The organism is Rhodoplanes tepidamans (assembly GCF_030813915.1).
GTDB classification, from domain to species: domain Bacteria; phylum Pseudomonadota; class Alphaproteobacteria; order Rhizobiales; family Xanthobacteraceae; genus Rhodoplanes; species Rhodoplanes tepidamans.
Genome location: NZ_JAUSUJ010000004.1, coordinates 55,087 through 110,878 on the forward strand (window position 1 = coordinate 55,087; position 55,792 = coordinate 110,878).

Annotated in this window: 52 protein-coding genes, 1 tRNA gene and 1 pseudogene (2 of these 54 running past the window's edge); 22 read left to right on the forward strand and 32 right to left on the reverse strand. The window is 71.9% G+C overall.

Annotated elements, in window-relative coordinates; all coding sequences use genetic code 11:
• The 3 genes in view from J2S22_RS06290 to prpF are tightly spaced (at most 49 nt apart) and all read right to left on the reverse strand, a layout consistent with a single transcriptional unit that may run on beyond the window.
• Window positions 1-791, reverse strand: partial view of an alpha/beta fold hydrolase gene (locus J2S22_RS06290; RefSeq protein ID WP_272778335.1) — the 5' portion only. 1 nt of this gene lie to the left of the window's left edge; the window shows 791 of its 792 coding nt (coding positions 1-791); it begins with the start codon at window positions 789-791; only part of the stop codon is in view: it crosses the left edge, with 2 bases visible at window positions 1-2.
• Window positions 792-840: 49 nt separating this feature from the next.
• Window positions 841-1,830 carry a Bug family tripartite tricarboxylate transporter substrate binding protein gene (locus J2S22_RS06295; protein WP_272778334.1) on the reverse strand — a complete coding sequence of 330 codons (990 nt, stop codon included), beginning with the start codon at window positions 1,828-1,830 and terminating at the stop codon, window positions 841-843.
• 26 nt (window positions 1,831-1,856) lie between these two features.
• Window positions 1,857-3,029: a 2-methylaconitate cis-trans isomerase PrpF gene (gene prpF / locus J2S22_RS06300; RefSeq protein WP_272778333.1), complete on the reverse strand. Its 1,173-nt coding sequence runs from the start codon at window positions 3,027-3,029 to the stop codon at window positions 1,857-1,859.
• 353 nt (window positions 3,030-3,382) lie between these two features.
• On the opposite strand from prpF, the gene prpB reads away from it, so the two are divergent.
• Both prpB and J2S22_RS06310 read left to right on the forward strand, forming a co-directional pair.
• The gene (gene prpB / locus J2S22_RS06305) at window positions 3,383-4,312 is read left to right on the forward strand and encodes a methylisocitrate lyase (RefSeq protein WP_272778332.1); all 930 of its coding nucleotides are present in this window, start codon (window positions 3,383-3,385) and stop codon (window positions 4,310-4,312) included.
• Between the two features lie 60 nt (window positions 4,313-4,372).
• On the forward strand, window positions 4,373-5,212 hold the full coding sequence (locus J2S22_RS06310) for an IclR family transcriptional regulator (protein WP_272778331.1): 840 nt from the start codon (window positions 4,373-4,375) through the stop codon (window positions 5,210-5,212).
• 19 nt (window positions 5,213-5,231) lie between these two features.
• On the opposite strand, the gene J2S22_RS06315 is transcribed toward J2S22_RS06310, so the two are convergent.
• The 3 genes from J2S22_RS06315 to J2S22_RS06325 all read right to left on the reverse strand — a co-directional run bounded on the left by J2S22_RS06315 (window position 5,232) and on the right by J2S22_RS06325 (window position 10,257).
• On the reverse strand, window positions 5,232-7,982 hold the full coding sequence (locus J2S22_RS06315) for a bifunctional diguanylate cyclase/phosphodiesterase (RefSeq protein ID WP_272778330.1): 2,751 nt from the start codon (window positions 7,980-7,982) through the stop codon (window positions 5,232-5,234).
• Between the two features lie 78 nt (window positions 7,983-8,060).
• Complete coding sequence (locus tag J2S22_RS06320; RefSeq protein WP_272778329.1) at window positions 8,061-9,743, reverse strand: methyl-accepting chemotaxis protein; 1,683 nt, start codon at window positions 9,741-9,743, stop codon at window positions 8,061-8,063.
• A 61-nt stretch (window positions 9,744-9,804) separates the two neighbouring features.
• A complete protein-coding gene (locus J2S22_RS06325; protein WP_272778328.1) occupies window positions 9,805-10,257 on the reverse strand; it encodes a hypothetical protein in 453 nt (150 codons plus the stop codon).
• Between the two features lie 333 nt (window positions 10,258-10,590).
• On the opposite strand from J2S22_RS06325, the gene J2S22_RS06330 reads away from it, so the two are divergent.
• Window positions 10,591-12,360 carry a hypothetical protein gene (locus tag J2S22_RS06330; RefSeq protein ID WP_272778327.1) on the forward strand — a complete coding sequence of 590 codons (1,770 nt, stop codon included), beginning with the start codon at window positions 10,591-10,593 and terminating at the stop codon, window positions 12,358-12,360.
• Window positions 12,361-12,489: 129 nt separating this feature from the next.
• Here the strand turns inward: J2S22_RS06330 and cysE are convergent, their stop codons facing one another.
• Window positions 12,490-13,341, reverse strand: coding sequence for a serine O-acetyltransferase (gene cysE / locus J2S22_RS06335; protein ID WP_437182552.1), 852 nt, complete (start codon window positions 13,339-13,341; stop codon window positions 12,490-12,492).
• Window positions 13,342-13,682: 341 nt separating this feature from the next.
• Here cysE and J2S22_RS06340 point away from each other — a divergent pair, with 341 nt between their 5' ends.
• The 4 genes from J2S22_RS06340 to J2S22_RS06355 all read left to right on the forward strand — a co-directional run bounded on the left by J2S22_RS06340 (window position 13,683) and on the right by J2S22_RS06355 (window position 18,195).
• A complete protein-coding gene (locus J2S22_RS06340; RefSeq protein WP_272778325.1) occupies window positions 13,683-14,345 on the forward strand; it encodes a DUF1847 domain-containing protein in 663 nt (220 codons plus the stop codon).
• Window positions 14,346-14,532: 187 nt separating this feature from the next.
• Window positions 14,533-15,081, forward strand: a complete 549-nt coding sequence (ppa, locus tag J2S22_RS06345) for an inorganic diphosphatase (RefSeq protein ID WP_272778324.1) — start codon at window positions 14,533-14,535, stop codon at window positions 15,079-15,081.
• Between the two features lie 274 nt (window positions 15,082-15,355).
• The gene (locus tag J2S22_RS06350) at window positions 15,356-17,518 is read left to right on the forward strand and encodes a hypothetical protein (RefSeq protein ID WP_272778323.1); all 2,163 of its coding nucleotides are present in this window, start codon (window positions 15,356-15,358) and stop codon (window positions 17,516-17,518) included.
• Between the two features lie 410 nt (window positions 17,519-17,928).
• Window positions 17,929-18,195, forward strand: a complete 267-nt coding sequence (locus tag J2S22_RS06355) for a PilZ domain-containing protein (RefSeq protein WP_272778322.1) — start codon at window positions 17,929-17,931, stop codon at window positions 18,193-18,195.
• 1 nt (window position 18,196) lies between these two features.
• Here J2S22_RS06355 and J2S22_RS06360 read toward each other — a convergent pair whose 3' ends face one another.
• The 4 genes from J2S22_RS06360 to J2S22_RS06375 form a co-directional block, all read right to left on the reverse strand.
• Window positions 18,197-18,688, reverse strand: coding sequence for a GNAT family N-acetyltransferase (locus tag J2S22_RS06360; RefSeq protein WP_272778321.1), 492 nt, complete (start codon window positions 18,686-18,688; stop codon window positions 18,197-18,199).
• Window positions 18,689-18,735: 47 nt separating this feature from the next.
• Window positions 18,736-19,263 carry a phage tail protein gene (locus J2S22_RS06365; RefSeq protein ID WP_272778320.1) on the reverse strand — a complete coding sequence of 176 codons (528 nt, stop codon included), beginning with the start codon at window positions 19,261-19,263 and terminating at the stop codon, window positions 18,736-18,738.
• Window positions 19,264-19,350: 87 nt separating this feature from the next.
• Window positions 19,351-19,884 (reverse strand): phage tail protein, encoded by a 534-nt coding sequence (locus tag J2S22_RS06370; protein ID WP_272778319.1) that lies wholly within the window; start codon window positions 19,882-19,884, stop codon window positions 19,351-19,353.
• Window positions 19,885-19,970: 86 nt separating this feature from the next.
• Window positions 19,971-20,498 (reverse strand): phage tail protein, encoded by a 528-nt coding sequence (locus J2S22_RS06375; protein ID WP_272778318.1) that lies wholly within the window; start codon window positions 20,496-20,498, stop codon window positions 19,971-19,973.
• A 329-nt stretch (window positions 20,499-20,827) separates the two neighbouring features.
• On the opposite strand from J2S22_RS06375, the gene J2S22_RS06380 reads away from it, so the two are divergent.
• Both J2S22_RS06380 and J2S22_RS06385 read left to right on the forward strand, forming a co-directional pair.
• Window positions 20,828-25,942 carry a putative Ig domain-containing protein gene (locus tag J2S22_RS06380; protein WP_272778317.1) on the forward strand — a complete coding sequence of 1,705 codons (5,115 nt, stop codon included), beginning with the start codon at window positions 20,828-20,830 and terminating at the stop codon, window positions 25,940-25,942.
• Window positions 25,943-26,097: 155 nt separating this feature from the next.
• Window positions 26,098-26,679 (forward strand): YidB family protein, encoded by a 582-nt coding sequence (locus J2S22_RS06385; protein ID WP_272778316.1) that lies wholly within the window; start codon window positions 26,098-26,100, stop codon window positions 26,677-26,679.
• A 179-nt stretch (window positions 26,680-26,858) separates the two neighbouring features.
• Here J2S22_RS06385 and J2S22_RS06390 read toward each other — a convergent pair whose 3' ends face one another.
• The 4 genes from J2S22_RS06390 to J2S22_RS06405 all read right to left on the reverse strand — a co-directional run bounded on the left by J2S22_RS06390 (window position 26,859) and on the right by J2S22_RS06405 (window position 30,120).
• On the reverse strand, window positions 26,859-27,458 hold the full coding sequence (locus tag J2S22_RS06390; RefSeq protein WP_272778315.1) for an HXXEE domain-containing protein: 600 nt from the start codon (window positions 27,456-27,458) through the stop codon (window positions 26,859-26,861).
• A gap of 176 nt (window positions 27,459-27,634) precedes the next feature.
• Window positions 27,635-28,687, reverse strand: coding sequence for an NAD(P)-dependent alcohol dehydrogenase (locus tag J2S22_RS06395; protein WP_272778314.1), 1,053 nt, complete (start codon window positions 28,685-28,687; stop codon window positions 27,635-27,637).
• 283 nt (window positions 28,688-28,970) lie between these two features.
• Window positions 28,971-29,177: a hypothetical protein gene (locus J2S22_RS06400; protein WP_272778313.1), complete on the reverse strand. Its 207-nt coding sequence runs from the start codon at window positions 29,175-29,177 to the stop codon at window positions 28,971-28,973.
• Window positions 29,178-29,322: 145 nt separating this feature from the next.
• On the reverse strand, window positions 29,323-30,120 hold the full coding sequence (locus tag J2S22_RS06405) for a hypothetical protein (RefSeq protein ID WP_272778312.1): 798 nt from the start codon (window positions 30,118-30,120) through the stop codon (window positions 29,323-29,325).
• Window positions 30,121-30,370: 250 nt separating this feature from the next.
• On the opposite strand from J2S22_RS06405, the gene J2S22_RS06410 reads away from it, so the two are divergent.
• The 3 genes from J2S22_RS06410 to J2S22_RS06420 all read left to right on the forward strand — a co-directional run bounded on the left by J2S22_RS06410 (window position 30,371) and on the right by J2S22_RS06420 (window position 31,668).
• Window positions 30,371-30,841 carry a ribbon-helix-helix domain-containing protein gene (locus J2S22_RS06410; protein WP_272778311.1) on the forward strand — a complete coding sequence of 157 codons (471 nt, stop codon included), beginning with the start codon at window positions 30,371-30,373 and terminating at the stop codon, window positions 30,839-30,841.
• A 111-nt stretch (window positions 30,842-30,952) separates the two neighbouring features.
• On the forward strand, window positions 30,953-31,141 hold the full coding sequence (locus tag J2S22_RS06415) for a type II toxin-antitoxin system RelE/ParE family toxin (RefSeq protein ID WP_272778373.1): 189 nt from the start codon (window positions 30,953-30,955) through the stop codon (window positions 31,139-31,141).
• Between the two features lie 290 nt (window positions 31,142-31,431).
• Entirely contained in the window at window positions 31,432-31,668 is a 237-nt protein-coding gene (locus tag J2S22_RS06420) for a type II toxin-antitoxin system HicB family antitoxin (RefSeq protein WP_272778310.1), read from the forward strand.
• A gap of 159 nt (window positions 31,669-31,827) precedes the next feature.
• Here J2S22_RS06420 and J2S22_RS06425 read toward each other — a convergent pair whose 3' ends face one another.
• The 4 genes from J2S22_RS06425 to J2S22_RS06440 all read right to left on the reverse strand — a co-directional run bounded on the left by J2S22_RS06425 (window position 31,828) and on the right by J2S22_RS06440 (window position 35,510).
• Window positions 31,828-32,667: an SDR family NAD(P)-dependent oxidoreductase gene (locus J2S22_RS06425; RefSeq protein ID WP_272778309.1), complete on the reverse strand. Its 840-nt coding sequence runs from the start codon at window positions 32,665-32,667 to the stop codon at window positions 31,828-31,830.
• Complete coding sequence (ispG, locus tag J2S22_RS06430) at window positions 32,664-33,911, reverse strand: flavodoxin-dependent (E)-4-hydroxy-3-methylbut-2-enyl-diphosphate synthase (RefSeq protein ID WP_272778308.1); 1,248 nt, start codon at window positions 33,909-33,911, stop codon at window positions 32,664-32,666. The genes J2S22_RS06425 and ispG overlap by 4 nt, the downstream gene beginning before the upstream one ends.
• 54 nt (window positions 33,912-33,965) lie before the next feature.
• Entirely contained in the window at window positions 33,966-34,946 is a 981-nt protein-coding gene (locus J2S22_RS06435; protein WP_272778307.1) for a DMT family transporter, read from the reverse strand.
• Between the two features lie 84 nt (window positions 34,947-35,030).
• On the reverse strand, window positions 35,031-35,510 hold the full coding sequence (locus J2S22_RS06440; RefSeq protein ID WP_272778306.1) for a transcriptional repressor: 480 nt from the start codon (window positions 35,508-35,510) through the stop codon (window positions 35,031-35,033).
• 205 nt (window positions 35,511-35,715) lie between these two features.
• Here J2S22_RS06440 and J2S22_RS06445 point away from each other — a divergent pair.
• Both J2S22_RS06445 and J2S22_RS30975 read left to right on the forward strand, forming a co-directional pair.
• Window positions 35,716-35,791: transfer RNA gene (locus J2S22_RS06445), tRNA-Thr, on the forward strand.
• 187 nt (window positions 35,792-35,978) lie between these two features.
• Window positions 35,979-36,851: pseudogene (locus J2S22_RS30975) on the forward strand (LAPAL motif-containing putative phage structural protein); the annotation flags it as partial.
• A gap of 102 nt (window positions 36,852-36,953) precedes the next feature.
• On the opposite strand, the gene J2S22_RS06450 reads toward J2S22_RS30975, so the two are convergent.
• Entirely contained in the window at window positions 36,954-37,574 is a 621-nt protein-coding gene (locus J2S22_RS06450) for an RES family NAD+ phosphorylase (RefSeq protein ID WP_272778305.1), read from the reverse strand.
• Complete coding sequence (locus tag J2S22_RS06455) at window positions 37,575-38,192, reverse strand: XRE family transcriptional regulator (RefSeq protein WP_272778372.1); 618 nt, start codon at window positions 38,190-38,192, stop codon at window positions 37,575-37,577.
• A 623-nt stretch (window positions 38,193-38,815) separates the two neighbouring features.
• Between J2S22_RS06455 and J2S22_RS06460 the strand changes: the two genes are divergently transcribed.
• Complete coding sequence (locus J2S22_RS06460) at window positions 38,816-40,291, forward strand: AMP-binding protein (protein WP_272778304.1); 1,476 nt, start codon at window positions 38,816-38,818, stop codon at window positions 40,289-40,291.
• Window positions 40,292-40,336: 45 nt separating this feature from the next.
• Here J2S22_RS06460 and J2S22_RS06465 read toward each other — a convergent pair whose 3' ends face one another.
• Window positions 40,337-41,197 (reverse strand): Bug family tripartite tricarboxylate transporter substrate binding protein, encoded by an 861-nt coding sequence (locus tag J2S22_RS06465; protein WP_272780532.1) that lies wholly within the window; start codon window positions 41,195-41,197, stop codon window positions 40,337-40,339.
• A 395-nt stretch (window positions 41,198-41,592) separates the two neighbouring features.
• Here J2S22_RS06465 and J2S22_RS06470 point away from each other — a divergent pair, with 395 nt between their 5' ends.
• Complete coding sequence (locus J2S22_RS06470) at window positions 41,593-42,462, forward strand: fumarate hydratase (protein ID WP_272780533.1); 870 nt, start codon at window positions 41,593-41,595, stop codon at window positions 42,460-42,462.
• 5 nt (window positions 42,463-42,467) lie between these two features.
• On the forward strand, window positions 42,468-43,115 hold the full coding sequence (locus tag J2S22_RS06475; protein WP_272780534.1) for a fumarate hydratase C-terminal domain-containing protein: 648 nt from the start codon (window positions 42,468-42,470) through the stop codon (window positions 43,113-43,115).
• Between the two features lie 739 nt (window positions 43,116-43,854).
• Here J2S22_RS06475 and J2S22_RS06480 read toward each other — a convergent pair.
• Complete coding sequence (locus tag J2S22_RS06480; protein ID WP_272780535.1) at window positions 43,855-44,847, reverse strand: Bug family tripartite tricarboxylate transporter substrate binding protein; 993 nt, start codon at window positions 44,845-44,847, stop codon at window positions 43,855-43,857.
• Window positions 44,848-45,095: 248 nt separating this feature from the next.
• Between J2S22_RS06480 and J2S22_RS06485 the strand changes: the two genes are divergently transcribed.
• The 5 genes from J2S22_RS06485 to J2S22_RS06505 all read left to right on the forward strand — a co-directional run bounded on the left by J2S22_RS06485 (window position 45,096) and on the right by J2S22_RS06505 (window position 49,714).
• Window positions 45,096-46,019, forward strand: a complete 924-nt coding sequence (locus tag J2S22_RS06485) for a DUF6282 family protein (RefSeq protein WP_272780536.1) — start codon at window positions 45,096-45,098, stop codon at window positions 46,017-46,019.
• Window positions 46,020-46,033: 14 nt separating this feature from the next.
• Window positions 46,034-46,825 carry an HpcH/HpaI aldolase family protein gene (locus J2S22_RS06490; RefSeq protein WP_272780537.1) on the forward strand — a complete coding sequence of 264 codons (792 nt, stop codon included), beginning with the start codon at window positions 46,034-46,036 and terminating at the stop codon, window positions 46,823-46,825.
• Window positions 46,826-46,854: 29 nt separating this feature from the next.
• Entirely contained in the window at window positions 46,855-47,694 is an 840-nt protein-coding gene (locus J2S22_RS06495) for a cupin domain-containing protein (protein ID WP_272780538.1), read from the forward strand.
• A 163-nt stretch (window positions 47,695-47,857) separates the two neighbouring features.
• On the forward strand, window positions 47,858-48,868 hold the full coding sequence (locus J2S22_RS06500) for an NAD(P)H-quinone oxidoreductase (RefSeq protein ID WP_272780539.1): 1,011 nt from the start codon (window positions 47,858-47,860) through the stop codon (window positions 48,866-48,868).
• Between the two features lie 66 nt (window positions 48,869-48,934).
• The gene (locus J2S22_RS06505; protein ID WP_272780540.1) at window positions 48,935-49,714 is read left to right on the forward strand and encodes a DNA-binding transcriptional regulator; all 780 of its coding nucleotides are present in this window, start codon (window positions 48,935-48,937) and stop codon (window positions 49,712-49,714) included.
• A 77-nt stretch (window positions 49,715-49,791) separates the two neighbouring features.
• Here the strand turns inward: J2S22_RS06505 and J2S22_RS06510 are convergent, their stop codons facing one another.
• From J2S22_RS06510 to J2S22_RS06550, 9 genes are all read right to left on the reverse strand, one after another.
• A complete protein-coding gene (locus J2S22_RS06510) occupies window positions 49,792-50,082 on the reverse strand; it encodes a hypothetical protein (RefSeq protein WP_272780541.1) in 291 nt (96 codons plus the stop codon).
• A 190-nt stretch (window positions 50,083-50,272) separates the two neighbouring features.
• Entirely contained in the window at window positions 50,273-50,581 is a 309-nt protein-coding gene (locus J2S22_RS06515; protein ID WP_272780542.1) for a LysR family transcriptional regulator, read from the reverse strand.
• 387 nt (window positions 50,582-50,968) lie between these two features.
• Complete coding sequence (leuC, locus tag J2S22_RS06520; RefSeq protein WP_272780543.1) at window positions 50,969-52,372, reverse strand: 3-isopropylmalate dehydratase large subunit; 1,404 nt, start codon at window positions 52,370-52,372, stop codon at window positions 50,969-50,971.
• A gap of 83 nt (window positions 52,373-52,455) precedes the next feature.
• The gene (locus J2S22_RS06525; protein ID WP_272780544.1) at window positions 52,456-52,605 is read right to left on the reverse strand and encodes a hypothetical protein; all 150 of its coding nucleotides are present in this window, start codon (window positions 52,603-52,605) and stop codon (window positions 52,456-52,458) included.
• A 301-nt stretch (window positions 52,606-52,906) separates the two neighbouring features.
• Complete coding sequence (locus J2S22_RS06530; RefSeq protein WP_272780545.1) at window positions 52,907-53,281, reverse strand: SecDF P1 head subdomain-containing protein; 375 nt, start codon at window positions 53,279-53,281, stop codon at window positions 52,907-52,909.
• Window positions 53,282-53,362: 81 nt separating this feature from the next.
• Window positions 53,363-53,767: a 50S ribosomal protein L19 gene (gene rplS / locus J2S22_RS06535; protein WP_272780546.1), complete on the reverse strand. Its 405-nt coding sequence runs from the start codon at window positions 53,765-53,767 to the stop codon at window positions 53,363-53,365.
• 96 nt (window positions 53,768-53,863) lie between these two features.
• Entirely contained in the window at window positions 53,864-54,607 is a 744-nt protein-coding gene (gene trmD, locus J2S22_RS06540) for a tRNA (guanosine(37)-N1)-methyltransferase TrmD (RefSeq protein WP_272780547.1), read from the reverse strand.
• 149 nt (window positions 54,608-54,756) lie between these two features.
• Window positions 54,757-55,311 carry a ribosome maturation factor RimM gene (gene rimM / locus J2S22_RS06545; protein ID WP_272780548.1) on the reverse strand — a complete coding sequence of 185 codons (555 nt, stop codon included), beginning with the start codon at window positions 55,309-55,311 and terminating at the stop codon, window positions 54,757-54,759.
• Window position 55,312: 1 nt separating this feature from the next.
• On the reverse strand, window positions 55,313-55,792 hold the 3' portion of the coding sequence (locus J2S22_RS06550; protein WP_272780549.1) for an SIMPL domain-containing protein. 246 nt of this gene lie beyond the right edge of the window; only the last 480 of its 726 coding nucleotides appear in the window; its start codon lies beyond the right edge, outside the window; it ends in the stop codon at window positions 55,313-55,315.

Here is a 55,792-nt window from a genome sequence, read left to right on the forward strand (position 1 = left end):
CACCGCCCCCGTAGGAACGGCAGCACGCTCGCCAGGAACTCCTCGGGCGCGGTCTGCGAGCAGGCGTGGCCGCCCCACGGCAGGGCGACGAGATGCGCCCCCGGGATGCCGGCGGCGAGCTCCTCGGAGAGGTGCAGCGGCGTGAGGATGTCGTCGGCGGCGCACACGACCAGGGTCGGTACCTTGATCTCGCCCAAGCGGGCGCGCCGGTCGAAGCCGACGATCATGTCGATGCGGGCCGCGATGTCCTCCTGCTTCGGCGAGGCGGCGTCGTTGTCGGCGACGATCCTGGCGACCTTGTCGGGATTCCGGCTGATCCACAGCGGCGGGTACAGGAACAGCGGCCCCGCCTCGTTGTAGGCGGGCACGCCGATCTCCGTGAGCATCCGCCGGCGTACCTTGAAGCAGTGGGCGAAGTGCGGGTCCGGCCCGGCCCAGCCGCCGTACAGCACCAGCTTGTCGAGCCGGCCCGGATGGTCCTGGGCGATCACCTGGCCGGCGGCCGCGCCGGTCGAGTGGCCGATCAGGCTGCACGACCGGCAGCCGAGATGGTCGAGCAGCGCGACGAGGTCGCCGGCGAGCGCCTCGACGCTGTGCACGGTGCGGCGCGAGCGCGACCGTCCGGTCGCCATGTGGTCGTGCAGGATCACCGTGAAGGCGCGCGACAGCACCGGCACCAGGTTGGTCCAGTAGGCCGCGGCCCCGCCGAGCCCGGACACCAGCGCGAGCGGCGGACCGTCGCCCACGACCTCGTAGGGGAGTTCGCCGTCCGGGCGTTCGAGCATCGGCATGGCAGAGGTTCTCCTGGTCGGCGGCGCGGCGCGTGGACCCGCCCGCGCGCTACTCCGGCTTGACGTTGGCGGCCCGGATCAGCTCGGCCCACTTGGCGGTCTCCGCCTTGACGAAGGCGGCGAACTCCTCCGGCGTGCCGCCCGCCGGCTCGCTCGCCTGGGAGACGATGCTGTCGCGCACGTCCGGCGTCTGCAGGATGGTGTTGAGCTCGGCGTTGAGCCGGGCGACGATCGCGGGCGGCGTCCCCTTGGGCGCGATGATGCCCTGCCAGTTGTACGACTCGAAGCCCGGCAGGCCGGCCTCCGCCATGGTCGGCACGTTCGGCAGCAGGCTGACGCGGTGGCTCGAGGTGACGGCCAGCGGCGTGATCTTGCCGGCCTCGATCGACGGCAGCGCCGCGTAACCCATCTCGAACATCATCGAGATGTGGCCGGCCAGCAGGTCGGTCGCGGCGTTGCCGCCGCCCTTGTAGGGCACGTGGACGATGTCGATGCCGGCCTGACGGCCGAACATCACGCCCGACAGGTGATGGGCGCCGCCGACGCCGGACGAGCCGTAGGTGATCTTGCCGGGCTCCGCCTTGGCCCTGGCGATCACGTCGGCGACGCTCTTCATGCCGAGGCCGGGGGCCGAGCTGAGCACCAGCGGCGAGCGCTCGATCAGGATCACCGGCACCACGTCGGTCGCCGGGTCGTAGGGCAGCTTGCCGAGCAGCGAGACGTTGACGGCGAGCGGGGCGAGGTTGCCCATGCCGATCACCGAGCCGTCGGCCGGCGCCTTGGCGATGACGGCGGTGCCGAGCACGCCACCGGCGCCGGTCTTGTTGTCGATGATGATGGTGGCGTTCAGCGCCTTGCCGAGCTTCTCGGCGATCTTGCGGGCACGGATGTCGGCGAAGCCGCCGGCCGCGTAGGGCACCACCAGGGTGACCTGGCGGGCCGGATACTCGGCGGCGGGCGCCGGCGCCTGGGCACGTGCCGCCGGGATGGCGAGCAGCGCGGCGGCGAGAGCGAGAGCGACGGTACGAAGAACGGACACGACGGGCTCCTTCCAATCGGCCGCCGTCAGGCGGCGGCCTCACAGACCATGTCGGCGGGAACGCGGACGACGCCTTCCATCAGGCATCGGGCGCTGCGGCTGAGGACGGCCTTCTCGACCGTGACGGTGCCGTCGCGGGCCGCGGCCTCGGCACCGACCGGCAGCACGCCGGAGGCGTGGCCGAGCCGCACCATGCGGTCGGGCGCGGCGACGCCGCCGAGGAGGCCCGACACCAGCGTGCCGGGCAGCGCGGCGGCGACCGCCAGCGCCACCGCGCCGGTGCCGGTCAGCGCGTGGTGCAGCTTGCCCATGGAGATCATGCGGGCGACGAGATCGACGTCGGCCGCCGCGACGGCGCGGCCGCTCGCCGCGACGTAGCCGGCCGGCGGCCCGACCAGCGCCACCTTGGGGGTCGCCGGGCGGCTCGCCGTCGCCTCGTCGGCGGTCCGCGCGAGCCCCATGGCGACCGCGCCGGCGGCCCGCACCGCCTCGCAACGGGCCAGGAACGCAGCGTCGCCGTTGGCCTGCGCCTGCGACAACGCCGCCGGCACGCCGAGCGCGGCGGCCGCGACGATCACGGTCGGGTTGCCGGCATCGACGAGGCTCGCCTCGACGCGACCGAGCCCGGGCACGTCGAGCACGTCGACGGCACGGCCGGTCGGCAGCACGCCGGCGACGCCGCCGCCCGGGTCGATGAACTCGAGCCGGATCTCGGCGGCCGGAAAGGCGACGCCGTCGAGCAGGAAGTCGCCCTCCTCCACCACCTCGCCGTTTCGCACCGGCACATGGGCGACGATGCGCTTGCCCAGATTGGCCTGCCACAGCCGCACGGTGCGAATCCCGTCCGGGCCGGCCGGCACCAGCCCCTGGGCGATGGCGAACGGCCCGACCGCCGTGGTGAGGTTGCCGCAATTGCCCGACCAGTCGATCAGCGGCGCCTCGATCGCCACCTGGCCGAACAGATACGCGACGTCGCAGTCCGGCCGCGGCGAGGGCGACACCAGCACCACCTTGCTGGTGCTCGAGGTCGCCGCGCCCATGCCGTCGATCTGCTTGCCGTAGGGATCGGGGCTGCCGGTGACGCGCAGCAGCACCCGGTCGCGCGCGGCCGGGTCGGCCGGCAGGTCGCGGGCGTGGAAGAACACACCCTTGCTGGTGCCGCCGCGCATGTACACGGCCGGGATACGCGACGCGGTCATGACGGATCCTTCGGGTCGCGGCGAACGCCGCGCCTCACCATGCCGCCGCCGCCGATGCGCCGCAAGAGGCGACGGGTCCGGTCGGCGCCTCTGCACCGACACGCCGGAACGGGGTCCCCGGAGAACCGCCGGACGAGACTGCCCCACCCTCCGCTCGGTCCCGCGCAAGTGCGGACGAGCGGACACCGGGAGCGAATCGTCGCCATCGAAGACGCGCCGGCGAAAAAAACGCGGGAGCGCTCCGCGCCGCGCCCGGGCCACGGAGCGGCGGCGCGGAGCCGGTGGCCAACCCCGGGACAAAAGCGCTAGTGAACGGCCGTGCGGCCGGCGACGCGGCCGCGGGAGACTTGCGAATGACATATCTGGTATCCGCCGATCTCGAATCGGTGCCGGCCGGCCGGCGCCTGCGCGCCCTGCTGGCGCGCCCCGGAATCCTCGCCATGCCGGGCGCCCACAACGGGCTCGCCGCCCTGCAGGCCAAGGCCGCGGGCTTCGACGCGCTCTATCTCTCCGGCGCCGCCATGACGGCGTCGATGGGCCTGCCCGATCTCGGCATCATCACGGTCGACGAGGTCGCCTTCTTCGTCCGCCAGATCGTCCGCGCCTCCGGCCTGCCGCTGCTCGTCGACGGCGACACCGGCTACGGCGAGGCGCTCAACGTCATGCACATGGTGCGCGTCTTCGAGGACGCCGGCGCCGCCGCGGTCCATGTCGAGGACCAGCTCCTGCCGAAGAAATGCGGCCACCTCAACGACAAGAAGCTCGCCGACCCGGCCGACATGGCGGCCAAGATCCACGCCGCCGCGCGGGCGCGGCGCGACCTCGTCATCGTCGCCCGCACCGACGCCGCGGCGAGCGAGGGGCTCGACGGGGCGGTGGCGCGGGCCAGGCGCTACGTCGAGGCCGGCGCCGACGTGATCTTCCCCGAGGCCCTCACCACGCCGGAGATGTTCCGGGCCTTCGCCGAGCGGATGCCGGGCGTGCCGCTGCTCGCCAACATGACCGAGTTCGGCCGCACGCCGTTCCTCACCGCGAGCGAGTTCGAGGCGCTGGGCTACCGAATCGTGATCTGGCCGGTGTCGGCGCTGCGCTGCGCCGCCCGGGCGCAGGAGGAGCTCTACGCCGCGATCCGCCGCGACGGCGGCGCCCAGGCGATGCTGCCCCGGATGCAGACCCGGGCCGAGCTCTACGCCACCATCGGCTATGCCGAATACGAGGCGCTCGACCGGTCGATCGTCACCACCGTGATTCCGACGATGCCGGCGGGCGGCGACACGCGCTGATCGCTTGCAACACGGCCGGCTGCGGCTAGTGTGGTCGATCGGCACAAGGAGGCGGCCCGCTTGCCCAGGGATTCGGATCAGGACGGCGATCGCGCCGGCGCCGGCGTCCGCTCGGTGCAGCTCGCGCTCGACGTGCTGGAGGCGATCGCCTTCTCGGGCGACGAGGTCGGCGTCACCCAGCTGGCCGAGCGGCTCGACGTCACCAAGGGCTCGGTGCATCGCCACCTACACACACTGGTCGAGCGCGGCTATCTCACCCAGAACCCGGCGACGACCCGCTACGCCATCGGGCCGAAGAGCCGGCTGCTCGCCCGCTTCGCGCCGGATACCGACCTGACCCAGGTCGCCGAGGCGCCGATGCGCGAGCTGCGCGACCGGCTCGGCCACACCGTCGTGCTCTCGGCGATGACGCCACGCGGCGCCCTGGTGCTGACCACGATCGCCTCGACCTCGCCGATCGAGATCGGCGTGCGGCCCGGCAGCGAGCTGCCGTTCCACGCCTCCGCGCAGGGCAAGGTGCTGCTCGCCTTCGCGCCGCGGCCCGTGCAGGAGCGCATCCTGGCGCGCAAGCTGGAGACGTTCAACGGGCGCACCATCGTCGAGCGCGACGCCATCGAGGCCGAGCTCGTGCGCATCGCCCGGCAGGGTTTCGCGTCGGCGCCCGAAGAGGTGCTGCTCGGCATCAACGTGATGGCGGCGCCGATCTTCGACGAGCGCGACGGCTGCATCGGCGCGCTGGCGATCGTCGGCTCCATCCAGTACCTGCCGGAGGCGCCGGACGACGAGACGGTGGCGGCCCTCAAGGACTACGCCCAGCAGATCTCGCGCCGCTTCGGCCAGGGCCGCGGGCCGGGCCTCACCATACCGGCCGCCGCCCCGCGCGCCCGCCGCGGCGGCTGACCCGGCCGCGAAGCATCTTCTACGAGGCGTCCGCCAGGAGGCGTCGCGGGCGGTCCGTGACCTCGGCGGCGATCCGCCCGGCGATCGCGTCGGCCGGCATCGGCGCGCCGAACAGCCAGCCTTGCGCCTGCGTCACGCCGGTGATGCGGACGATCTCGAGCTGGCCCGGCGTCTCGACGCCCTCGGCGACCACGGTCATCCCGAGACTCAGCCCGAGCGCCGTCGCCGAGCAGACGATGGCCGCGCAGTCCGGCCGGGTGAGGACGTCGCGGGTGAAGCGCCGGTCGATCTTCAGCTTGCCGAACGGGAACATGGTCAGATAGGCGAGCGACGCGTAGCCGGTGCCGAAGTCGTCGAGCGCGACGGCGACGCCCAGGCTCTTCAGCCGGTGCAGCACCGAGACGTTGCGCTCCTCGTTCTCCAGCAGCACCGTCTCGGTGATCTCGACCTCGAGCCGGTCGGGCGGCAGCCCGGCCTCGCGCAGGGCCTGCTCGATGCTCTCGAGGAGGCCGGGCCGGCGGAACTGCACGGCCGAGACGTTGACGGCGACCTTCATGCGGCCCGGCCAGCGCGCCGCCTCGGCACAGGCGGTGCGGAGAACCCACTCGCCGAGCGACGTGATCAGGCCGGTCTGCTCCGCCAGCGGGACGAACTCCTGCGGCGTCAGCAGGCCGCGCTCGGGGTGCTGCCAGCGCACCAGCGCCTCGACCGAGCAGACGCGGCCGGTGGCGACCTCGACGATTGGCTGGTAGTGGACCCGGAAGTCGCCATCGGCGAGGCTCCGGCGGAGCTCCGCCTCCAGACGACGGCGTGCCTCGACCTCCGCCGTCATGGCGGGATCGTAGCAGACGAACCCGCCGGTGCCGGCGGCCTTGGCCCGGTAGAGGGCGAGGTCGGCCTTCTTCACGAGGTCGACCGGGTCGTCGCCGTCGTCGGGTGCGAAGGCGATGCCGATGCTGGCCCGGACCACATGGGTGTCGCCGTCGACCCGGTGCGGCAGCGCGAGCAGCTCGGCGATGCGCTCGGCGAGCTCCGCCGCCTCGTCGCGGGCGGACCGGCGGTCCGGCCCCGCGCCGGCGTCGCGCCGGAGCGACCGGATCACCGCGAACTCGTCGCCGCCGAGCCGCGCCAGCATGTCGTCGCCGCGCGCCGCCTGGGCGAGCCGGATCGCCGTCTGCCTCAGCACGGCGTCGCCCACCATGTGCCCGACCGAGTCGTTGATGTCCTTGAACCGGTCGAGGTCGATCATCAGCACGGCGAACGGGGTCCCGTCGGAGCGGAGCCCGAGCCGCGCCGCCTCCAGCCGGTCCAGGAAGGTCGCGCGGTTCGGCAGGCCGGTGAGCGAGTCGTAGCGGGCCAGGAACGCGATGCGCTCCTCGTGGCGGTGGCGGTCGGTGACGTCGTCGTGCGTCTCCAGCCGGCCGCCGTCGCCGGTCGGCCCCTCCGTCACCGCGATCACCCGGCCGCTGTCGAGCTCGACCAGGACGGTCGACGTCCGGTCGGTGTCCGTGGCGAAGGGATCGTCGCCGGGCGGGAAGCTCGTCTCGATGTGCCGCTTCGTCTTCCGCATCCGCTCGGCCAGGACGGCGTCGCGCGACCACCCGGGACCGAGCTCGGCCGGAAGCCCCCAGATGCGGCGGAACTCGTCGTTGCACACCCGCAGCCGGCCGGCGGCATCGAACATGCAGAGGCCCTGCGACATGGACCGGAGGGTCGCGGCGAACTGGGCGTTGGTGTCGAGGAGCCGCGCGTTCGAGAGCGCGAGGGACTGCGAGTGCGCGGCGAGGTCGCGGCGCGAGACGGCGAGCTGACGGAGCTGGCGGGCGAGCACGATCAGCAGGGCGAGCTGGCAGGTCAGCAGCGCGACCGCCCCGAAGGCCGCATAGGCCGAGCGCGACCGCCACGCCGCGAGCACGCCCGCCTCGGGCGACGTCACGGCGAGAACCAGCGGCAGGCTCGGCAGCGGCTGCACCGAGACCCAGCGGGTGACGCCGTCGAACGGGCTGGACGGCGAGCGGTAGCTGCCGCCGCCGGCGGCGACCTGACCGTACCACGGCGAGCCGGCCGGGAAGCGGCGGCCGGCGCTGTGCGCGTCGGCGGGATAGCGCAGCAGCACCGTGCCGTTGCGGAGCGACAGCGTGAAGGTCTGGTCGGGCAGGAACCCGGCCATCAGATACAGGCGATCGAACCAGGCGGTCGCGACGCTGACCATCACGATGCCGCGGAACCCGCCGTCCGCCTCTTCGATCCGGCGGGCCAGCACCATCACCGACTCGCCCGAGATCCCCATCCGGGTCGGAAGCGACACCTGCAGCGCATCGCGGCCGGCACCGCGGAGCGCGTCGAAATAGTGGGTGTCGGCCACGCCCGGCGCCGCACCGGGCACCGGGCGGGAGGAGCTGACGATCCGTCCGGAGGCGTCGGCGATCGCCATGCAGACGGTGTGCGGCATCGCCTGGATCTTCGCCGCCATCCAGTCGCGCAACGCCTGGGCGCTGAACTGGCCCCCGAAGTCGTCGCCCGAGGTCACCGCGAAGATCTCGGCGAGCTCCCGGTAGTCGCGGACCACCCCGTCGACCTCGCGGATCGCGTGCTCGATCTGTCCGGCCAGGAACGCCGCGGTGCTGCGATCGCTGCGCACCGCCTGGGCGATGGCGTCGGACCGGCTCTGCCAGACCGACAGCGCGACCGCCAGGGTGGCGACCACGCAGACGAGGAGCGCGCTCACGAAGACGGTGCGGTGGCGAACGGGGTCGGCCGCCTCGGTCATCGTCGTCCCCTCGTCCGCCGGCCGCGCCGGTGCGGTCGCCCGGTGCCGCCGGCGCGGGTCCGGTCGGGATGCATGCGGTCAGGCCGCCCGCACGGTCGCCAGGAAGGTCGCGAGCTCGCGGGCGAGCGCGTTGCTGTCCTTCGACAGCGACTGCGCCGACGACAGCACCTGGGCCGAGGCCGCGCCGGTCTCCTCGGCGCCCTGGTTGACGTCGGTCACGTTGGCGGCCACCTCGGTGGTGCCGCGCGCCGCCTCCTGGACGTTGCGGGCGATCTCGCCGGTGGCGGCGCCCTGCTCCTCGACGGCGGCCGCGATGGTGGAGGCGATCTCGGCGACGCGCCCGATGGTGCCGCCGATCTCCTTGATGGCCGCGACGGAGTCGTCGGTCGCCGCCTGCATGCCGGCGATCTGGGCCGAGATGTCGCCGGTCGCCTTGCCGGTCTGGGCGGCGAGCGCCTTGACCTCCTGGGCGACGACGGCGAAGCCCTTGCCGGCCTCGCCGGCCCGGGCCGCCTCGATGGTGGCGTTCAGCGCCAGGAGATTGGTCTGCTCGGCGATCGCCGTGATCAGCTTGACCACGTCGCCGATGCGCCCGGCCGCCTGGGACAGCTCGCCGATGCGGGCGTCGGTCCGCTCGGCCTGGCGCACGGCCTCGGCGGCGATGCGGGTCGACTCCTGCACCTGCCGGCTGATCTCGTTCACCGAGGCCGACAGCTCGTTGGTCGCGGAGGCGACGCTCTGGACGTTTCCGGAGGCCTGCTCGGAGGCGGCCGCGACGGCGCCGGCGCGCTCCTGGGTGGTCTGGGCAGTGCGCGACAGGGTGCCGGCCGCCGCCTCCAGCTCGGTCGCCGCCGAGGAGACCGCCTCGACGATGGTGCCGACCGCGCCCTCGAAGCGGTCCGCCATGCGGGCCATGTCGGCCTTGCGGGCGGCGGCGGCGTTCGCCTCCGCCTCCTGCTGCGCCCGGCGCAGCCGGAGCGTCTCGAGGCCGTTCTGCTTGAAGACCGCGACGCTGCGGGCCATCAGCCCGACCTCGTCCTTGCGCTCGGTCCCGGCGACGTCGGCCTCGAGGTCGCCGCCGGCGAGCCGCTCCATGGTGCGCGACAGCACGCCGAGCGGGCGGGCGACGCCGAACTGCGCCACCGCGAAGGCGAGCGCCAGCACCAGCAGGGCGGCGGTGCCGATCGCCGTGACGGTCAGGCGGATGGTGTCGACGACCGCGGCGGAGGCTTCCGCGGAGCGGCGGTCGAGCGCCTGCTCGACATTCGCGGTGATCCTCTGCATGTGCTCGCGCAGGGCTGCCGTCGTCGCCACCATCGCCTTGGCGAGCCGCAGGGCTTCGACATTGTTGCCCGCCATGGACGCCTTGGCGACCGCGGCGGCATCGGCCTGCAGCGCCTCGAACCGGGCGAGGGCGTCGTCGAGCGGACCGACGAAGCCGGGCAGGTTCTGCTTGGCGGCGGCGATGTGGTCGACGAAGCGCTTGCGGTTGGCCGCCATCTCCTCGGCGGTCCGCCGCATGTCGGCCATGTCGGTCTCGGCGATGATCCGCCACGTCAGGCGCCCGAGGTTGAACACCTCCTGGTTGGCGCGCTGGCCGGACTTCATGCCGGACACGTCCCGGACGAGGATGTCGCTGTAGCTCGCATCGACCGCCGCCATGCGGGTCGAGGTGAACCACACCGCACCGCCCACGACCGCCAGGAGAAGCACGAAGCAGCCGAGGATCTTGTAGAGGATCTTGACGTTGGACAGAGACATGGGTCGCTCCCGAGGCGGCCGCGCCCGCGGCGCCGCCGCCCTCCGTGGTGATCGTTCGAAGTCAGATGTCGCCGGCGGCGCGCTTCCGGCGGCCCGGCTCGGACCGCCACCAGCCGCGCTCGCGCCGGGTCCAGCGGGCCGGCGAGGCGGACACGCCGGCGTCACGGCTGCCATCGCCGTGCCCGTCCTCGGTCCACCCGCCCGCCTCCGGCGCGCCGGAGCCGCCGCCGCCGCGCTCGAGGGCTGCCTCCAGCCGTTCCAGATCGGCCAGCACGGCCTCGTGCTCGGCGCGCAGCCGGGCGAGCAGCTGCCGCCGCCGGCCGGCCTGGCCGTCGCCCGCCGCGGCGTCCGCGCCCGGAAGCGCGGCGACCATCTCGGTGATGCACCGGGAATAGGTATCGAGAACCGTGCCGAGGCGGGGCAGGTCGGCGCGGAGCACGCACAGGGCCATGCGCTCCAGCTCGGTGCGCGCCTTGCGCCGGTCCGGTCGACGGGATCGTTCGGAAATCGTCATCGCGGGTCCGCTGGTCTGCCGATGAATGTCGCGGCAGGGTCCGGCCCGGATGGTTTCGCGTTTCTTACTTCCAGGCGGTCGTGGCTGTCAGATGACGGTCAGGCGGGATCCGGAGCAGAAGACGGAGGTCTAAAAATACCTATAGGTTGATGAGAATCAAAGTAGACGCCGGTCCCGATGATCAATGAGTATTTCTCGTGATTTAAAAGCAGAAGTTGTTGTGGCTGCTAGATCGGACCGCAGACAGTCGGCCTCGCACGCCTGCTTTGGCTTAATTCCGGTGTATTAAACGTGCTCCATCACGATGCGAACTCGCGTCCGCCGGAAGCCGAGGTGCGCGCGGCCCTGGCCAGGATCACGGCCAGTCAGCGGTTCCGCGATTCGCCGCAGATCGCCGCCTTCCTGACCTACGTGGTCGAGCGGACGCTGGCCGGCAAGGCGGAGCAGATCAAGGGCTACACGATCGCCGTCGAGGCATTCGGGCGCGACGCGAGCTTCGATCCCAATAGCCAGTCCATCGTCCGCACCGAGGCGGCGCGGCTGCGCCAGGAGCTCGCCCGCTACTATGCCGAGCCGGGCCGCGACGACCCGATCCGCATCGAGCTGCCGCGCGGACGCTACGTGCCGGTGTTCGTGCGTCGCGCCGTGCCGGACTGCGACGTGACGCCGGACCGCGACGCGGCCGCGGAGCCGGCGACGGCCCCGGTGCCGCCCGCTCCTCCGGCCGTCGTCACGCCTCCGCCCGTGTCCGCCCCGCCGGCGGCGCGCCGCCGGTTCCAGATCGCGCCGGCCTGGTTCGTGGTTCTCGCCTTCGTCGGCTACGGGCTGTTCGACGCCGCGGTTCTCCATGGCTGGACTCCCTGGCGGCCCACCGCGTCCTCCGCCGGCCCGGCCGCCGGGACCGCCCGCCGCCACCGCGACGAGCCGTGGATCACGGTCGCGCCGGTGACCACCGTCGGGCCGGGCGCCGGCCTGAGCCTCAGTCCGGCCGGACTGCGCCACAAGCTGACCGACGCGCTGTCCCGTTTCGAGGACATCGTCGTGGTCGCGGCCGAACCGGCCGCGCCGGAGACCGGCCTCGTCGATCCGGCGGCCGGCGTCGACTACGTCCTGGTTCCGACCCTGGTCCGCCTGGGCGACCGGACGATCCTGCGCCTGCGCCTGCTCGGCCTGCCGAACCGCCTCGTCGTGTGGGCCGACGAGTTCCCGGTCGAGGCCGAGAACGACGGACCCGACGGGCCGTTCCGCCGGATCGTGCTGGAGGTCACCAGCGCCCTGCTGCAGCCGTTCGGCGTCATCCCGGCGGCCGAGCGGCGCAAGCGCGGCGACCGCCCGCCGGCCGCCTACGACTGCGTTCTCGATGCCGCCGAGGTCGCCCGCTACTTCGATCCGGAGCGGCGCGAGCGGACCCGGGCGTGCCTCGAGCAGGCGATCCAGGACGATCCGGGCTTCGCCTACGGCCACGTGCTGCTCGCCCGACTGCATTTCCGCGACTACGTCTTCGGCTTCGCCGAGGCCGACATCCTCGAACGGTCGCTCGCACTGACGCGGCGGGCGGTCGAGCTGGCGCCGACCAGTGCACGGGCGCACTACACGCTGATGCACATCCAGGTGGCGCGCGGCCATGTCGCGCGCGGCCTCGCCCACGGCGACACGGCGCTGGAGCTCAATCCCTACGACGTGCGCGTGCTGATGCAGGTCGGCGGCCAGCTCGTCGCCGCCGGGCAGGTCGAGCGCGGCCTCGCGCTGCTGCGCCAGGCCCGCCGCAGCACGGTGTCGAACCCGCTGCCGCTGACCTGGTCGATGTTCCTGGCGGCGTTCCTGACCCACGACCTCGCCGGCATGGCGACCAGCGTGGATCAGATGCCCGGCGCCTACGACTTCAACGCGCTCGCCCGCGCCCTCTTTCTCGCCGCGAGCGGCGACCTGGCGAGCGCGCGCGCCGTGCTGGCGCCGCTGAAGGCCCGCCGCTCGCCATGGACCGAGCAGCCGCGTGCGCTGTTCGCCCGCTTCATCCCGGCGCCCGGGATCGTCGAGCGACTCGCCGACAGTCTCGACCGGATCATGGTGGAGGGCGCGGAGGAGACGGCGACGATCCGCTGACCGGACGCGCCGGCGCGAGTGCAGCCGGGCGGATCCGCGGGCCGATGGCGGCGCGAGCCGCGGCCGGATCACGTCGAGGTCAGACGAGGTCAGATCGCGTCAGATGGCGTCGGATGACGGCAGATCACGTCAGATGACGTAGACGAAGGACTCGTAGGCGTCCTCGCCGAGGATCTGGTCCATGCTGCGCGCCGGCTCGGCGCAGCCGGCGGTGCCGACCACCTTGGCCGGCACGCCGGCGACCGTGGTCGCCGGGGGCACCGGCTTGAGCACCACGGAGCCGGCCGCGATGCGGGCGCAGTGACCGATCTCGATGTTGCCGAGAATCTTGGCCCCGGCGCCGATCAGCACGCCGTTGTGGATCTTCGGGTGGCGGTCGCCGGTCTCGTTGCCGGTGCCGCCGAGCGTCACGGCCTGCAGGATCGAGACGTTGTCGCCGACCACCGCGGTGGCGCCGACGACGAGCCCGGTGGCGTGGTCGAGGAAGATGCCCTGGCCGAACGGCGCCGCCGGATGGATGTCGGTCTGGAACACCTCGGACGAGCGGCTCTGCAGCCACAGCGCCAGGTCGCGCCGCTCGCGCCGCCACGCCCAGTGCGCCAGCCGGTGGCACTGGATGGCGTGGAAGCCCTTGTAGAACAGCACCGGCTCGATCAGCCGCGACGTCGCCGGGTCGCGGTCGAGCACCGCCAGCACGTCGGCCCGCACGGCGCGGCCGATCGTCGGATCCTCCGCATGGGCGCGCAGGAAGGCGTCGCGCAGGATCGCCCCCGAGATGTCGGCATTGGCGAGCCGCGCCGCGATGCGCCGGGCCACCGCGTCTTCGAAGCCGTCGGCCCCGAGGATCGTCGACATGATCAGGGCGCCGAACTCGGGCGCATTCGCCAGCATGGTCTCCGCCTCGTCGCGCAGGCGGGTCCAGATGCGGTCGCCCCCGACGGCCGGACGGCGGGCCGGATGGGCATGCAGGGGAGTCGCGATGCTCACGAGCGTCCTTTCGACAAGTCGTCCGACTTTCGAGAAGTCGTCCGATCCGACAAACGTCCGGCGCCCGGGCACGCGCGGAATTCGAGAAGCGGATCAGCATGTCGGCTCGCACCCCGTCCCTGTCAAGGAAACGGCGTCCTCTTCTTATGGTTCATGGCAGCATGATTATGCTACGCAGTTCTCCCAAGGCCTTGCGGCGCCGAGAGTCTTCATGGTGCGCCGCGGCACCGGCCGTAGTTGCCCGGAATAGTTCCAGCCTCGCGCCGGAGTAGGATGGACCCGTCGCGCGCCGCATGCGCGGGCGGCGCGGCGCTCCTTCGCGTCACGGGACCGTCATGACCAAGCCAGCCGAACCGACCTGCGCCGACTGCGGGCAGCTCGCCTGCCATCGCCCCGAGCGCCCGGCGCCGGACTTCTGCCTCGGCGCGGCGACGCCGCCCGAGCTGCTGGCCGGCACTGTCGCGGGCTATCGCGACGAAGGCGAGGACGCCGTGCTGGCGCGCGCCGCCGCCGCGGTCGAGGGCCTCTACTACGGCAAGCTCACCCGGGTCGAGGAGACGCTCGCCTTCGCCCGCCGCATCGGGGCGCAGCGGATCGGCATCGCCACCTGCGTCGGCCTGATCGAGGAGACCCGGCTGTTCGCCACCATCCTGCGGCGCGGCGGCTTCACGCCGCTGACCGTGCTGTGCAAGATCGGCGGCACCGACAAGACCGACATCGGCGTGCCCGACGACCTGAAGATCAGGCCCGGCGACTACGAGGCCTGCTGCAATCCGGTCCTGCAGGCGAAGACGCTGAACGCGCGCAAGACCGACCTCAACGTCATCGTCGGCCTGTGCGTCGGCCACGACGCGCTGTTCTGCAAGCACTCCGAGGCCCCGGTCACCACCCTGATCACCAAGGACCGGGTGCTCGGCCACAATCCGGTCGCCGCCCTCTACACGGCGAAGAGCTACAGCCGGCGGGTGATGGACGAGGAGCGGCTGAAGGGCCTGTGAGCCGCGCCGGCCGCCGGCGGGGCGCCGACGACGAGGCCGGCCCGGGAGCGACCAAGGTCGTACGACTCTCGGCCATGCGGCGATCGGCGGCCGCGAAACCTGTTGTGGCGGGTCGGCCCGGCGCAGTAATCAGGCGTGACGGCGCCCGCCACCGGAGCGCCGGGACCCGCCTGCCCACGGAGCCGCCATGAACCTCGCCGAGATCTCGCCCGGCCGCAACCCGCCCAAGGACCTCCACGTCGTCATCGAGATCCCGCAAGGCGGCGAGCCGGTGAAGTACGAGATCGACAAGTCGTCGGGCGCCCTGTTCGTCGACCGCTTTCTCCACACGGCGATGTTCTATCCCGGCAACTACGGCTTCGTGCCCAACACGCTGTCGCCCGACGGCGATCCGCTCGACGTGCTGGTGGTCAACCGGGTGCCGGTGTTTCCCGGCGCCGTCATCCGCTGCCGTCCGGTCGCCGCGCTGCTGATGGAGGACGAGGCGGGCGGCGACGAGAAGGTCATCGCCGTGCCGGTGGACGATCTCCACCCCTTCTACACCGACGTGAGGAGCCACGAGGATCTGCCTCCGATCATGCGCGAGCAGATCGCCCACTTCTTCCAGCACTACAAGGATCTGGAGAAGGGCAAGTGGGTCACGATCGTGAAATGGGTGGGCGCCGAGGCGGCCGAGAAGCTGGTCGTCGAGGCGATCGCCCGGGCCGAGGCCAAGGCCGAGATCGCCGGCCGCTGATCCCGCCGGCGCACCACGGCACATCCGCTGCACGTCTTCGGGCCGCCTTCGGGCGGCCCTTTTCGTTCGGCCGCCGCGTGCGGCGCACGCTGCGGGGCGGGCCGAACGAACCGGAGCGGCCCGCCCGTTCACGAACGAGAACCGGTGGGCGGTCGCCCCGACAATGCCCCGGTTTGGGGCTGACATGCCGACCGAGCGTCTTCCGCCGCGCCCGGCTCCGCCGCGGCGCGCATCGCCCGTCCGTCTCTCCTTCGGCAACCGACAGGACTGCACCATGATCGAGCCGACCCCGCAGCTCCGGGCTTCGTGTCCGGCGACGCCCACGCACGCCCAGGCCCGGCCTCCCGCCCGGCGGCTCCGCCGCGCCGGCCTGATGGCCACCGCGGCGCTCGCCGCCGGCCTCGGCCAGATCGCCGTCTCCTCCGCCGCCGGGGCGACCGAGCTGCCGCTGGTGCGGGTCGTGCTGTCGAGCGCCGGGCTCGCCCAGTTCCTGCACGCCGGCGAGGTCGCCGGCGGCGCCACGGTCGAGCTGCCGGTGCGGCTCGATCAGGTCGACGACCTGCTCAAGAGCCTCACCGTGTTCGACCGCGCCGGCGGCGTCGGCGCCGTCAGCCTGCCCGGCAAGGCGCCGCTCGCCGAGCTGTTCCGCGACCTGCCGTTCGGGCCGGAGGCGCTGGAGTCGCCGACCCGGCTGCTCAACGCGCTGGTCGGGGCCGAGGTGGAGATCGCCGGCCCGGTGACGGCGACCGGCCGGGTGTTCCGGGTCCAGCCCGAGGAGACGCAGCTTCCGAACGGCGGCGGCACGGTGACGCGCCATCGCCTCGCGCTGATGACCGAGCGCGGCCTGGTCTCCGCCGTGCTGGAGGATCTCACCGCGCTGCGCTTCACCGATATCGAGACCCGCGTCCAGATCGACCGCGCGCTCGCCGCGCAGTCGCAGAACCGCGCCAAGGATCGCCGGACGCTGTCGATCGGCTTTCTCGGCGACGGCACCCGCCGGGTCGGGCTGGGCTATGTGGTCGCCGCGCCGGTGTGGAAGACCTCGTACCGGCTGGTGCTGCCCAGGGAGGGCGGCCCGGGCAGCGGCAAGGCGCGGCTGCAGGGCTGGGCCGTGGTCGAGAACCTGACCGGCGGCGACTGGACCAATGTCGAGCTGGTTCTCGTCTCCGGCAATCCGGTGGCGCTCAAGCAGCAGCTCTACACGGCCTTCTACACCGACCGCATCGAGGTGCCGGTGACGACCGCGGCGCGGCTGCTGCCGCGCACCGACGACGCCGACGCCGAGAATCGTCCGGGCCCGCGCGCCAAGGCGGCCGGCTCCGCGCTCGCCCGCCGCGAGATGATGATGGCCCCGCAGGTCGGCCAGATGCAGCGGCCGATGGCGCCGGCCTTGGCGGCCCCGGCGGCGGCGCCGCCGCCGGCCGAGCCCGACGCCATCGCGGCGGCCGCCCAGGCGGCCGAGGCCGAGGAGGCGTCGACCCAGCTGCTCTACCGCTTCCCGGCCAGGGTGACGGTGGCGACCGGCCACACCGTGATGGTGCCGTTCGTCGACCGCGAGGTCACGGCGTCGCGCACCTGGCTCTATCAGCCCGAGACCTCGGCGCGCCGCCCGCTCGCCGCGGTGCGGCTGAAGAACGACGGCGACACCAGCCTGCCGGCCGGCATCGTCACCGCCTTCGACGGCGGCGACGGGGCGGCGAACTTCGTCGGCGACGCGCAGCTGCCGCTGCTCGCCCGCGGCACCTTCAAATACGTCACCTTCGCGCTCGACGCGAAGACCGACATCCGCCGCGAGGACAAGGGCGTGCGCCGGACCACGCTCGGCAAGGCCGTCGACGGCGTGCTGACGCTGACGACCAGATCACGTCGCACCCTCGCCTACGAGATCACGCCGCCCGCCGACGAGGACCGCGAGATCGTCATCGAGGAGGCGCGCGCCGACGGCTGGTCGCCGGCGCCGGACAGCAAGGACGTCGAGGAGACGCCGACCCGCTTCCGCGCCACCGTCAAGGCGCCGAAGGGCCAGACCACCAAGGCGTCGCTGGTGCTGGAGCGCACCGACCGCCAGGCCGTGATGCTCACCGACTTCGCCCCGGAGGAGATTCTCGCCCGCATCCGCGGCCTGGAGAACGAGACGCCGGCCGTGAAGGAGGCGGTGCTGAAGCTCGGCGCGCTGGCCGGCGAGATCAACCGGGCGCGTGCCGAGCGCGCCAGGCTCGACACCGAGCGGAAGAGCATCGGCGAGGACCAGGCGCGGCTGCGGCAGAACCTGCAGGCGGTCGGCTCGGGCAGCGATCTGGGACGGCGCTATCTCGACACGCTCAAGGCCCAGGAGGACCGCCTCGCCGAGATCGCGCGCGCCGAGCAGAGGCTCGACGCCGAGATGGCGGCCAAGCGCCAGGCTGCCGTCGACGTCGCCCGGCAGCTGAAGATCTGAGGCGGGGCGCGACGGCTTCGACACGCTTGCGTCGTGATGGCAGGGCTCGTCCCGGCCACCCACGATCTCGCTGTTGCGGAGCTTTCAGTTCGTGGATGCCCGCGACGAGCGCGGGCATGACGAGCCACGGGATCCGAAGGCTGGCAGCGATGCGCGGCGGACGATCCGTGCATGCGGCAACGTGAGGGCGGAGCAAGAGCCGCGGGCGGCGTTCGGGCGCGGCCCGCGCATCCTTCGTTCGCCGTGGAAGGCCGCGTCCCCCGCCACAGCCGAAAATACCATTCGCATTGTCTGAAAAAAGCACGTCGAAATCGTAGCGCTTCTCTTGGTGGCGGCTTAGCGGGGGGACCCGACAATCGCCGTCGAGCCCGGCGCCGCGCGTGGCGGCGCCGGCGGCACGAGGCGTACAGATGGTTTTCTTTCGTCAGCAGCAGCACAAGCTGCGGGAGCTTCGCCGGAGCCCCCGCTTCGAGGTCCACTACCCGGCCTTCTGGGACCCGTGCGACGGCTCTGCCCTGCAGAGCTGCGTGATCTCCGACATCTCGGCCGGCGGGGCCAGGCTGACCGTCGCCAACCCGGCCGACATGCCGGCCGAGTTCCTGCTGCTGTTCCAGCGGCGCTGCCGCATCGTCCGCCGCAACGATCGCCAGATCGGGGTGATGTTCCTGAAGAAGTGAATCACGTCAGGGACCTGACCATGGCGATGTGACTGCCGGCGGGCGTGCCGGCGAAGCCGAGCCGCGCGTAGAGCCGGCGGGCCGGCGCGTTCTCCGCCGCGACCGACAGGGTCATGCGCGAGAACCCGTGCGCCCGGGCCACCCGGGCGAGTGCCTCGATCACGTCGGTGCCGATGCCGTGCCCGCGGGCCGTCTCGGCCAGCACGATGTCGACGAGATGCACCGCCGGGCCGGAGACGGCGACGATCAGGCGGCCCGCCGGCGCACCGCCGTGCGCGATCACGCCGTGCTCGGCCGCTGGGAAGCTACCCGCATAGGCAGCCTGCTGGGCCCGGAACTGCTGGTCGAGCAGCGTGCGCACGAGCGCGTCGTCGCCGAGCGCCGCGAAGCGGGGCCCGCGGTCCGCGTCGAACAGCGCGCGGCAGAACCCCGTGTCGGACGGCACGAGCGGGCGGACCGCCGTCGCCGGATCGACCGGCGCGAGCCGGGCCAAGATGGACTCGGTCGGCCATGCCGGCGCGCCGGTCACCGGCCGGCCGCTCAGTCGAAGCTCGGGAAGATGCCCTCGGTCGCGATGCAGTAGATCATCGCCAGCGTCGGCTGGCTGTTGGGATGCGGCTGCGAGCTCCCGGCCGGAACCATGGCCGTCGGGGCCAGGGTCGTGTCGGCGGGCGGCGGCACGAAGCCGTTGAAGCCGGGGTCGATGGCGACGTTCGATCCGCCGGTCGGCCCGGCCGTGCCGTTGGTGGCGGTCCGGTCGCCGAGCTGCAGCCCGTGCGCATGCATCGGCATCTCGGTCTGCTGAAGCGTCACGGTCGCTTCCCCGATCTGCTCGCCGAGGTCGCGGGGCGACAGGCCCTGGCCCTGCCCCTGGCTGATCGCCACCCGGCCGATCAGATTCGGCAGGTTGAAGGTCGTTCTGCCGTCGCCGCCGTAATAGGTGCCGATCAGGCTGAACAGGGGCGTGTACCGCTGGATCGCGAGCGGGCGTCCGTCGCAGGGCAGCCACTTGTCCGGGCAGAAGCCGAAGGCGAAGGCCTGGATTTCACCGATGAACGGATCTGACATGACACCCCCTGGAGGAAACGCCCCTGCCGGCCGACACGGCGGCCCGGGTCTTGCGATGCGCACGGACGATGCGGGCGTGCCGCGGCGTCAGCCGGGCGACGGATAGATGCCGGACCAGCAGATGCAGTAGTTGCAGGTCAGCGTCGGCATCATGTTGTCGTGCGGCTGGCTGCCGCCGGCGAGGCCGACGCACGGCGCCATGACGTCGTAGCTCGGGACGTCGGCCTGCGGCGCGTAGAGCTTGGCACTCGGAAGGCTCGCGGTCGCCAGATGCAGGGCGGGACCGGGGGTCGGCGTGGTGCCGGCATTGGCGGTCGACAGCAGGGCATGGCTGTGCGACGGCATCTCCTGGTCGATCAGGGTATGCTGCTCCGCGCCGCCGATCTCGCCGAGCAGGCGCGGCGTCAGCCCGCGACCCGGCCCCTGCGAGAGCGGCACGCGGCCGCTCAGATACGGCACGTTGAAGACCGAGATTCCGTCGCCCCCATACGTGTTTCCGATCACCGCGTACAGCGCCTCGAACTGCGAGATCGGCACCGCCGAGCCGTCGCAGGCGAGCCATCCCGTGGGCACCCGGGGAAAGGCGAAGAGACGGATTTCACCGACATAGGGATCGGACATGGTGATCGGACCTCGTGTCCTGGCTCGGCGGACCGCGCTGGCGCGGTCGATGGGGTGGAGGATCGCGCCGGCGCGTCCGGCGCGGCTCACGGCCGCGGCGGGAACACCCCGGTCAGCGCGATCAGGTAGTTCACGACCAGATAGGGCTGCATGTTGTCGTGCGGCCGGCCGCCGCCGTCGGCCGTCACGTTGGTGCCGGGCGCCAGGGGAACCTCGCCGCTGCCGGCGGTCGCGAAGATCGCGAGCGGCGAGGCGACGTTGACGCCGAAGAGATTGCTGTTGGGCACCGAGCCCCGGCCGGTGCCGGCGGTGGTCGAGGCGTCGATCACATGGGTGTGGGTCGGCAGCTGGCCGACCGACAGCGTCACGGTCTCGGTTCCGGCGACCTGCCCCCACGGCACGGTCGAGAGGTCGCTGCCCAGCACGGCGCGCCCGCGAAGGTCGGGAAGCGCGAAGGTGGTCACGCCGTCGCCCCCGTAGGTGGTCCCGATCAGCGAGAAGAGCGCCGTGTTGGACCGGATCGCGAGCAGGCTGCCGTCGCACAAGGCCCATCCCTTCGGAACTAGCCCGAAGCCGGCCGGCATGATCTGTCCGACGAAAGGCTGCAGCGGCATGTCGGCACCTTCGGGCTGGACGTGGCAGGAAATCAGGGACTTGATACAACTTTAGATAACGGTATTGCTACCTAATGAAGATTGTCAAGGCACACGCTATTTTTCCGAGCATGTCCCGCACGGATCCCGGCCGAGCCGCCCATGCACCCGGTGTGGTTGTGGCTAATTCGCAACGGCCGTTCGCATAAGTTCAGGGAGAAGCTCGATAACACCGCAGATTGCTCGATGAGTCCTTGTGGTTGTGTTCGCCTTGCGCTGCTATCGCCTGCATGTCGGCCGCCGTCGAGCGTCTCGCTCGCGAAGCCGCCGCTGCAACGCACGGGCTTGCCATGTTCGGGACTGTCCGCCGGGTCATCGCGCGCTGCATGTTCGGCACGACCTGCGGGAGCGTCCCGCCGCGGCCCGGCCTCGCCGCGGGACACGCCGGCACGGCGGGCCGGGCGCTCCTGGTCCTCGCCGCCGGCCTGATCGCCTGGCTGGCGACGCCGGCCGCCGCCCAGGCCGCCTGTACCGTCACCACCGGCTCGACCACCGGCGCGACGATCACGATCGACGGCACGGGCAGCGGCAACACCGTAAGTCTCTGCGTCTCCGACTCCACCGTGCTGTGGGGCCTCTACGGCGCGTCGAACGGCGCCAACCCGGGCATCGACGCCTTCAACAACTACCCGATGACGGCCGGCGGCCTGTCCGCGACGCCCCTGACCGTGACGACCGCGAAGGCGAGCTACACGATCACGCCGCAGCCGGACGGCACCTTCTCCAGCTTTCCGCAGTACGACATCGTGATGAATTCGGTGAGCGGATCGGGGACCGACACCATCACGCTCTGGTACGCCAGCGCCTGCAACATCTCGAACACCTGCGGCTTCGCCCCCCAGTTCACCGACACGTCCTTCACCATCACGGTGAACCTGCCCGCCCTGCCGCCGACCATCTCGGCGGCGTTCTCGCCGACCTCGATCGGCACCGGCGGGTCCTCGACCTTGACGCTGACGATCGGCAACCCGAACCCGTCGACCGCGCTGACCGGCGTCGCGGTGGCGGCGAGCGCGCTGCCCTCCGGACTGACCGGCAGCAGCCCGGCGACGGCCTGCAGCGGCGGCACGGCGACCTTCAACGCCGGCAGCCTCAGCCTGTCCGGTGCCAGCATCGCGGCGAGCGGCTCCTGCACCGTGACGCTGACCGTGACCGGGACCACGGCGGGCAGCTACTCCTACACGACCGGCGCCGTCTCCGCGTCGGGCCCGAGCGCGCTGACCGGCTCGACCGCGACGACGCCGACCCAGCTGAGCGTCACCGGGCCGACCGCCACCCAGGCGATCGCCTCCAAGGCGTTGACCCAGAACCAGGCGACGGCGTCGTTCACGCCGGTGACCGGATCGGGCGGCACGGCGCCGCTGACCTACGGCATCGCGCCGTCGCTGCCGGCGGGACTGAGCTTCGACACCGGCTCCGGCGCGATCTCCGGCACGCCGACCGCGACCCTGGCCGCCACCACCTTCACGGTGACGGTGACGGACGCCAACAGCGCCGCGGCCTCGAACACGTTCAGCCTCACGGTCAACAGCGCCGTCACGGCGACCCAGTCGGTGCCCACCGTCACGCTCACCCAGAACCACGCCGCGACCGCCTTCACGCCGGTGACCGGCGGCGGCGGCACGGCGCCGCTGACCTACGGCATCGCCCCGTCGCTGCCGAGCGGCTTGAGCCTGAACACGGCGAACGGCCAGATCACCGGCACGCCGACCGCGACCCTGACGGCCACCACCTTCACGGTGACGGTGACGGACGCCAACAGCGCGACCGCCAGCAACACGTTCAGCCTGACCGTCAACGGCGCCGTCACGGCGGTCCAGTCGATCGCCTCGGTCACGCTGACCCAGAACCATACGGCGACCGCCTTCACGCCGGTCACGGGCGGCGGCGGCACGGCGCCGCTCGGCTACGCCGTCGCGCCGTTGCTGCCGGCGGGCCTGTCGCTGTCGCCGACGACCGGCGCGATCTCCGGAACGCCGACCGCCTCCAGCGGCGCGACCGTCTACACGGTGACGGTGACGGACACCAACGGCGCCACGGCCAGCGCCACGTTCAGCCTCACCGTCAACGGCGTCGTCACGGCCACCCAGGCGGTCGCGTCGACGACCCTGACGGCCGGCCAAGCCGCGACGGCGTTCACGCCGGTGACGGGCGGCGGCGGCACGGCGCCGCTCGGCTACGCCGTGGCGCCCACCTTGCCGACCGGATTGAGCCTGAACATCGCGAACGGCCAGATCACCGGCACGCCGACCGCCTCCAGCGGCGCCGCCGTCTACACCGTGACGGTGACGGACGCGAACGGCGCCACCGCCAGCAACACGTTCAGCCTGGCCGTCAACGGAGCCCTGACGGCGACCCAGGCGGTCGCGTCGAAGGCGCTCACCCAGAACACCGCGGCGACGGCGTTCACGCCGGTGACCGGTGCGGGCGGCACGCCGCCGCTCGGCTACGCCGTGGCGCCGGCACTGCCCACCGGCCTGTCGATGTCGCCGACGACCGGCGCCGTCACGGGCACGCCGACCGTCACCAGCGGCGCGACCACCTACACGGTCACGATCACCGACGCCAACAGTGCGATCGCGTCGAACACGTTCAGCCTGACGGTCAACGCCGCCGTCACCGCGACCCAGGCGGTGGCGTCCAAGACCCTCACGGCCAACGCCGCGGCGACGCCGTTCACCCCGGTGACGGGCGGCGGCGGCACCGCCCCGCTGTCCTACGGCGTGTCTCCGGCGCTGCCGAGCGGCTTGATCTTCGACACCAGCTCCGGCGCGATCTCCGGCACGCCGAGCACGGCGCTGACGGCCACCACCTTCACCGTGACGGTGACGGACGCCAACAGCGCCACGGCCAGCAACACCTTCAGCCTCACGGTCAACGGCGCCGTCACGGCGACCCAGGCGGTGGCGTCGAAGACCCTGACCGTCAACACCGCCACGGCCTCGTTCACGCCGGTGACCGGCGCGGGCGGCACCGCCCCGCTGTCCTACGGCGTGTCGCCCGGCGTGCCGGCCGGCCTTTCCTTCGACACCACGACCGGCGCCGTCACCGGCACGCCGACCGCGATCAGCGCGGCGACCACCTACACGGTGACGGTGACGGACGCCAACAGCGCCAGCGCGACCGCCACGTTCAGCCTCGCCGTCAACGGCGCCGTGACGGCGACCCAGGCGATCGCGGCGAAGACGCTGACCCAGGGCGCCGCCGTGACGGCGTTCACGCCGGTGACCGGCGGCGGCGGCACCTCGCCGCTCGGCTACGCCGTCGCGCCGGCGCTGCCGGCCGGGCTCGCCTTCGACCCGGCGAGTGGCGCCGTCACCGGCACGCCGACCGCGACGCTCGCGGCGACGACCTTCACGGTGACGGTCACCGACGCCAACAGCGCGACCGCATCGAGCACCTTCAGCCTGACGATCAATTCCGCCGTGACGGCGACCACGGCGGTGGCGGCGACGACGCTGACGGCCGGACAGGCGGCGACGCCGTTCACCCCGGTCACCGGCTCGGGCGGCACCGCACCGCTGTCCTACGGCGTGTCGCCGGGCCTGCCGGCCGGCCTGAGCCTCAACCCGGCGAACGGACAGGTCTCGGGCACGCCGACCGCCCCCATCGCGACCACGACCTTCACGGTGACGGTGACGGACGCCAACAACGCCACCGCGACGGCGACCTTCGGCCTGACCGTCAACGGCGCCGTGGTGGCGACCACGGCGATCCCGACGACGGCGCTGATCATCAACCAGGCCGCGACGCCGTTCACCCCGGTGACCGGCTCCGGCGGCACCGGCGCCCTCGCCTATGCGGTGGCCCCGGGCCTGCCCACCGGCCTCGCCTTCAACACCGCGACCGGCCAGATCACCGGCACACCCACCGCGCCGCAGCCGCCCGCCACGTTCACGGTGACGGTCACGGACACCAACAGCGCCTCGGCGAGCGCCACCTTCTCGCTGTCGGTCGGCCAGGCGGCGACGAGCACGTCGCTGATCTCGTCGAAGAATCCGAGCGAGGCCGGCCAGCCCGTCACCTTCACGGCGACGGTGAGCGGGCCGGCCGGGACGCCGACCGGCACCGTGACGTTCAACGACGGCGGCGTCGCCATCGGCACCGCGACGCTCGCGGGCGGCACCGCCGCGCTCACCACCACGGGCCTGAAGATCGGCAAGCACACCATCACGGCGGTCTATTCCGGCAGCGCCGTCTACGCGGCCAGCACCTCGGCGGCGCTGGTGCAGGACATCGGCACGCCGCAGGACAGCCTGCGCCTGCGCGCCATGCAGATCGTCGCCACCCGCACGATCGCGCAGAACTCCGGCGCGGCGATTACAGGCGCGATCGACTCCGCCATCGCCGAAGGCTTTTCCGGCGGCGGCGCCCTGATCAGCCCGAGCGGCATGGGCCTGCGCTTCAACTTCGCGGCCGAGCCCGACGACGACGAGAGCGGCACCGGCGCGCGCGGCCCCGACGCCCGTGCCGCCTCGGCCTATGTCTCCACGGCCCCGCAGGGCGGCCGCGCCGCGGCGACGGGCCGGTCGCGCATCGACGACGCCTTCGCGGCGATCGACCGCGGCGCCATGCCGGCCAAGGCGGCGCGCCGGGCCGCGCCGAAGGACTGGCTGATGTGGGCCGAGATCCGGGGCACCGGCGTCGGCAGCCTCAACCAGAGCAGCGCGACGCCCTCGCCGCTGTCCGGCACCCAGGTCAACGCGCTGATGGGCCTGACCCGGCGGCTGACGCCCGACCTGCTGGTCGGCGTGGTCGGCGGCTGGGAGACCTTCGACTATCGCTCCGAGACGCTGAACAGCCGCCTGAAGGGCGACGGCTGGACGGCCGGCTCCTATCTCGGCTGGCGGTTCGCCGCCGGGCTGCGCTTCGACGCCGCCGTCGCCTATACGGGGCTCGGCTACGACGGAGCGTCGGGCGCCGCGGCGGGCGGCTTCGACGGCCGCCGCTGGCTGGTGTCGGGCGGCCTGACCGGCAGCACCCAGGCGTGGGGCCTGGCGATCGAGCCGTCGGCCAAGATCTACGGCCTGTGGGAGCGCCAGGACGCCTACACCGACACGCTCGGCACGCCGCAGGCGGAGCGCACCTTCTTCACCGGCCGCGCCTCGGCCGGCGTCAAGGCCGCGTGGCCGTGGCTCGTCAGCCCCGAGCTGACGCTCGCTCCCTATGCCGGCCTCTACGCCGACTACTACTTCACCAAGGACGACGCCGAGGCGGTCGCGCTGGAGGGCGCGCCGGCGCTCGCCTCGGTGCCGCTGCTCGACGGCTGGTCGGCGCGGGCGACCGGCGGCCTGTCGGCGCGCTTCGGCAACGGCGCGGCGGTGTCGGTCGGGGCGGAGCTCGGCGGGCTCGGCGGGGACACCCAGATCTGGAGCTTTCGCGGCCGCGCCGCCGTGCCGTTCTGACGCCCGCTCGTTCTGACGCCGGGCCGGCCGGTGCCGCGCAGCTCGCGGCGAAAAGGTTCCCGCGGCACGTGGTCCCGGCCGCGGACGCGGCCGGTGTCTTGCGGCCGTCGCCTCCGCACGCGATCTATCCGCGGGGGGCGGCCCAGGAGGCGACCATGGGACTTCTCGACGTCATCAACGGGATGATGAACGGCCCGCGCGGCGAGCGCGCGCCCGAGCCGGCGGGCGGCGCCGGCGACAAGGGCGGCATGTCGCCCATCACCATGGCGATCCTCGGTCTGCTCGCCTACAAGGCCTACAAGCATTTCGGCTCGGGCAGCGCGCCGGTGCCGCAGGCGGAGACCAATGCGCCGCCCTGGGGTCCGGGCCGGGTGCAGGGCGAGGGCTCGAGCGGCGGCCTCGGCGGCCTGCTGGGCGGGCTCGGCGGCCTCCTGGGCGGCGGTGCCGCCGGCGGCGCGCTCAGCGGCGGCCTCAAGGACCTGGTCGACCAGTTCCACCAGAAGGGCCGGGGCGACGTCGCCGACTCCTGGGTCCGCCGCGGCCCCAACCGCGCGATCTCGGCCCGCGAGCTGGAGGAGACGCTCGGCCCCGACCGCATCGACGAGCTCGCCCGCCGCACCGGCCTGTCGCGCGACGAGCTCCTCGCCGAGCTCAGCCAGCGCCTGCCCGAGGCGGTCGACGAGGTGACGCCGGAGGGCCGCCTGCCCAGCGAGACCGAGGTCCGCCGCTGGCTGTGAGGACGGCGGGATCGCCCGGGGCACCGACTCTCGCCATCACCCTGAGACGCTCGGGCAAAGCCCGAGCCTCGAAGGGCGACGGCCGCCGCTGATCTGGATATGTCCGGGCCGCATCCTTCGAGGCCCGCGCTTTGCGCGGGCACCTCAGGATGACGGGTCGAGGTACGGCTGCGTCGTGATCACACCAGCGCGGGCGTCTTGCGGCGGAACGGGATCACGAACAGGGCGGCGACCGGGACGTGGAGCAGCACGCCGGCGATCAGCAGGCCGGCGATCTCCAGGCCGGACAGCGCACCGCGAGAATATTCGGCGGCGAAGACCCAGATGGTGAAGGGCAGGAAGATCACGATCGAGGTGACGAGGCCGGGATTGTAGCCGCGGAACCGCACCGTCGTGCCGATATGCGACAGCGCATTGACGAAGGTGAGCCCGACCCAGCCGAGGCCGACCCAGCGCAGCGTCTCCGGGAACAGCGCGGCGAGGCCGATCGGCGCCCACACCCAGGCGATGTTGACCAGCGCGACGCCGCCTTCGTCCACCGGCCAGTCGTCGCGGCCGCTCCTGAACACATGCGCGTTGGCGTACGGGCGGAAGCCGCCCGGCCACAGATGCTCCTCGGTCTGGTGCACCATGTAGATCACCAGCAGCGCCGCGAACATCGCCTGCTCGCTCGCGGGCGCGCCGTGGAACAGCACCAGCCACAGGGCGGCGCCGACGACGGCGAGGACCGGCAGGGTCTTCTGCCAGCCGTCGGCGATGCGGTGGAGGAGGTCGGACATGCGGGGCTCCGGGGGTGTGCGATGTCGCGGATCGGACCACGCTACCGCAGATCCCCGAACTCTCCGTTAATGCGCCATGTCGACGCGTTATCGGCACCCCCGGCGGGCAACGGGCCGGCCGCAGCCGGCCCGTTCTGATCAGGTCCGCGCCGCTCCGCAGCGGCGGCGCGAGAAGCTCACGCCGCCTTCAGGCTCGCCATGTCGATCACGAAGCGGTACTTCACGTCGCTCTTCAGCATGCGGGCATAGGCCTCCTCGATCTTCTGCATCGGGATCATCTCGATGTCGGAGGTGATGCCGTGCGCCCCGCAGAAGTCGAGCATCTCCTGGGTCTCGGCGATGCCGCCGATCAGCGAGCCGGCGAAGCTGCGGCGCTTCCAGATCACGCTGAAGGCCGCGACCGCCAGCGGCTTCTCGGGCGCACCGACCTGCACGAGCGTGCCGTCGCGCTTCACCAGGCCCAGATAGGCGTTGATGTCGTGATCGGCCGCGACCGCGTCGACGATCAGGTCGAAGCTCTCGGTGTGCGCCTTCATGGCCTCCGGATCGGTCGACAGCACCACCTCGTCGGCACCGAGCCGCTCGCCGTCGGCGACCTTGCTCTTCGACGTGGTGAACAGCACCAGGTGGGCGCCGAGCGCATGGGCGAGCTTGACGCCCATGTGGCCGAGGCCGCCGAGCCCGACGATGCCGACCTTCTTGCCCGGCCCCGCCTTCCAGTGGCGCAGCGGCGACCACAGGGTGATACCGGCGCACAGCAGCGGCGCCGCGGCGGCGAGGTCGAGGCTCTTCGGGATCTTCAGCACGAAGTCCTGCTCGACCACGATGGCGCTGGCATAGCCGCCGAAGGTGTGGCCGCCGCTCTTGCGGTCGGGGCCGTTGTAGGTGCCGACGAAGCCGTTGTCGCAATACTGCTCCAGGCCCTCGCGGCAGCTCGCGCAGGTGCGGCAGGAATCGACCATGCAGCCGACCCCGACCGTGTCGCCGACCGAAAAGCGCGTCACCGCGCCGCCGACCGCGGTGACCCGGCCGACGATCTCGTGGCCCGGCACGCACGGATAGAGTGTGTTGCCCCACTCGCCGCGGACCGTGTGGAGGTCGGAATGGCACACGCCGCAGTAGACGATCTCGATGGCGACGTCGGTCGGGCCGGGATCGCGGCGCTGGAACGTAAAGGGAGCGAGCGGCTGGTCGGCGGCGCCGGCCGCGTAGCCCGTGCAGGTGAACATGTCTCGGAGGCTCCGGAGAGGACAGGCCCGCCGGCCGCGCCGGAGCCCGTCTCGGGCTCCGGCTGCGTCGCGGCGGGGCGGCGGAGGGATGCCGCGTGGGAGAGCCTGATGAATGAACGGCGCCGCCGCTCTTCAAGGGGGCGGCGGGCATCGCAGGTCTGCGCCGGCGCACGCGATGCGCGCCGGCGGCGGATCGGTCGGGGTCGATGCGGCCGCGCCGCCGGGCCTGCGCCGGAGCAGGCGACCGGGATGGACGCTGGGGATCGGGCGGATCAGGCGCGGGTCAGGCGTGCCTGGCGGTCGCCTGGTCGATCTTCCTGGCGATCAGGAACGCGGCCGGAACGGCGAGGACGAAGCCCGCCGCCGCGGCGATCGGGATCAGGCTCATGCCCTGATTGTAGAGCGAGGGCACGCTCACGATGACGACGACGAGAGCTCCGGCGAGCGTGGTGCCGAGCATCATCCAGACGAGCACAGCGAGCTTCAGCATGGGATCGGATCTCCGTGCGATCCCGGCCCTATAGCGCGCCGCGGCGCGCCGCGGCTTGAGATGGATCAACATGCGAATGCGTGAATGCTTCGCGGCGCGCTGCCGGCGGCCGGCACCGGCGGCCGCCACGCCCGCCCGTCCGCCGTCAGCCCCGGCGGCGCGGCCCGAGGCCGAACCACCGCCGCTTGCGCGACCTCTTCCGGCCCGGCGGCTCCAGCGCGTCGAGGCGCCGCTGGAGAACCGCGATCTCGCGCTTGAGTGCCGCGTTCTGCAGCCGCACGTCCTCGTCGTCCGCGCCGGCGAGCTCGGTCTCGGTGCGCGCCGTGCCGGACTCGGCCGTGCGGGCGAACGCGTCGCGGGCCTGCGCCAGCGTCACCTGCGGCAGCACCGGGGCGAGACGGGCGTGCAGATAGTCGGCGTCGGCGGCGAAGCGCGGGAAGCTGAGAAGGACGATCGGCACGTCCTCGCGCACCAGGCGCTCGATCAGCTGATGAAAGCCGACCGCCAGGATGCGCTCGGCGTCGACGCGCTGCATCGAGTGGATCAGGCCGCCCGGCACGCTGCCCCACACGTCCCACGGGGTGTCGAGGTCCTTCACCCACGCCGTCTCGCGCAGGATCGCCTGATGCTCGAGGATCAGCCGGCTCGCCGCCGCCTGACGGAGGTCGCGCATCGGCACGATGACGCCGTCGGCGGCCAGCTGGCCGCGCGCCAGCATGTCGTCGAGCACCTTGAACAGCCACGGCGTCTTGACGACGTAGGGCGCGCCGGGTCCGTCGACGAGGCTCGGCGGATCCTCGAGCCCGGCCTGGGCGTCGGCGTCGATCTTGGCCTGCGGATCGCGCGCCAGCACGGTGTCGAGCCCGAGCGCGGTCAGGTAGCGGACCAGGAAGGTGGTGCCGGCCCGGCCGGTGCCGGCGATGTAGAGATGTCGATCCGACATCGGCGCCTCGTCTCGTCCGGAGCCGGCCGCGGCGGCGACCGATGGCTCGTCCTAGGCGCGAACCGGGCGCCTGTCTGCCGCCCTCAGGTCGCGCCGGCGCCGCGGCTCGCCCCTGCCCCGGGCCCGCCACGGTTCGGCAACGAAGCCGAAACCATGCCGCCGCGGATTCGCCTGCCGGGCCGGCGCGGTGTGTCCGGCCGGTGAGCGAGCCCGCGGCCGGCCCCCGCGATTCCCACCGGTGCGACAGGCTGTGGACAACGCGGTGGGCGATGGTGGCGGAGCCCGCCCCGGCGCGCTGGAGGGGACGGCCGACGACGGCGAAGCGGCGACGGCGCTTGCTCGCGAGGCCGGTCGGGCAAGGGCGCGACGCGCTGGTCGCCCGCCGGACGGCGGCGACCTTTTCGTGGGCCCGACGTTCACGCTAGACTGCCGTATCGATCGACATGGACGGACGACCATGCCCGCACGTTCGCTGACCGTGGCGCGGCCGCCCGATCTGGCCGAGATGATCGACGCCAGGATCGCATCCGGCGCCTATGCGTCGGAGAGCGAGGTCGTGGGTGACGCGCTCCGAGCGCTCGACCGCGAGACGGCCGCCCTCGACGCGATCTTGCGCCGGAAGGTCGAGGCTTCGCTCGCGGACTCGCGTCCGAGCACACCGGCCGATGAGGTCTTCGCGCGCCTGCGCGCCCGCGCGGCGGAGCGGGTCAAGGACGAGTGAGATGACCCACGAGGTCGTCTTCCGCGCCACGGCGGAGGAGGATCTTTTCGCGCTTTTCGGTCACATCGCCGGGCAATCGGGCTCCAGACGCGCCGAAGACTATATCGGCGTATCGAAAAGGCCTGCACGGCGCTGGCCGAGTTTCCGAACCGCGGCACCCGACGTGACGACATCGCTCCTGGCCTGCGCACCATCGGCTTCGAACGCCGTGCGACGATCGCGTTCCGGGTGCTGGAGGACGTCGTCGAGATTGTCGCGATCGCTTATGCGGGTCGGGATTTCGCGAGCGAAATCGAGTGAACGACAGACGATCCTCGTCGAGCGTGCGGCGGGCCAGACCAAGTCGTGCCCCGCCGTCTGGGGCTTCGGGAACGAAGCCGCCGCCGCGGATTTTCTCGCCGGGCGACGCGGTGTGTCCGGCCGGTGAACGAGCCCGCGGCCGGCCCCCGCGATCACGCCGGTGGACGGGCTGTGGACAAGGCGGTGGGCGATGCTGGGGGAGCCCGAGGCGCCCCCCCGGCGCGGACGGCCGACGACGGCGCGGCCGGTTTCCGGTATGATCGATGAACGAACCGAACGGACCACACACGATGCCGACATCGCGCACATATGCCGTCGTGCTCGAACCGGAGCCGGACGGCGGCTTCACGGTCCGGGTGCCGGCCCTGCCCGAGATCGTCAGCTACGGCGACGACGAAGCGGAGGCGCTGGCGATGGCCGAGGACGCCATCCGGCTGGTGATCGAGGATCGGCAGGCCCGGGGCGAACCGGTGCCGGTCGACGCCAAGCCGCTCATCCACGAAGTGACCGTGACACTCGCTGCATGACCGGGCTGTCCGTCGAAGAGTTCCTTGCGCTGCTGTAGCGCGGACCGCGCAGGGCAGAGTTCCGTCGAGCCGCAACCCGCGGCCGGAACCTGCCCGCGCGTCGGGCGGAGCTGTGACGGCGGTCTGAATCACGCGAGCGTCGGGCCCCGAAATACCGCCCTACCCGCGCTGTCGCGTCAGCCCGAGCCGACCGGCGATCAGGCGATCGAGCAGGCGATCCGGCAACAGGCGCGGCAGCCGGAAGTCCGTGAGCGGACGGGCCGTCACCACGTAGCGGCTGCGCGGACGGCGCGCCGTGAGCGCCTCGAGCACGACGTCGGCGACGCGCGTCGCCGGCAGGGCGTGCGCCACCGAATCGGCGAAGTGCGTCGTCATGGCCGCCACGGTGTCGCGATACGGCGTCTCCGCGTAGCGGGTGCCGCCGAACTCCAGCCCCTTGTCCCAGATCGGCGTCGCGATCGGTCCGGGCTCGACGATCGCCACGTCGACGCCGTGCAGCATCAGCTCGCGGCGCAGGCTGTCGCACAGCGCCTCCAGCGCATGCTTGGACGCCGCATAGGCGCCGACCAGCGGCGCCGCGATCTTTCCCGACACCGAGCTGATGGCGACGATGCGGGCCGATCCATCGCCGACCGGCAGCATCAGCGGCACGAAGGCCTGCACGGTGGCGACCGCCCCGAGGACGTTCACCTCGAAGGTTCTGCGGATTTCGTCGAGCGGCTGATGGAGCAGCGGCCCCGGCAGCGCGATGCCGGCATTGACCACCAGCGCGGCGAGCCGGCGCCCCGCCAGCGCCTGCTCCACCGTTTGACGCGCTGCGTCGAGCGACGGCGGATCCGTGACATCGGCCAAGAGCGCGGTGACGCCGGGCGGCGCATCCTCGACCCGCCGCACCGTGGCGAAGCCGGTCCATCCGGCCGCGAGCAGCCGCATCGTGACGGCACGACCGATCCCGGTCGACGCGCCGGTGACCAGAAACGCCGACGGAGAGGCCGTCACTCCGCCGCCGTGCGGGCGCTGCCGTAGCGGCGCTCGATGTAGTCGATCACCATGGCCTTGAAGTCGGCGGCCAGCGTCGGGCCGCGCAGGGTCGCGACCTTCTTGCCGTCGACGAACACCGGGGCGGTCGGGCTCTCGCCGGTGCCGGGCAGCGAGATGCCGATGTCGGCGTGCTTGCTCTCGCCGGGGCCGTTGACGATGCAGCCCATCACCGCGACGTTGAGCCGCTCGACGCCGGGATAGCGGGTCTTCCACTCCGGCATCGAGGTGTGGATGAAGCCCTGGATCTCCTTGGCGAGCTCCTGGAACGTCGTCGAGGTGGTGCGGCCGCAGCCCGGGCAGGCGGCGACCAGCGGCACGAACACCCGGAACCCCATGGTCTGCAGGATCTCCTGCGCGACCTTTACCTCCAGGGTGCGGTCGCCGCCCGGCTCCGGCGTCAGCGACACCCGGATGGTGTCGCCGATGCCCTGCTGCAGCAGGATGCCGAGCGCCGCCGAGGAGGCGACGATGCCCTTCGAGCCCATGCCGGCCTCGGTGAGGCCGAGATGGATGGCGTAGTTCGAGCGCGCCGAGAGATCCTGGTAGACGGCGATCAGGTCCTGCACCGAGGACACCTTGGCCGACAGGATGATGCGGTTCTTCGGCAGGCCGATCTCCTCGGCCCGCGCCGCCGACAGCAGCGCCGACTGGATCATCGCCTCGCGGGTGACGGCGCGCACGTCCTTCGGGCTCGGCAGCCGGGCGTTCTCGTCCATCAGATGGGTGAGCAGCTCCTGGTCGAGCGAGCCCCAGTTGGCGCCGATGCGCACCGGCTTGCCGTGCCGGATCGCCATCTCGACGATGGCGGAGAACTGCTTGTCCTTCTTGTCCTTGAAGCCGACGTTTCCGGGATTGATGCGGTACTTGTCGAGCGCCTCGGCGCAGCCCGGATGGTCGGCCAGCAGCTTGTGGCCGATGTAGTGGAAGTCGCCGACGATCGGCACGTCGAGGCCCATCTTCAGCAGCCGCTCCTTGATGTGCGGCACCGCGGCGGCCGCCTCGTCGCGGTCGACCGTGATGCGGACGATCTCGGAGCCCTGCCGGGCCAGCGCCGCCACCTGGGCGACCGTGCCGGCGACGTCCGCCGTGTCGGTGTTGGTCATCGACTGGACGACGATCGGGGCGCCGCCGCCGACCGTGACGTTGCCGACCCGCACGCCGACCGTCTCGCGCCGCATCGCCGGACCTGCCAGATCGCTCATCGTCAAACTCCCGAAATGCAATGGCCGCGGGAGTGCCAGACCCGCAAGCCCCCGTCAACGCGGCCGATTCGCGCCATCCGCGGCGGCCCGGCCGGTACGCCGCGGCCGGTTCACCAGGACGAGCCCGGCGACCACCAGGGCGGCCGCCACGGCGAACGGCCAGTCTATAGCATCTCCGAGCACGACGTGCCCGGCCACGACCCCGAACAATGGGGTGAGGAACGTGAAGGCCGAAAGACGGCTGGCCGAGTAGTGCTTCACCAGCGCGAACCACAGCCCATAGGTGATTCCGACCACCCAGATGGTTTGATAGGCGAGCCACGAGACCGCCGCGGCACGCGGCACCCCGGGCAGGCTCTCGCCGAACCACAGGGCCGCCAGCCCCAAGATGGGGATCGAGCAGGCGAGCTGGTAGCCGAGCGTCTTCTCCGGCGCGGCATGGACCAGCCGGGTGCCTTTCACCACCAGGGTGGTGGAGGCCCAGAACACCGCCGAGACGAGCAGCAGGGCATCGCCCGCCAGCGTGCTCTCCAGGCTGCCCGGCGGCGCGCCGGCGCCGGCCGCCCCCGCCCCGGCGGGCGGCGCGGCGAGGAGCTGCGGCGCCCCGATCGCCACCACCACGCCGGCGAAGGCGGTCACCAGCCCGAACCACTGCAGCCGGCCGAGCCGCTCGCCGGGCAGCAGGAACGAGCCGCCGAGCGCCACGAACAGCGGCGCCGTGTAGAGGAAGATGGTGCCGCGGCTCGCCGTGGTCATCATCAGGCCGCGATAGATCATGATGAACTCGCACCCGAACAGGATACCGGCGACGAGTCCCGGCAGCAGGCTGCCGTCGCGCGAGAACAGCCGCACCCGGCGCGCCCATGCCCAGGCGAGCAGCATCAGCAGCGCGCCGGAGGAGCGGATCACCCCCTGCACCAGCGGCGGGATGTCGGGCACCGCCGCCTTGATGGCCACCTGGTTGAGGCCCCAGCTCAGGCTGAGGGCCACGATGGTGGCGGTCGCGAGCGCGTCGAGCGGGCGGGCGGGCTGCACGGCGGGGTCCTGCGGGGCGAGACGGGCGGGGGCGGGCCGGGGCACCGGCGCGGCGGGCCGCCGGCGCGGCAGCCGGGGCGGCGGTCAGCCGCGGGCGCAGTGGGCGCACACGCCCGTCACCTCGATCACCGAGATCTTCGGGGTGAAGCCCAGCGCCTTGGCCGAGGCCTTGATGGCGTCGGAGATGGCCGTGGAGGGGGCCTCGCCCACCGCGCCGCAGCGCTCGCAGATCAGGAAGGCGACCAGGGCGCCGGCCGCGTGGCTGTGCGAACAGGCCAGGAACGCGTTGCGGCTCTCGATCCGGTGCACCAGCCCCTGGGCGATCAGGAAGTCGAGGGCGCGGTAGACCGTGATCGGTGCCGGGCGCGGCCCCTCGGGCGCGACCAGCTCGAGAATCTCGTAGGCGCCGAGCGGCTTGTGGCTGCCGGCCAGGATCTCGAGCACCTGCCGCCGCATCGGGGTCAGGCGCTCGTGGCGCTCCTTGCACAGCGTCTCGGCATGCTTCAGCACCGACGCGCTGCAGCGGTCGTGGTCGTGGTCGGGCGACGGGAAGACCTCGGGCATGCCGTCTATTTATCGGCTCCGGCCGCGGTTTTCAAAGGTCGCGGGCGGGGTTGCGCGCGATTTCCGCGCCGGCCCGGCGGCCGGCCCGCGGGCGGCCGGCCGCCGACGCGGTCCGCCCCGGACGCCGCCGCGTCGCGGCCCCCGCCCCGGCGCTCCACCCCTCCCTTGCCAAGACGGGCCCGGCCCAGTATCAGGGAGCCGCGTCGCCGCAATAGCTCAGCTGGTAGAGCACATCATTCGTAATGATGGGGTCGGGGGTTCGAATCCCTCTTGCGGCACCAGCACTTAGCTTAAATCCGCATCCGTCCCGTGCATTCCCATGCTCTCGGCTGTCCACAGCGGGGTGCACCGACCTGCTTGCAACTTCGTCTCGATCGCCGTTGAGAACATATGGGGAACAGTGCGGTAGGATAGTCAATGCGCGGATAAGCTGTAGGGTAATACCCACTGGAAACGGTGGGGTGTGGAATGGCTGACGATCCGAACGGCCGTGTGAGCCGCCAACGGTTTCAAGTCTCGTACTTCGGCGACAATCCTAACGACCATGCGATGGACGTGGACGCCCTCGGTCCGGCGCTCGTGGCATTCGGAAAATTAGTGCGATCGGCAAACGGTGAAGTGAATGGAGAGCGGGCGGCAGTTCGCCTTCTGGTGACATCAGATTTCGAGAACAAATGCTTCAATATCAATTTCGAGATTATCCAGACAATCCTTAACCAGATCACGGACCTGTTTCAGAGCGGATCGATTGAGAAGGCGACGGACCTCCTGAAGAAGCTCGGCGTGGTCACGTCAGGCGTCGCTGCAGCTACGGGGACCGTGTTCGGATATCTGAAATGGAAAAACGGCCGGCAGGTCGAGACGGCACAGGAGACGAAAGACCCGCCCGGGTCGATCATCGTGAAGGTCGAAGGTGACGGGAACACCATAAACGTGAGCCCGACCGTGTACCGCTTGGCTCAGAGTGACGCTGTCTTGGACGCGATAGAAGGTGTTCTCGCTCCAATAGTGACCCAGAAAAGCGTGGCATCGATCGCGTTCAGCGGACCAGACAAGAGAAGCGAGCGATACGGTCGAGAGGACGTGGCGGCCATCGTCGCGTCCTGCTCGGATCGGAAACAGACTCCGGTAACGACTGACGACCCGGAACCGCGAACAGTAACCGCGGTGCTGTACGCGTATGGACCGGTATTCGACGTGAAGGCCCCCAACTGGCGATTCAAATACAAGAAGAAGCCAATATACGTCGACATCAGACAAACGAGCATCGCTCGCGATGCGGTGAAACGCGGCGGATCATCGGTAGACGACCGATACAAGGTGCGTTTGCAGATCACGGACCCGGAAACGGACGAGGAGGCACGTCGACCTGATCACGGTCGATCACCGAATCTCCCCTCACTCCTTTCGATCCCGCGACAGCGCTTAGCCTTTCCCAGCCGATCACGGGTCGGGCTCGACGATGCTGACCTTCAGATCATTCAGCACCGCCGCCAGCCCCGGCGCTGCAATCAGCTTCATCGTCCGGACCGCCTGCAGCTTCGTGATGGCGCGATCGAAGATTGCCAAGCTGGTGTGCCCGTTGAGCCGTGACGGATAGATGATGCCATCCGGCTTCTCCGCGTGCTCGTGGAAGGCCACGGACCAAGCCCGGGCGAGTGCCTGGCCGGAGGCCTTCGCGACGTCGGTCGGAACGCCCATGACGATGGCGCCGTCATCGCGCAGGTCGACCATTCTAAGCGGGACGGCGACCTCGATCTCCGCATAGTGGCGGTCATGCAGTTCCCCCTCCTCCATCGGGAGATCGCCGATCGCGCCATCGCGTTGGTCGCGGAGGACCGCCTCCAGGAAGCAGACCTTCACAGTCTCCCCGAGATAGAGCACGCCGAAACGGTTGGCGGCGACGCGCCGCCTCGGATCGCTGAACCGGCTCGGCGTCTTGCCGAAGCCGAGGGGGTCCGGATAGCGACCGAGATAGATGCGGCCGAACCGCCGGCCGGGCGGCACCTCATGAATGTGGAGGACTGCACCCGCAAAGCCCTTGGGCGGGAGAACCTTCGCCATTCAGCGGAAATCTCTCCCAACGCTCTCGGCGGCCTCAAGCGCAGCCTTGACCTTCCCACGCTCCAGAGCCTCGCGCCCGGTCAGCCCGTCGAGTTCACCATGCGGCTGCACCAGGAAGCGATAGACCGCCCAAGGCCCGCCCAGGCGCTCATGCAGCACCGCAAGCTCGGCATAGGGCTTCCCTTCGGCATCGAGTTGCCAGACCGGAAAACGAAAGCCGCGCTTCGCCCCGTCGAGGCCCAGGATCTGGCCGCTCTGGCGCTTCGTGTTCACCGTCACGCGGCTCGTGCCGAGCATGTTGGCGAACGCATCGGCGCTCAGCATGTCGTCGCCCCCCAGGATCTCGGCGGCACGCAGCCGGCCGCGCTCGCGCGCCGCCGCCAGCGCCGCCTGCAGTTGGGGGTCCGGCGCCACAGCTTCTTCTACCCTCGGCTCAGGCGCGGCAACCGCCTCCTCGAAGGGCGTCACGACGGCCTTGCCATCAGGATCGACATCGACGCGGAAGCTGACCCGCCGGCCGGCTGTGCGACTCTTGGCGATCGCATCTCCGTAGCCCTGCAAGAGCACCTTCATTCGCTTGGGGCTGCTGGTGAGCACCTTGGACGCGATGTTCGGCATCTTCAGCTTGAAGCCGGCCGCCCCCTTCGGCAGGGTCTGGTCCAGGCCGGTGACAAACGCCATCGTGGTGAAGGCCGATTTCCCAGCCGCCCGGACCCGCCGGCCCGCGCCGCGGCGAAGGACCGTCTTCGATTTTGAAGCTGCCATGACCCAACCTCCGCTGGAGCATATATGGCAAAATCGATAAGTTCGTCAAGTTCGTAAAGGTGATTTCCCCGCTGGTCCGGACCCGTCGTTCAATCGCTGGCGGGACCGGGTCAGAGCGCGGCAACCCGTGAATCAAAGACACTGACGCCGGTCAGCATTTCCTAGACTAACGTCGCGGACCATCTCCTGCCCGATCGCGCGCGGAGTCCGTCATCGCGGACCCCGACCACGTCCGCTCCTCACGCCAGAGTGACCACCGACGCGATCCGCTGGCGCAGCCGCGACCAAGACCGTCATCGCCGCCTCCGCCGCGCCTCGAACCCGCGGCCGGGCCGGGGCGAAACAGCGGGAGCTCGCGCGGTTGCGGATCGATGCGATCCTGCTTCGGTCGTCCAAATCGCATCTCGCCCTCGCGGTCATGCCCCGTTACCATCGCGGCCGGCGACCCCCGTCCGACCACGCCTCCGGAGCCAGACATGCCTGCCGACCCGAGCCGTCCCCCCGGGACGACGTCCCCGTCCTATGTCGATTGCATCCTGCTGCAGGCCCGCTTCGACGGGCGGCGCCCGGCGATCGGGACCGAGAGCGGCGTGCTCACCTACGGCCAGCTCGCCGAGGCGATCGCCGCGGCGACGACGCGCTGCGCCGCGGCCGGCCTCGCGCCCGGCACCCTGGTCGGGCTCACGGTCGCCGATCCGGTCTGGCAGGTCGTGCTGATCTGCGCGCTGCACCGGCTCGGCGTGATCAGCACCAGCCTGATGCCGGCCGAGGCCGGACTGCCGCTCGGGATGTCCGCCCTGCTGTACGACCGCGACCGCCCGGCGGGCTTCACCGGCACCGCCCTGCAGGTCGATCCCGGCTGGTTCGCGGCGCAGCCCGGCCGGCCGCCGGCGACGCCGGTGCGGTTCGGGCCGCGCGACGTCTGCCGGGTGGCGCTGTCCTCCGGCACGACCGGCGAGCCGAAGCCGATCGCCATGAGCGAGGCGGTGCTGTGGGACCGCATCACCACCTATCTGTGGCGCGGCAGCATGGCCGCCGTGCAGCGGGTCTTCTGCGGCCCGCAGATGCGCTCGCATTTCGGCTTCATGATCGCCTTCACGGCGCTCGCCACCGGCAAGATGGTCTGCTTCGCGCAGACCGCCGCGACGGCCGTGCCGGTGATCGCCTTCGCGGGCGCCGAGCTCGCCATCGTCTCGGTGCAGCAGCTCGGCGAGCTCGCCGAGACGCAGGAACGCAGCCTCGGCGGTCTCGCCACGCTGCGCGAGATCCAGGCCGGCGGCTCGCACATCTCGGAGGCGCTGGTGCGGCGGCTGCGCGCCGTGCTGCCGGTGCCGATCGTCAACACCTACGCCTCGACCGAGGCCGGCGTCGTGGCGCTCGCCAGCGTCGAGCAGCTGGCGGAACGGCGCGACGAGGGCGCGGTCGGCTTCCTGGTGCCGTGGGCGACGGTCGAGGCCTGCGACGAGGCCGGGCGGCCGCTGCCGGCCGGCGAGACCGGCAGCCTGCGCATCCGCGCGCTCGGCCTCGCGGCGCCGTGGCGGCCGGGCAGCACCACGATGGAGCCGATGGACGCGTTCTCGCCCGGCGACCACGGCCGCGTGCTGGAGACCGGCATGCTGGTGGTCGGCGGGCGCACCAACGACGTGATCAATTTCGGCGGCGTCAAGCTGGCGGCGGAGCTGCTCGACCGCCAGGTGACGCGCTGCAAGGGCGTGCGCGACGCCGGCGTGATCGCGGTCGAGGGCCGCAGCGGGCTGCCCGAGATCGTCGTCGCGGTGGTCGCCGGCGGCCATGTCGACGAGGCCGAGATCGGTGCGCGCTGCGCCGAGGTGGCGCCGTTCGCCAGGCCCGTCGCGGTCCACCGGGTGGAGGCGATCCCGCGCAACGCCATGGGCAAGATCGTCCGTTCGGAGCTGCGCCGCACGCTGGCGGCCGGCACCGGGCCGGCGTGATCCTCGCGGGCCGGCGCGATGCGCCGGCCCGCGACCTCCGCGATCTCACCGCAGGGCGGCGACCACCGGCTGCCAGCGGCCGATCTCGGCCACCACGAAGTCGTGGAAGCCGGCCCGGCCCGCGACCCCCAGCGGGGCGATGCCCTGCGCGTCGAGGGCGGCCTGCACGGCCGCCGCGGCCCGCGCCTGGTCGAGCGCGCGCTCCAGCACGGCCATCCGCTCGGCCGGAATGCCGGCCGCCGCGAACAGCCCGACCCACACCCGCACGTCGAAGCCCGGCAGGCCGGACTCGGCGAGCGTCGGCACCTCGGGCAGCGCCGCCACGCGCTCCGGCGCGGTGACGCCGAGCGCCACCAGGCGGCCGCTGCGCACCAGCTCGAGCACCGAGGTGAGCGGCGCGAACCACGCCATCACGTGGCCGCCGATCAGGTTCTGGGTCGCCTCGTTGTTGTTGGTGAAGGCGACCGGCAGCAACGCGGTGCCGGCCTTCTGATCGAAGACGACGCCGGCGAGGTGCGACGAGGAGCCCCGTCCGAGGGTCGCATAGGTGACGGCGTCGGGCCGCGACAGGGCGAGCTCCCGGAACGCCGCGACGCTGCGCACCCCGAGCGACGGCGGCACCACCAGCAGGTTCGGAGTGGCGCCGATCGGCGCCAGCGCGACGATGTCGGTGCCGAACCTGACGCCGAAGTCGGGGAACAGCCAGTGGTTCACTGCGAAGGGCAGCGCGCCGATCATCAGCGTGTGGCCGTCGGCGGGCGCGCGCGCCACCGCCTGGGTCGCGATGTTGCCGGAGGCGCCGGGCCGGTTCTCGACGAACACCGAGGTGCCGAGCAGGCCGGAGAGCTGGTCGGCCAGGATGCGGGCGACGATGTCGGTCGGGCCGCCCTGGCCGAAGCCGACCACGATCCGGATCGGCCGGTCGGGCCATGCGGCGGGCTGGGATCGCGGGGCTCGGGACGAATCGGTCTGTGCCGAAGCCGGGACGGAACCGCCGAGCGCGGCGACGGACCCGACGCCCGCCGACACGAGAAAGCCGCGACGCGAAAGGAACATCGAAACTCCATGCAAGCTGTTGGGGGTCGAGGCACCAGCCCGGCACGCGAGACGCCCGCAGGACTACGCCATCCGTGTTGGTCGTTCCAGGCGGAAGTTCCGTTCATCGGGACACGCGTCGCACCGGCCCGTTCGTTTCGCATCACGAAACAGCGGCACGACGGCCCCCGATGCGGGCGCAGTCGTGCTTCAATCGTCGGCGGCGAGCGACCCGCACCCAACAGGGCGCCGCCGGCGGAGGATCCGTGGCCATCACCTACGACGCGATCAGGCGCGCGACCGCCGATCTCTACGCCTGGTCGCTGCGCACCGTGCCGGACGACGCGGTGGCGGCGCTGCGCGCCGCGCTCGACACCGAGACGGCCGAGCAGGCCCGCAAGGTGCTGCGCTTCATGCTGACCGCGGCCGAGCGGGCGAAGAGCGACGACACGTATCTCTGCACGGACGCCGGCGTGCCGAGCTACGACGTGAAGATCGGCACGGCGGCGCGCATCGACGGCGACATCAGGCAGGCCATCGTCGACGGCTTCGCCGACCTGTGCGCGACGGCCGAGCCGCCGATCCTGAAATTCGTCACCAATCCGCTCACCAACCAGCGCAGCTTCGCCGGCAAGGACATGCCGCTGGTCACCTGGGACGTGGCGAGCGGCGCCGACCATGTCGAGATGACCTGCTCGCCGAAGGCGCTCGGCACCGGACGCTGGGCGTCGATCGAGACCTTCGTGTCGCCCTCGCTCGAGACGATCGAGCGCCACGTGATGGAGTGCGTGCTGAAGGCCGGCTCGCAGCCCTGCCCGCCCGTGGTGGTCGGCGTCGGCATCGGCGGCACCTTCGACATCGCCGCCAAGCTCGCCTCCAAGGCCACGCTGCGGCGGCTCGGCACCATCAATCCGGAGCCGATCCTGGCCGACATGGAGCGGCGCCTCTTCGAGGCGATCAACGCCACCGGCTTCGGCCCGATGGGCACGGGCGGCGACACCACGGCGCTCGGCGTCCACATCGACTATGCGAGCGGCCACGGCTACACGCCGGTGGCGGTCTGCTTCAACTGCTGGATCAACCGCCGCACCCGCGCCCGCATCCACGATTCGGGCGAGATCGAGCGTTGCGAGTGACGACCATGACCGTGACGCCAGCCGTCCAGGACGACCTCCCGCGCCTTTCCGTGCCGCTGTCGCGCGGCGACGCGAGAAACCTCGCGCTCGGCGACGTGGTGCGGCTCGACGGCGAGGCGATCGTGACGATCGGCATGCCGACCCACCAGCGCATCATGGCGCATGTCGCCGAGGAGAAGCCGCTGCCGTTCGATCTCGGCGGCGCGGCGTTCTTCCACCTGTCGGTGTGCAGCCGCGAGACGCCGGCCGGCGGCGCCGAGCCGCTCTACGTCAATCCGACCACCTCGACGCGCTTCAATCCGTATCTGCCGACCCTGATCCGCCGCTTCGCGCTGTCCGCCACGGCCGGCAAGGGCGGGCTCGACATGGACTGCGCCCGCGCCATGCAGGAGGTCGGCTGCGTCTACTTTTCCATGATGGGCGGCGCCTCGCCGCTGCTGTCCGAGGGCGTCGCCGCGATCGTCGAGACCGCGTGGGACGACCTGATCATGCAGTTCCGGCTCACCCGCGTGCGGCTCGCCGGCTTCGGCCCGCTCACCGTGGCGATCGACGCGCACGGCCGCAGCCTCTACGACGACCTCGCCCGCAACGCCCGGGCGAAGCTGCCGGACATCCTCGCGAAGCTGAACGCCGGGCGGGCAGCGGCACGATAAGATCGACGATACAGCCTCTCGATCGTCGTCGTCCGCGCAGGCGAGGGCTTTGCGGAATTGCACCGTCGTCCCGGGGCGGCGCGCCAGCGCCGAGTCCGGGACCTATACGCCCTGTCTGTCGTGAGTCACCAGCACCGGGCGCATGGATCCCGGGCTCACGGACCTGCGGTCCGCACCCCGGGATGACGGATTATGCAAAGCCCTCGCGCAGGCGAACGACCCGGTATCCACCGAACTCCGTCGTTACGGTCGTGAGACTGCGGCGCACCTGGTGCTCCGCCCTCGCTCGCCTCCGCGGCGCACGACGGAGGCGAGGCTTCGGAGTTCGAGCTGGAGATCGTCCCGCTGAGCTCGAGCCACTCTCCGCTCATTCCCGCGCAAGCGGGAATCCAGGGGCCACACCCAGGGGCCACACGCCGAATCGGCCCTGCGTCCCCGCCTTCGCGGGGACGAGCGGAAGGCGGGGCGAATTCATCGCGATCGAAACCGCTCCAGCGCCTGTGGGCTCGTCCCGGCCATCCGCGGTGCGTCGCTGCAGCGCCGGAGAGACGCGAAGGCCCGCGGCGCGCGCGGGCCTGACGGGCCGAGGGGCATGGGAGCAGGCCCATTGACATGCAGAAGGCACGCCGGCCGCGACGTCTCGGCCGACGTGCCGTCTCGCCGCCGCCCGGCGGGGGTCGGCTCGGAACCCACCGGGCGACGACGATCCCGGGAGACGGGATCGATCCGGACGGCCGGATCAGAACTGGATGCCGGCGCCCTTGATGACCGGGCCCCACTTGGCGACCTCGGAGGCGATGTAGGCCTTCAGCTCCTCGGGCGTGCCGCCGTTCGGCTCCATCGACATGGAGGCGAGCACCTCCTTGGCCTTGTCGGTCTTCAGCCAGGCGTTGACCACGCGGTTGGTCTTCTCGATCACCTCGGACGGCGTGCCGGCCGGCGCCATCAGGGCGTACCAGGCGGAGGCCTCGAAGTTCGCCACCCCGGTCTCGGTCACGGTCGGCACGTCGGGCAGCGAGGCGCTGCGCTTGGCGCCCGTGGTGGCGAGCGCCTTGATGGTGCCGCTCTGCACGAGCGGCACGTAGCTCGACATGAAGTCCATGGCGACGTCGATCTGGCCGCCGAGCAGATCCGTGATGATCGGCGAGGTGCCGCGGTACGGCACGTTGGTGAACTGCACCTTGGCGCTCGCCTGCAGCAGCTCCGACGTGATGTGGCCGAGCGTGCCCTGCCCCGGAATGCCGGCATTGACCTTGCCGGGCGCCGCCCTGGCGGCCGCGACCAGGTCGGCCAGCGTCTTGAACGGCGCGTCCTTCTTGGCGGTGACGATCAGGGGCGAGTTGGCGATCAGCACGATCGGCACGAGGTCGCGATCGGGATCGTAGGGCATCGACTTGTACATCAGCCGGTTCTGCGCCACCGGGCCGGGGGTCGAGAACAGCAGCGTGTAGCCGTCGGGCTGCGCCTTGGCGACCGCGGCGCCGCCGATATTGCCGCCGGCGCCGGCACGGTTGTCGGCGATGAACTGCTTGCCCAGCCCGTCGCTCAGCGCCGCCGCCACGGCGCGCGCCAGGATGTCGGTGTTGCCGCCGGCCGGGAACGGGACGATGAGCGTGACGGGCCGGTTCGGCCAGCCCTGCGCCGCGGCCGGGCCCGAGGCGAGCAGAGCCGGAGCGGCGAGCGCGCACAGGGCCGCCCCCACGGCGAGCCGACGAGATACACGGTGGTCCATGATGCGTTCTCCGGGGGGTGACTGCGGCGCGGTACGCGGTTGTCGATCTCCGCGCTTGGCGATGGAAGCTAAGCCCAGACGCCGCGGCGGGCGACCGCTTTCTCGGACCGTTTCGCATCGTGAAACGAGGGCGATTTGTGCCCGATGCCGGCGGCATTTCTCGTAGTCTCCGGACCACACGATGCGTCGCGCCGGCGCCAGGAGCGAAGTCCGCGCGACGCGCCGCCCGAGCCAGAAGAGGAAGAGCGATGTCCGCCGCCACCCCGATCTCCGACACCCTGGTCGACGACCTGATGAAGGGCGCCGTGGATCTGCACGTCCACAGCGGGCCGTCCGTGATGGCGCGGCTGGTCGACCACATGGAGGCGCTGGAACAGGCGAGCGCCGCCGGCATGCGGGCCGTGCTGTTCAAGGATCACTACTACCCGACGGCGCCGATCGCCGAGATGATCCGCGCCAAGACCAAAGGCGGCGCCGAGCCGCTCGGCGGCATCGTGCTCAACAACGCGCTCGGCGGGTTCAACGTCTACGCGGTCGAGCACGCGCTCAAGCTCGGCACCCGCATCGTGTGGATGCCGACCGTCTCGGCGGCGAACCACATCCGCGAGGGGCACAACAAGAAGCTGCTGGTCGCCAAGTCCGAGATGCGGCGGCCGACCGCCCTCTCCGCCGTCGACGAGCACGGCGAGCTCAAGGAGGAGGTGAAGCCGATCCTCGATCTCGTCGCCCAGTACGACGCGGTGCTGTCCTGCGGCCATCTCCACATCAGCGAGGCGTGGGTGCTGTTCGAGGAGGCGAAGCGCCGCGGCTGCAAGCGGCTGCTCGTCAACCACCCGCCCTACACGGTCGGCGCGGCGCCGAAGGACGTGAAGCGCCTCCTCGACCTCGGCGTGATGATCGAGCACTCGGCCTGCCTCTACATCGACTGCCGCTTCAAGGTCTACACGCCGGAGCAGCTGAAGGAATGGATCGACACCGCCGGCGTCGACAACACCTTCTTCGGTTCCGATCTCGGCCAGGCCAACTGCCCGTCGCCCGTCGAGGGGATGAAGCAGATCGTCCGCACCTGCCTCACGCTCGGCTACACGCCGGACGAGGTGCGCCGGATGGTCTCCTCCAACGCCATGCGGCTCGCCGGCATCGGCGACAACGCCCCGGCCGCGGCGGCGTGACGGAGCGCGATCCGATGACCATCCCGCCCGCCCCGGACGGCAGCTTCCGGGCCCGGCTCGCCGCCGGGCAGCATCTGGTCGGCACCTTCGTGAAGACGCCGACCATGCACGCCACCGAGATCCTCGGCGCGCTCGGCTTCGACTTCGTCGTCATCGACGAGGAGCACGCGCCGTTCGACCGCGCCGCCATCGACGTGGCGCTGCTCGCCGCGAAGGCGGCCGGCCTCGCCGGCCTCGTGCGGGTGGCGAGCAGCGCGCCGTCGTCGCTCCTCTCGGTGCTCGACATGGGCGCGACCGGCATGCTGGTGCCGCACGTGTCGAGCGCCGCCATGGCCCGCGAGGTCGCCGCGGCCTGCCGCTACCGCGGCGGCCGCCGCGGCTATTCGGGCTCGCCGCGCTCGGCCGGCTATGGCGCCGGCAAGATGTGGTCGACCATCGACGCCTGCGACGCGGCCGTCACGGTGATCGCCCAGATCGAGGATCCGGAGGCGCTCGACGAGATCGACGCCATCGCGGCGGTCGAGGGCATCGACGCGCTGTTCATCGGCCGCGGCGACCTCACCTGCGCGATGGGAGCGGCCAAGAACGACGCGCCGGAGGTGCGCGACGCGGTCGACCGGATCGCGGCCGCGGCCAAGGCGGCCGGCAAGCCCGTCGCCGTCTTCGTCGGCGGCCTTCCCGAAGCGACATGGCTGAAGGAGCGGGGCGCCTCGGCCTTCGTCGTCTCCTCCGACCAGGGCTTTCTCCGCAACGCCGCCGCCAAGGCACTCGCCGAGATCGGCGGGCTCGGCAAGCCGGCGGCCTGAGCGCCGCCGCATCGACACGGAACAGACTCATGATCCCGAGACCCGCCAGCTACGCCGACCACTCCGTGGCTCCCCCCGACATCGAGGAGCCGGGTGCGAGAACCTGGATCACCCGCGGCGCCAATCTGGTGATCGCCATCTCGGACGTGACCAGGGGCACGGTCCTGTCGCGCGACGCGCAGCCCGACGAATCCATGGTGTTCCTGGCGTCCGGCAGCGCGACCATCGCGGCCGGCGGCGAGCGGATCGACGCGGCCGCCGAGACGCTGACCATCGTGCCGCCCGGCGCGAGCCGCATCACCGCGACGAGCGACGCCCGCATCGTCCGGGTGTTCTCGAACCAGGCGGCCGATCTCGCGCGGCAGGCCAGCAACGCCGCGACGTATTCCGACGGCGCGCCCGAATGCGCCCCGATCGTGCCGTGGCCGACGCCGCCGGACGGCTTCAAGCTCCGGCAGTACACCCCGCTCGCGGTCGAGAAGCCCGAGACCAACATGCGGATCTTCCGCTCCACCAATCTGATGCTCAACGTGATGACGCGGCGCGACGGGCCGCGCGACCCCAGGAAGCTGAGCCCGCATTCGCACGACGACTTCGAGCAGTGCTCGGTGGTGCTGGAGGGCGACTACATGCATCACCTGCGCTGGCCGTGGACGCCCGACCAGACGACCTGGCGCGACGACGAGCACGTCACCATCGGGGCGCCCTCCGTCACCGTGATCCCGGCCAAGGTGGTCCACACCAGCAACAATGTCGGCCCCAAGCGCTCCTGGCTGCTCGACGTCTTCGCCCCACCCCGCATGGACTTCTCGAAGAAGCCCGGCATGGTGATCAACGCCGCCGACTATCCCGTGCCGGCGGAAGGCTGACCGGTCTCGACCGGGATCGCCCCGCACTCCGCCCGGTCCCGCGCAAGCGGGACTCCAGGATCGGCGCGCCGGGGCGCCCCGGGTCCCCGCCGTCGCGGGGACGAGCGGAGGTCGTGACCGACGCACCGCCCCGGAAGACCGCTCCAACGAGAAGGCCGACCCCATGAAGCGGATCGAGGTTCTGCAGGCCGGCGGGCCGGAGCAGATGGTGCTGGCCGAGGCGCCGGAACCGGCGCTCCGGCCCGGCGAGGTGCTGGTCCGGGTCGCCGCCGCCGGCGTCAACCGGCCCGACGTGCAGCAGCGCCGCGGCCTCTATCCGCCGCCCCCCGAGGCGTCGCCGATCCTCGGCCTCGACGTCGCGGGCGTCGTCGCGCGCACCGCCGACGACGTGACCTGGCCGCCGCCCGGCACGCCGGTCTGCGCCCTCGTCAACGGCGGCGGCTACGCCGAGTCCTGCGCCGTGCCCGCCGTGCAGTGCATGCCGATCCCGAATGGTTTCGGGTTCGTCGAGGCGGCCTCGCTGCCCGAGGTGTTCTTCACCGCCTGGAACAACGTGATCATGCTCGGCCGGCTGGCCGAGGGCGAGTCGCTCCTCGTCCAGGGCGGCACCAGCGGCGTCGGCCTCGCCGCGATCCAGATCGCGACGCAGCTGCGCGGCTCCACCGTGTACGCGACCGCCGGCTCGGCCGAGAAGTGCCGGGTCTGCCTGGACTACGGCGCCGCCGCCGCGATCGACTACAGGACCGAGGACTTCTGCGCCCGCCTGCGCGAGCTGACGCAGGGCCGCGGCGTCGACGTGGTGCTGGACGGCCAGGCCGGTCCCTACACCGACAAGGAGCTCGGCCTGCTCGCCCCGGACGGGCGCGTCGTGCTGATCGCCAGCCACCTGGGCGCCATGGCCGAGGTGAACGTGCGCGACATCGTGCGCCGGCGCCTGACCCTGACCGGCTCGACCCTGCGGCCGCGGCCGCCCGCCTACAAGGGCCGCATCGCCCGCGCGCTGGTCGAGGAGGTGTGGCCGCTGCTCGCCGACGGCCGCATCCGCACCCGCATCCACGCGACGGTCCCGCTCGCGGAGGTCGCCGCGGCGCACGGCATGCTCGAGGCCGGCGAGCAGATCGGCAAGGTGGTGCTGATCGTCGATCCGGCCCTTGTCACGGCGGGCCCGGGATAGTCTAGTCGGGCCGCGCCCATGCGGCTCCGGACCAGGACGCCGCGGACGCGTGCGACAAGGCCCGCCATGCCGTCCTTTCCTCCGGTGCAGTCGGTGCAGCGCGCCTTCGCGTTGCTCGCCGAGCTCAACAAGCAGCGCGTCGCGACGGTCGCCGACCTGCACGCGCGCACCGGCCTGCCCAAGCCGACCATCGTGCGGCTGCTGGAGACCCTGATCGCCGAGGGCTACGTGGCGAGCGACAAGCGGCTCGGCGGCTATCAGGTCACGTCCCAGGTGACGACGCTGGCGAGCGGCTTCCACGGCGCCCCGATGGTGATCGAGGCGGCCCGGCCGTGGGCCATCGACCTCACCCGCCGGCTGAAATGGCCCGTGTCGGTGGCCCTGCTGGTGAAGGACGCGGTCGCGGTGCGGTTCTCCACCATCCCGGACAGCCCGGTGTCGCCGTTCCACGCCACCATCAACATGCGGCTGAGCCTGATCTCGCGCGGGCTCGGGCGCGCCTATCTGGCCTGGTGCCCGCGCGAGGAGCGCGAGCTCCTGGTGCGGATGCTGGAGACCTCGACGGATCCGGAGGACCACCCGCCCGACCTGCAGGCCGTGGTCCGCCAGCTGGTGCGCACCGTGCGGGCGCGCGGCTATGCCGAGCGGGATCCCGCGACCGAGCCGACCTCGTCGTCGACCGTGGCGATCCCGATCATGGCCGACGGCCGCGTGCTGGCGACCTTCGGGCTCACCTATTTCCGCTCGGCGGTGCCGCGCGCCAAGCTCGCCGAGCAGGTCGTCCGCCCCCTCAAGGACGCCGGCGCCCGCATCGAGGAGGCCATCGCGGCGATGAAGACGCGGTGAGGCCGCGGGCCGCGCGAAGCGCGGACCCGGGTGCCGGGCACCTCGGGATCACGAGTCGGGGTGCAGAGCCGTCGGTATCAGACGCCCGGAGCGATCGCGGGCGCCCGTAGGACATCGGCACGGGCCCGCATCGCAGGCGCCATGGCCCGCAGCTGGGCCAGCGCGGCGCGGAGCTCGTCCACGTCGGCGCCGGGGGGCGTGTTCCAGATCATCGCCTCGACGAGGTCGATCCAGCGCAGGGTCCAGCGCTCGACATGCTCGACCGCCTCGGTCGACGGCGTCTGCTCGGCGCACAGGACGGCCATCTCGGCCAGCGCGCCACGCAGCATTTCGGCGATCTTCTTGTGCTCGAAATACCGACCTTCCATGCAGGTCCTCCCGGTTCACCGGTAACCGAATCTTCCCAGAGGTGTCGGCGTTCCGCCAGTCCGTGCAATCCCCGACCGGCTCAAGCAGGGCGCGACGAATTCGACCGCGGATGCGCCGGCCACCGGCCCTGCTCGCGATCGGTTGCGGTCGCGGCGGACGGAGCCGCACCCGCCGCCCGGCCGGAGACGATCAGAGTTCGGAGAGGCGCGGGCCGGCATGGCCCGGGCGGTCGGCGAAGGGGAGGCCGTCGGTCGCATGGACGCGGGCGGAGGCCGCCCGCAGCTCGACCAGGGCGGCCCGCAGCTCACGGGCCCTGCCGGCGGCCCGATGGCTGCGCAGGAGGTCCTCGACCAGCTCGATCCAGCGCAGCGTCCAGCGCTCGATCTGGGCGAGACCGCGGGCCGTCGCCACATTGTCGGCCGGCACCTGCGCGAGCTCGGCCAGCGCCCGCTGCAGAGTCGCAGCGAGGGCGAGCAGTTCGTCCTCCTGATTTGCCATCGGCATCTCCCCGAAACCGTCCCGATGTTCGGTCGAAGTATCGGGGCGAGCTAGCTTTTCCGAGAGCGGGGCAACGCACATTCTCGTGAAGAGAATGATACCACAGCATCACGGTAGGGGGCTCGGTGAGGCTGCACCTTTGTCGGGTGCTCGAACCCGCGATTTCGCCTTCGCGCGGCGGGTCGCCCTTCGGGCACAGGCCCTGGACGCGCCTCTCGCTCGCGGTTCACCGGGGCGAATCCCCACGCCGGGCCCGCAGGACTGATTCGCAGGGCATTCACGGCCCCGGCGCCTGCGGTGGGCCGGGTCGCGGGGAGGGCACGAAAGCATGTCGGGGCGCCCGTTGCCGGACGCCCCGAGCCGCCTGCCGTCCCAGCGGACGGCGCGTCAGGTCCAGTCGCGCACGTCGACGAAATGCCCCTCGATCGCCGCCGCCGCGGCCATGATGGGCGACACCAGATGGGTGCGGCCCTTGTAGCCCTGGCGGCCCTCGAAGTTGCGGTTCGAGGTGGAGGCGCAGCGCTCGCCGGGGGCGAGCTTGTCGGGGTTCATGGCGAGGCACATCGAGCAGCCCGGCTCGCGCCACTCGAAGCCCGCGGCCTTGAAGATCTCGTGCAGCCCCTCGGCCTCGGCCTGCTCCTTCACGAGGCCCGAGCCCGGCACCACCATGGCCTTGACGGTCGGGGCGACGCTGCGCCCCTTCACCAGGGCCGCGACGGCGCGGAGATCCTCGATGCGCGAGTTGGTGCAGGAGCCGATGAAGACCCGGTCGAGCGCGATGTCGGTGACCTTCTCGCCGCCCTGCAGGCCCATGTAGCGCAGCGCCTGCTCGGCCGCGGCGCGCTTCTTCTCGTCGGCGATGTCGGCCGGCACCGGAACCCGGCCGGTGATCGCGATCACCTGCTCGGGGCTGGTGCCCCAGGTGACCAGCGGCGGCAGGTTGGCGGCGTCGAGCTTCACCACGGCGTCGAAATGCGCGCCCTCGTCGGAGCGCAGCGTGTCCCAGTAGCGCAGCGCCTGCTCCCAGGCGGCGCCCTTCGGGGCCTTCGGGCGGTCCTTCAGATAGGCGTAGGTCTTCTCGTCGGGGGCCACCATGCCGGCCCGGGCGCCGCCCTCGATGGACATGTTGCAGATCGTCATCCGGCCTTCCATCGAGATGGCGCGGATCGCCTCGCCGGCGTACTCGATCGCGTAGCCGGTGCCGCCGGCCGTGCCGATCTCGCCGATCACGGCCAGGATGATGTCCTTCGCGGTCACGCCGGGCGGCAGGGTGTTGTCCACCTGCACCAGCATGTTCTTCGACTTCTTCTGGATCAGCGTCTGGGTGGCGAGCACGTGCTCGACCTCCGAGGTGCCGATGCCGTAGGCGAGCGCCCCGAAGGCGCCGTGCGTGGCCGTGTGGCTGTCACCGCACACGATGGTGGTGCCGGGCAGCGTGAATCCCTGCTCCGGGCCGATGACGTGGACGATGCCCTGCCGCTTGTCGAACTCGTTGTAGTACTCGAGCCCGAAATGGCCGGCATTGTCGGCGAGCGCGGCGATCTGGGCGGCGCTCTCCGGATCCTCGTTCGGCTTGGAGCGGTCGGTGGTCGGGACGTTGTGGTCGACGACGCACAGCGTCTTCTCCGGCGCCCGCACCTTGCGGCCGGTCATCCGCAGCCCCTCGAAGGCCTGCGGGCTCGTCACCTCGTGCACGAGATGGCGGTCGATGTAGATCAGGCAGGTGCCGTCGGGCTGCTCGTCGACGACGTGGTCGTCCCAGATCTTGTCGTAGAGGGTGCGCGGCTTCATCGGTTCGGTCTCGGGTTCGGTCTCGCGATGTCGGGAATTCGGTGAACGACGGATCGGCGGGCGCGCGGGCCGGACGGCCGCGCTCAGACGGAAAGCCCGGCCAGAACCGCCGCCGTCAGCCGGCCGAAGAAGCGCCAGGGCAGCCGGGCATGGTCGTCGAGCACGACGCGCGCGTGCGGCGCCGGCCGCAGGGCCCGCCCGTCCGCTCCGGAATCTGCGCGAAATGACGACATGCGTGGTCTGTAGCAAATCCAAACTGGCCCCACAACGAATGTCGGGGGCGCAGCAGGACGGCGCAAGGGCCGGGGCTGGCCCTGAACCCTCTCCCCTCGCGGGAGCTTTGCAGAGTTCGTCATTCCGGGACGGCGCGGAGCGTCGGACCCGGAATCCAGCCCAGAATGCCGAGTTCGGAGCTGGATTCCGGGTTCGCGCCTTCGGCGCGCCCCGGAATGACGGATTATGCAAAGCCCCCGTCGCGCGAGAGCGAAGGATGCCGTGCGCTCACGCGGTCGAAACAGATCGGGTGAGGACGCCTCACTCCGTGACTTCGACCTCGAGGCGGGCGCCTTCGGCGGCGAGGCGGCGGGCCAGCACCCTGCCCTCCTCGACCGTGGTCACCGGGATCTGGCCGACGCCGCCGGCGACCGTCTCGCGGACCACCGGGCGCAGCATGGTCTTGCCGTCGACCCGGATGTCGATGCGGCGGCCGACATGGGCGGCCGTGAAGCGCGCGAACACCTCGCGGCCCGCCGTGGTGAGGATGAAGTTGACCACCGCCTGGCCGCTGCGCTGGTCGGTGCCGGAGACGGCCTGCGACACCTCGAGCCACACCGGCTCGGCGAGCGCCGGCGGCGCGGCCGCGAGCACGATGGCCGCGGCGACGCCGATCCGCCCCGATGATCGGGCCACGGAGTTTCGATGCAGCGGCCGGCGCCGACGCAAAAGGCCGGACGGGCCGGCCTTCGGTGTCGTCGGCGGTGCCATGCGGCCTTATTCGGCGGCAGCCCCGGCGGCCGCGCTCTCGCGCTCGCCCGGCCGGTCCTGGCGCTCGGTGATGCGGGCCGCCTTGCCGCGCCGCGAGCGCAGGTAGTACAGCTTCGCGCGCCGCACCTTGCCGCGCCGCACCACCTTGATCGAGTCGATCAGCGGCGAATACAGCGGGAAGACGCGCTCGACGCCCTCGCCGTAGGAGATCTTGCGGACCGTGAAGCTCTGGTTCAGGCCGGCGCCGGAGCGGCCGATGCAGACGCCCTCGTAGGCCTGCACGCGGGTGCGGTCGCCCTCGACCACCTTGACGTTGACCGTCACGGTGTCGCCCGGGCCGAAATCCGGAATGTCCTTGCCGGCGGACAGCTTGGCGATCTGCTCTTTGTCGAGCTCTTGAATGATGTTCATGGAAGGTCTCCAGCGCTGCGTCTGGCGCAAGCGCGCCGGTCTGTCAGTCGGTATGCTTCGGGTTGCGCGTGCCTATACGCCATGTCTTCGGCTTTGTCATCCATCGGTCGCTTTTTTTGGCGGGGTGCCGGGCGCTTGGGCCCCATGCATTCCGGACGTGTGGACGGCCCACAGATCCGGCCGCCGCTCGCGGGTCAGCCGCTCCGCCTCGGCGCGCCGCCACGCCGCCACCCGGCCGTGGTCGCCCGAGACCAGGATGGACGGAATGTCGCGGCCCTCGAAGATCTGCGGCCGGGTGTAGTGCGGGTATTCGAGGAGACCGTCCGAGAAGCTCTCCTCGGCGCCCGAGGCCTCCTTGCCCATTACCCCGGGCAGCAGGCGGACGCAGGCGTCGATCAGCACCATGGCGGCGAGCTCGCCGCCCGACAGGACGTAGTCGCCGATCGACACCTCCTCCAGGTTGCGGGCCGCGATGACGCGCTCGTCCACCCCCTCGAAGCGGCCGCAGACGACGACCACGCCGGGCCCGGCGGCCAGCGCCGCGACGCGCGCCTGGGTCAGCGGCTTTCCGCGCGGGCTGGTGAGCAGGCGCGGCCGGCCGTCCGTGTCGGGCGCCACCGCGTCGATCGCCCGCGCCAGCACGTCGGCGCGAAGCACCATGCCGGGGCCGCCGCCGGCCGGGGTGTCGTCGACGCTGCGATGCCGGTCGGTGGCGAAGTCGCGCAGGTCGACGGCGGCGAGGTCCCAGATGCCGCCCGCCCGCGCCTTGCCGGCCAGGCTCGCGCCGAGCGGGCCCGGGAACATGTCCGGAAAGATGGTGATCACGCTGGCGCGCCACATGGCCGTCTTGCTTCTGTTTGCGTATCGCGTTTCGCGACCACCCCGCTCCTCATGGTGAGGAGCGAGCCGCTGGGTCGCGTCTCGACCCCCCGAGGCCACCCGGCACCTCGGCCGCCCTCGCCCTTCGAGACGACCGCTGCGCGGCCTCCTCAGGGTGAGGGCGGAGGCAGGTCGCCCTCCTCCTCGTCGTCGAGCAGCCCGGGCGGCGGATCGACGACGAGGCGGCGGCCGGGAATGTCGATCTCGGGCACCACCGCCTTGGTGAACGGCACCAGCCGCGTGGCGCCGCGCCGCGGCGCGATCTCCAGGAGGTCGCCGGCGCCGAAGTTCTGCACCGCGATCACGGTGCCGAGCTCCGTGCCCGCCGTATCGACGGCCGCGAGCCCGATCAGGTCGGCGTGATAGAACTCGTCCTCGCCGGGCGGCGCGAGCCTCCCGCGCGGCACGTAGAGCTCGAGATTGGTCAGCCGCTCGGCGGCGTCGCGGTCGTCGATCCCCTTCAGGCGCGCCACGAAGCAGTCCTTGGCGGGCCGCATGGAGGCGATCTCGAACACCCGTCCGTCGCCGGCGGTGAGCGGACCGTAGCGCTTCACCGCGGTCGGGTCGGCCGTGAACGACCACAGCCGCACCTCGCCGCGCACGCCGTGCGCCGCCCCGATGCGGGCGACGCAGACGCGGTCCGTGGACGCCGGGCGAGCCGGCATCTCAGCGCGGGCCGATCCGCCACGTCACCGTGGCGGAGGCGTCGAAGGTCAGCGTCGCGGGCGGCACGATCTGCATCGACGGCGCCGAGGCGAGCTCGGCGCGCCGCAGGCCGGCCTCGCCGCCCTCGGTGATGGCGACGATGCCGACGAGACGCATGTCGGCCGCGGCGGCGAACACCTCGGCCTTGGCATGCGCGTCGGCGATCGCCTTCCGGCGGGCCTCGTCGAGCGCGGCCTTGCTGTCGTCCGCCCGGTAGCCGAGCGGCCCGATCTCGAACAGGCCGGTCGCCGCGATGCGGCCGACCAGCGCGTCGACGCGGTCGACCGGCTTCAGCGCGAGCGCGAAGCTGGTGACGGCGCGGTAGCCCGGCTGGTTCTGCTTCGGCCGCACGCCGTCGCGGGCGAGCCGGAAGTCGGATCGCTCGACCGTGACGCCGTCGGCGGCGAGCGCCCGCAGCGCCTCGGCGGCGCGGCCGGCCCG

Excerpts from the sequence above, each read along its gene's own strand:
- prpF (WP_272778333.1), bottom strand. The coding sequence starts at position 3,029 with ATGACCGCGTCGCGTATCCCGGCCGTGTACATGCGCGGCGGCACCAGC.
- prpB (WP_272778332.1), top strand. The coding sequence starts at position 3,383 with ATGACATATCTGGTATCCGCCGATCTCGAATCGGTGCCGGCCGGCCGG.
- J2S22_RS06315 (WP_272778330.1), bottom strand. The coding sequence starts at position 7,982 with ATGACCGAGGCGGCCGACCCCGTTCGCCACCGCACCGTCTTCGTGAGC.
- J2S22_RS06320 (WP_272778329.1), bottom strand. The coding sequence starts at position 9,743 with ATGTCTCTGTCCAACGTCAAGATCCTCTACAAGATCCTCGGCTGCTTC.
- J2S22_RS06325 (WP_272778328.1), bottom strand. The coding sequence starts at position 10,257 with ATGACGATTTCCGAACGATCCCGTCGACCGGACCGGCGCAAGGCGCGC.
- J2S22_RS06340 (WP_272778325.1), top strand. The coding sequence starts at position 13,683 with ATGACCAAGCCAGCCGAACCGACCTGCGCCGACTGCGGGCAGCTCGCC.
- ppa (WP_272778324.1), top strand. The coding sequence starts at position 14,533 with ATGAACCTCGCCGAGATCTCGCCCGGCCGCAACCCGCCCAAGGACCTC.
- J2S22_RS06350 (WP_272778323.1), top strand. The coding sequence starts at position 15,356 with ATGATCGAGCCGACCCCGCAGCTCCGGGCTTCGTGTCCGGCGACGCCC.
- J2S22_RS06355 (WP_272778322.1), top strand. The coding sequence starts at position 17,929 with ATGGTTTTCTTTCGTCAGCAGCAGCACAAGCTGCGGGAGCTTCGCCGG.
- J2S22_RS06365 (WP_272778320.1), bottom strand. The coding sequence starts at position 19,263 with ATGTCAGATCCGTTCATCGGTGAAATCCAGGCCTTCGCCTTCGGCTTC.
- J2S22_RS06370 (WP_272778319.1), bottom strand. The coding sequence starts at position 19,884 with ATGTCCGATCCCTATGTCGGTGAAATCCGTCTCTTCGCCTTTCCCCGG.
- J2S22_RS06375 (WP_272778318.1), bottom strand. The coding sequence starts at position 20,498 with ATGCCGCTGCAGCCTTTCGTCGGACAGATCATGCCGGCCGGCTTCGGG.
- J2S22_RS06380 (WP_272778317.1), top strand. The coding sequence starts at position 20,828 with ATGTTCGGGACTGTCCGCCGGGTCATCGCGCGCTGCATGTTCGGCACG.
- J2S22_RS06385 (WP_272778316.1), top strand. The coding sequence starts at position 26,098 with ATGGGACTTCTCGACGTCATCAACGGGATGATGAACGGCCCGCGCGGC.
- J2S22_RS06390 (WP_272778315.1), bottom strand. The coding sequence starts at position 27,458 with ATGTCCGACCTCCTCCACCGCATCGCCGACGGCTGGCAGAAGACCCTG.
- J2S22_RS06395 (WP_272778314.1), bottom strand. The coding sequence starts at position 28,687 with ATGTTCACCTGCACGGGCTACGCGGCCGGCGCCGCCGACCAGCCGCTC.
- J2S22_RS06400 (WP_272778313.1), bottom strand. The coding sequence starts at position 29,177 with ATGCTGAAGCTCGCTGTGCTCGTCTGGATGATGCTCGGCACCACGCTC.
- J2S22_RS06405 (WP_272778312.1), bottom strand. The coding sequence starts at position 30,120 with ATGTCGGATCGACATCTCTACATCGCCGGCACCGGCCGGGCCGGCACC.
- J2S22_RS06420 (WP_272778310.1), top strand. The coding sequence starts at position 31,432 with ATGCCGACATCGCGCACATATGCCGTCGTGCTCGAACCGGAGCCGGAC.
- ispG (WP_272778308.1), bottom strand. The coding sequence starts at position 33,911 with ATGAGCGATCTGGCAGGTCCGGCGATGCGGCGCGAGACGGTCGGCGTG.
- J2S22_RS06440 (WP_272778306.1), bottom strand. The coding sequence starts at position 35,510 with ATGCCCGAGGTCTTCCCGTCGCCCGACCACGACCACGACCGCTGCAGC.
- J2S22_RS06450 (WP_272778305.1), bottom strand. The coding sequence starts at position 37,574 with ATGGCGAAGGTTCTCCCGCCCAAGGGCTTTGCGGGTGCAGTCCTCCAC.
- J2S22_RS06455 (WP_272778372.1), bottom strand. The coding sequence starts at position 38,192 with ATGCCGAACATCGCGTCCAAGGTGCTCACCAGCAGCCCCAAGCGAATG.
- J2S22_RS06460 (WP_272778304.1), top strand. The coding sequence starts at position 38,816 with ATGCCTGCCGACCCGAGCCGTCCCCCCGGGACGACGTCCCCGTCCTAT.
- J2S22_RS06475 (WP_272780534.1), top strand. The coding sequence starts at position 42,468 with ATGACCGTGACGCCAGCCGTCCAGGACGACCTCCCGCGCCTTTCCGTG.
- J2S22_RS06480 (WP_272780535.1), bottom strand. The coding sequence starts at position 44,847 with ATGGACCACCGTGTATCTCGTCGGCTCGCCGTGGGGGCGGCCCTGTGC.
- J2S22_RS06485 (WP_272780536.1), top strand. The coding sequence starts at position 45,096 with ATGTCCGCCGCCACCCCGATCTCCGACACCCTGGTCGACGACCTGATG.
- J2S22_RS06490 (WP_272780537.1), top strand. The coding sequence starts at position 46,034 with ATGACCATCCCGCCCGCCCCGGACGGCAGCTTCCGGGCCCGGCTCGCC.
- J2S22_RS06495 (WP_272780538.1), top strand. The coding sequence starts at position 46,855 with ATGATCCCGAGACCCGCCAGCTACGCCGACCACTCCGTGGCTCCCCCC.
- J2S22_RS06500 (WP_272780539.1), top strand. The coding sequence starts at position 47,858 with ATGAAGCGGATCGAGGTTCTGCAGGCCGGCGGGCCGGAGCAGATGGTG.
- J2S22_RS06505 (WP_272780540.1), top strand. The coding sequence starts at position 48,935 with ATGCCGTCCTTTCCTCCGGTGCAGTCGGTGCAGCGCGCCTTCGCGTTG.
- J2S22_RS06510 (WP_272780541.1), bottom strand. The coding sequence starts at position 50,082 with ATGGAAGGTCGGTATTTCGAGCACAAGAAGATCGCCGAAATGCTGCGT.
- J2S22_RS06515 (WP_272780542.1), bottom strand. The coding sequence starts at position 50,581 with ATGGCAAATCAGGAGGACGAACTGCTCGCCCTCGCTGCGACTCTGCAG.
- leuC (WP_272780543.1), bottom strand. The coding sequence starts at position 52,372 with ATGAAGCCGCGCACCCTCTACGACAAGATCTGGGACGACCACGTCGTC.
- J2S22_RS06525 (WP_272780544.1), bottom strand. The coding sequence starts at position 52,605 with ATGTCGTCATTTCGCGCAGATTCCGGAGCGGACGGGCGGGCCCTGCGG.
- rplS (WP_272780546.1), bottom strand. The coding sequence starts at position 53,767 with ATGAACATCATTCAAGAGCTCGACAAAGAGCAGATCGCCAAGCTGTCC.
- trmD (WP_272780547.1), bottom strand. The coding sequence starts at position 54,607 with ATGTGGCGCGCCAGCGTGATCACCATCTTTCCGGACATGTTCCCGGGC.
- rimM (WP_272780548.1), bottom strand. The coding sequence starts at position 55,311 with ATGCCGGCTCGCCCGGCGTCCACGGACCGCGTCTGCGTCGCCCGCATC.